This window comes from Marinobacter sp. LM1 (assembly GCF_042763285.1).
In the GTDB taxonomy this organism is placed as follows: Bacteria; Pseudomonadota; Gammaproteobacteria; order Pseudomonadales; family Oleiphilaceae; genus Marinobacter; species Marinobacter nauticus.
In genome coordinates this window covers 3,953,549-4,011,002 of record NZ_CP114373.1, presented here as the reverse complement: position 1 = coordinate 4,011,002, position 57,454 = coordinate 3,953,549, and the positions used below count along the sequence as shown (strand labels likewise).

Sequence of the window (57,454 nt, the reverse complement as noted above, 5' to 3'; positions counted from 1 at the left end):
GGCGTGAGCGCAATCCGCCCCGGAAGCAGAACAGATAACCCTCCGGGTGGCGGGCCACAAAGCGCTTCCAGGCTTCAATCCGCTGGGCCTTGATGTCGCCGGAGACCAGCTGGTGCCCCAGTTCAATGGCTTTGTCCTGGCCTTTTTCTTTGTAACAGATACCCACCCGGTGCCGCTCTTCGTCGTTCATGAGCGGGCCGTTTTCTGCAGACGGGAAGCTACCTTTGGTAAATTCCACCGGCGCCCGGACGTCCATCAGCGGCACATCGTTCAGGAACAGGTTGAGGTAGTCGTCGGTATCGGGTCTGCTGGCCATATCAACGGATCACTGTGATTCAGGGTGAGGCGGCAGTATACCGAACCGGCGATATCCCGGCATCCCGGACAAGGGTACAATCCCACGTCCTTTCAGCACTGACGAGGGAAAATTATGAGCCCCGATGTTCTCAACCGGCATCTTCAGAAAACGCTGAGCCAAGGCCGGGTGGCGGTTTCGGCGCCTGCGGGCTGCCCGGATATCCAGCTGTATCTGTTTGACCCGGGGGTGCTGGATGGACCGTTGAGCCATGATGAAGCCCAGGCTGTGGTGGCCGAGCCGGCGTACTGGTCGTTCTGCTGGGCCAGCGGGCAGGTGCTGGCCCGGTGGATTCTGCAGCATCCGGACGTGGTGGCTGGCAAGACCGTGCTGGATTTTGGCTCCGGTTCAGGGGTCGTGGCTGTCGCCTCCGCACTGGCCGGTGCTGCCCGGTCCATAGCCTGCGACATCGACGCGGCAGCGCGGGATGCCGCGGCCGCCAATGCCCGCCTGAACAATGTGGAGATTGATCTGTGTGACGACTGGGCAAACCGGCCCGGGAGCGTCGATCTGATTACCGCTGCGGATGTTCTGTACGACCCTGAAAATCGCCCGTTACTGGCGGCCTTCGAAGCAGCCGCGCCCCAAGTGCTGCTGGCGGATTCGCGAGTGAAGGATCTTGGTCATTCCGGTTATGTGCAGCAGGCTGTGATCGAAGCCAGAACCTGGCCGGATCTGAATGAGTTTGAGGAATTCAACAAGGTGAGGATCTATCTGGCCGGCGGTGACTGAATTTTTCTGACCAGAAAAAACAAAGGGCAGCCATCAAGCTGCCCTTGAACAGGTACTGAACCGCCGTCCGGGGCAGTTCAGATTCGGAACAGGTTGGCGCCTCCGTGCGCGATGGGCAACTGCCGTGTTGCCATTCCTTGCTGCCGTTCCCTGGTGCCAGCATCCGAGCCGGCGATCCGATTCGTTATCCCTTAAGCGAAGCGTCCCTGTGTCCCTGCTTCTCCCCGCAGTCCGTGCCGGGGTGCATCCAGTGCGTCGTCCTTTCCCTGTCATCCTTGACGGTGTTCATATTACCAATGCCAGCTTTACAAACGTGTGAACTATGCACGCAGAACGCGTTGCCGAACTCGTCAAACATGGGAAAGTTGTTACAAATCATTCATGTAGACTTTGGTTTGTAACTGGAATTACAGACTGCGTACGAGATATCACAGGGAGTTCCTACAGGTATGTAGGAAATATCTCACAAAGATTCGGGCGATTTTCGCAAATCCGATTCTTGAGCCAGTCGCAACCCAGGCCAGGGTAGCAGGCCAAGGCCGATGCCAACGGCATCCGCTGTCAGATCCGCGAGGGAGAAATCCCGGTACGGCAGGTTGGCTTGCACCACCTCCAGTATCAGGCCGAAAGCCAGCAAGGCGGGGGCGTACCAGAGCACCGAAAGCCGCGGCCATGCCAGGCGGGTCAACAGGGTGAGCTCCAGAAAGGCAATCAGGTGATTGATCTTGTCATTGGGCGCCGCGGGGATGGGGTAGCTGTTGCTGGTGGTAGCCAGATAAAGGATCGCAGCAATGGAAACAAACAGTGCTGCCTGCCAGAGCCGTTGCATGGTCAGAATGGAAACAATAATGGAACGGATGCGGGGCATAGTGGAATCCAGGCGTCCTCGCGGGCTGTGGGAATGGTTTCGACATGATATGCTTTGCGCCCCGTTATTGTCATGGCAGCGGAGGAACACCAGTAATGCTCAAGGGTAACTTTTTTCGTGGACTGGGCTATCTGGGGGAAGGCTTCGGGCTGATTCGCCAGCCGGGCCTCCGGTTGTTTGTGGTCATTCCGCTGATCATCAACATTCTGCTTTTCGGTCTGCTGTTCTATTTTCTGGCCGAGCTGTTCACCGCCATGATCGCCGCGGCCATGGCCTGGTTGCCAGACTGGGCCTGGTTGCAGGCACTCGACTGGCTTTTCTGGCTGCTGTACGGCGTGGTGATTCTGCTGATGCTGGCCTATGGCTTTGTGATCGTGGCCAACCTGATCGGCTCTCCCTTCTACGGCTATCTGGCAGAACTCACCGAGAAACAGCTGACTGGCCAGGAAGTGTCTACGGACGATAGCTGGTCCGCCATTATCAAGGACATTCCCCGCGCGCTCTGGCGGGAGGTTCAGAAGATTGCCTATTACCTGCCCAGGGCCCTGGGCTTGTTCATTATTGGCCTGATTCCTGTGGTCAACCTGGTGGCCGCTGTGCTCTGGTTTTTGTTCAACAGCTGGATGATGGCGCTGCAGTATGTGGATTATCCGGCCGACAATCACAAGGTCAGCTTTCCGGCTCTTCGTAAACTGTTGGGCGATACCCGGCTGTCGGCTCTCGGTTTCGGCCTGCCGGTTGCCCTGGCGGCGATGGTGCCGGTGCTCAACCTGTTTGTGGTGCCAGCGGCGGTGTGTGGTGCAACGGCCTATTGGGTTCGGGAAAACGGTTCAAACACTCAGTAATCAGTCATCGGAGGTTTCTTGGAAACATCGGAATTTGTCATCGGCCAGCGTTGGGTCAGCCACAGCGATACTGCCCTGGGTCTGGGTATCGTAACGGACATCTCGGGGCGCAGAGTCACCCTGGGGTTCCCCGCTGCCGATGAAGAGCGCACCTATGCCATCGATAATGCGCCCCTGTCACGGATCGTGTATCAACAGGGCGAGGAAATAGAGACCTTTGACGGTGAGCGCTATACCGTGCGGGCAGTGGAAGAGCTCGATGGCGTTCTGGTGTACCACGCCGATGACGGTGAGAATATCCAGCCGATTTCCGAGGTTAAGCTGGCGGGCTCTGTGAACTTTTCCGCGCCCCATCAGCGCCTCTTTGCCGGCCAGTTTGACCGCAACGGTGCCTTCCGGCTACGCGTCGCCACCCTGCAGCACATGGACCGTCTGCGGGCGTCGCCGGCCCAGGGGCTGATTGGGGCACGCACCCAGCACCTGCCACACCAACTCTACATTGCCCACGAAGTAGCGCGTCGGCATGCCCCCCGGGTGTTGCTGGCCGATGAGGTAGGGTTGGGAAAAACCATTGAGGCAGGTCTGATTCTCCATTATCAGCTGCAGACCGGTCGAGCCCGCCGGGCGCTGATTGTGGTGCCCGATTCTCTGATCCACCAGTGGCTAGTGGAAATGCTTCGGCGTTTCAATCTGCGCTTTTCCATTATTGATCAGGCCCGGTACGACGACCTCAAGGCCGAAGAAGATGATGTCGACGCTCTGGTTAACCATATTTTTGGCGATGACGATGCGGTTAACCCTTTCGAGTCTGACCAGTTAGTGCTGTGTAGCCTCGACTTCCTGGTGCGCAGCGAGAAGGCCCGCAAAGATGCGGTGGCGGCGGGCTGGGATCTGATGGTGGTGGACGAAGCTCATCACCTGGCCTGGTCGCCGGAACAGTCCAGCCCGGAATACGATGTGGTTGAGCAGTTGTCCGGTGCCAGCCAGGGCCTGCTGCTGCTGACCGCAACACCGGAACAGATCGGCGTGGCGAGCCACTTTGCGCGCCTGCGCTTGCTCGACCCGGCCCGGTTCCACAATCTGGAGACCTTCCGGGAAGAAGAACAGCACTATGAAGTGATCAATCAGGTGGTTCGGCGCCTGCAGCAGGCGCCGGATACTATCTCAAAAGACGATCGGCAGGCCCTGGCCGGTTGGCTGGGAGATGAGCTGGACGAATTGCTGGCCCGGGATGATGCCCACCAGGCGGTGATCGATGCGTTGCTGGATCGTCACGGCACCGGGCGAGTGTTGTTCCGGAATACCCGGGCCGCCATTCAGGGCTTCCCGGAGCGACAGCCGTTACCGGAACCCCTGCCGTGCCCGGACCTGTATGAACACCATCAATACGGTGTCACCGGGCTGGCGCCTGAGCAGGCAGTGGATGAAGAAGACTGGCTGGCCCAGGATCCCCGGGTGAGCTGGCTGGAGAAGAAACTGGTCAGCCTGCGCCCGGCCAAGGTGGTTGTGATCTGTGCCAAAGCCAGCACGGCCATGGCACTTGAGCATTATCTGCAGTTACGGGCCGGTATTCGCAGTGCAGCCTTCCACGAACACCTTAGTCTGATTGAGCGCGACCGGGCCGCGGCTTATTTTGCCGATACAGAGCAGGGGGCACAGGCGCTGATCTGTTCGGAAATCGGCAGCGAGGGCCGCAACTTCCAGTTTGCCCACCATCTGGTGCTATTTGATCTGCCGGCCAATCCGGACCTGCTGGAACAGCGCATTGGTCGCCTGGACCGGATCGGCCAGACCGAAGCGATCCGTATTCACATCCCCTATCTTCAGGGAACCAGTCAGGAGGTTCAGTACCGCTGGTTCCAGGAAGGGCTGAATGCGTTTGCCGAGAGTTGCGCGGTGGGGGTTGCCGTTCAGGAACACGTTCATGACCAGTGGCAGCAGGCCCTGGGCGGTGACGAGAGCGAGCTGGAGCCTTTGTTGGCGGCCAGTGCAGCCGAGACGGCGCGCCTGAAAGACATGCTGCACAACGGTCGGGACGCGCTGATTGAACTGAATTCCTGTCGTGTTGATGAGGCTGAGGCGTTGATCGCCGGGATCGAGGAAGAGGAGAACGCCGCTGAAGTCCGGGACTACATGATTCAGGCTTTCGATATCCTCGGCGTTGACCTGGAAGACCATAGTGAGCACGCGGATATCCTGAAGCCTGGCGAGCAGTTCCAGGCCGGCCTGGTGGCGGAGCTTCCCGAAGACGGGCTGACCGTTACCTGGGATCGTCAGCAGGCGTTGCAGCGCGAAGATATGGCGTTCATGAGCTGGGAGCACCCAATGGTCACCGGCGTGATGGATTCGGTGAACAGCTCCGGGCTGGGCAAGGCTGCCCTGGCCAATCTTTCGGTCAAGGCCCTGCCACCGGGTACGCTGCTGCTGGAAGCCGTATTCGCGGTGCACTGTCCGGCGCCCGAATCCCTTCAGCTGACCCGATACCTGCCGGTTTCACCCCTGCGCCTGGTGGTGGATGTGAATGGCCGGGATCTGTCCAAGGCTCTGCCCCATGAACGGCTGAATGAGCTTTGCTCCAATATCCGTCGACGCACGGCCCAGGCCATCGTGCCGAAAATCCGGGCCGAGGTGGAAACCATGGTCGACCACGCCGAGACACTGGCGGAGCCGCATCTGTCTCCGCTCCGCGAACAGGCGCTGGCGAGGGTAGATGACAGCTTCATACCGGAGATTCGGCGTCTGGAAGCACTGCAGAAAGTGAACCCGGCCATCCGCAACGAAGAAATCGACTTCCTGCGCAGCCAGCTGGAGGCCGCTCGCAGTGCCGTAGAACATGCGTCTCTGGCCCTGGAAGGTATCCGGGTGATTGTCACATCGTAATGGTGCTAACCGACTGAGCGCCGGTCATTATCTGGCGAACAGACATCTGTTAGGGTAAGTTGAACGTAACGAAGTGTAGTCAAAGGGCTCCGGCACTGGCCGGAGACTCCAATCCATGGAAGACAGAGAGATCCTGAGATGACTTTGATTCTTTTTCTGGTGGCTCTGGCCGGCCTGTTGTACGTGATGCGCCGGGAATCCGGTGCCAAGCCCGCCATTGGCGTGATGGTCGTGGTGGGTGTGCTGTCCCTGTTTATGGCCTCTGGCTGGCTTGCCTTTGTACTGCTGGCTGGTGCGGCCATTACTGCTTTGGCGGGTCTGCCCCAGTTCCGGCAGAGCTGGCTCACCCCGCGGGTGTTTGCCATGTTCAAGAAGGTGGCGCCCAAGGTGTCTGACACTGAGAAAGTAGCCCTGGAAGCTGGCACCGTTGGCTGGGATGGCGAACTGTTTACCGGCCGCCCGGATTGGCACAACCTGCTGATTAACCGTCACACCGGTCTGAGTGAGGAAGAACAGGCCTTTGTCGACAACCAGTGCACCCAGGCCATTTCCATGTGTAACGCCTGGGATCTGGCGGTTGAGCGTGCCGATCTGCCCAAGGAGCTCTGGGATTTCCTGAAGAAAGAGAAGTTCTTCGGCATGATCATTCCGAAGGAATACGGTGGCCTCGGGTTTTCCGCCAAGGCCCAGACTGCAGTGCTGCAGAAGCTGGCCGCCAACGAAATGCTGATGGTCACCGTCGGGGTGCCCAACTCCCTCGGCCCGGGCGAGCTGCTGGTGAAGTACGGTACCCAGGAGCAGAAAGACTATTATCTGCCGAGACTGGCCGATGGCCGGGAAGTCCCCTGTTTTGGCCTGACCGGGCCTCGCGCCGGCTCTGATGCCACTTCGCTGCCAGACACCGGCATCGTCTGCAAGCAGGAAGTGGATGGTAAAGAAGTGGTGGGTATCCGCCTGAACTTTGAAAAGCGCTGGATTACGCTGGCGCCGGTGGCCACCGTGGTCGGGCTGGCCTTCCGGATGTTTGACCCCGACGGCCTGCTGGGCGAGACCAAAGATTATGGCATTACCTGTGCGCTGATTCCCCGGGATACCGAGGGCATGGAAATCGGCCGGCGCCATTGCCCGATTGGGTCCCCGTTCATGAACGGCCCGATCAAGGGCAAGGATGTGTTCATTCCGCTGGACTACATCATTGGTGGCCAGGAAATGGCCGGTCAGGGCTGGCGTATGCTGGTTGAATGCCTCTCGGTAGGTCGCTGTATCACCCTGCCGTCCGGTGCGGCCGGCGCCGCCGCCTATGCTGTGGGCACGGCCGGTGGCTTTACCCGAATCCGGCGTCAGTTCAATACGCCGGTGGCGGAAATGGAAGGGGTACAAGCCCCGCTGGCCCGCATTGCGGCTAAAACCTACATTGCTCAGGCGGCGGTCAATCACACCGCCAACATGATCGACCGGGGCGAGAAGCCGGCAGTACCTTCGGCCATCCTCAAGTATCACCTGACTGAGTTCCAGCGTGAAATTCTGACCGATGCCATGGATGTGCACGGCGGTAAAACGGTGACCCTTGGTCCCCGTAATTACCTGGGCATCGGCTACAGCGGTGCGGCGGTGTCTATCACCGTTGAGGGTGCCAATATCATGACCCGCAGCCTGATGATCTTCGGTCAGGGCGCCATCCGTTGTCATCCGTACGTGCTGAAAGAGCTTGCCGCGAAGGACAATGATGATATCAAGGCGTTTGATGAGGCCTTCTTTGGTCATGCCGGGTTGATCTTTGGTAATGCGGCCCGTGCCTTTACCCAGGCACTGGGGCTGGGCAAGGCTGATGTACCGTTCGACAGTGCCTCCCGCAAATATGCCCAGGCTCTGGCGCGGTTCAGCTCTGCCTTCGGCCTGTGTGCCGATGCGGCCATGACAACCCTGGGTGGTGAGCTGAAAATGCGTGAGCTGATTTCGGCACGCCTGGGTGACATGCTGGCGAATCTGTACCTGGCTTCCATGGTGCTGAAGAACTGGCACGAAACCCAGCCGGTGGACGGCGAGAAAGAGCTGATGCAGTACAGCCTGGCCTACCTGCTGCATCGCACCGAGCTGGCGCTGGACGAGTTCCTCCAGAACCTGCCGAACCGGCCGGTGGCGTTGGCGCTGCGGGCTATCACCCTGCCGCTGGGATGCCGTTGGGATGCGCCCCATGATGAATTGGCGCGCAAGCTGGCCCGTTCCATCACCACGGATACTCCGGTTCGCAACAAGCTGATGGCTGGTGCCTGGACCACCGACGGCGAAGGCACGGTGGAAAATCCGGTCGCCCGCTATAACGGTCTGCTGAAGGACTACGACAAGGCCGAGCAGCTATATCGTAAAGTCACCAAGGCTTACGCCAAGGGCGAACTGCCGATGACCGCACTGCACCCGGAAGAGCGTTTCGAGGCGGCCCTGGAGGCGGGCGTATTCAGCAAGGAGGAGGCCGACTTCATGCGGCAGTATGAAGAGGTGGTGCTGGAAATGCTCACCGTGGATGATTTCCCGTTTGACGAGTTTGCCCGTAACCGGGAAACCCTGATCGACCACAACCCGGCCTGAGGCGGCCGGGTAGCATGTGGTGGTCGGTTCTTGCAGTCAGCGTTGGCGCCGTCATTGGCGCCAACCTGCGCTGGGGTCTTGGGCTATGGCTCAATGCCAGTTATCACGCCGTTCCCTGGGGCACACTGGTTGCCAACCTTAGTGGTGGCTGGCTGATTGGCCTGTTGATGGCTTTTTTCAGCCAGAGCAGTGTGCTTTCGCCGGAATGGCGTCTGTTTGCGGTGACAGGTTTGTGTGGCGCCCTGACGACTTTCTCGACCTTCTCGCTGGAGATGTTCGCCGCGCTTCAGGAAGGCAAGTGGGGCATGGCCCTGGTCGGAATTCTGGCCCACGTGGTTGGCTCTATCCTGATGACAGCACTCGGGTTTCTGACCTTTTCCCTGGTGCGTGGGTAAGCCTGCGGGCCAGTCAGAATCTGTGGGTATCACTACCTACACAAATTATTGAAATTACGCTTGGCAAGCCCGAAATTCCAGAGTAGAGTGGGTTCGTAGGAAAGAATCAGTAAAGCAGTTCATGAATAAGACGTACCTCCGCAGTTAGTAGTGACCGTCCTGTTTTTGATCCCGCGAGTTCTGTTTTTCCGTTACACGCTGACCAGCACCCTATGAGTGTGTGGCAGCAGATAATATGATTGATTTCAGGAAGTTTAAGTATGTCTACTACTACCGGTACTGTTAAGTTCTTCAACGAAGCAAAAGGCTTTGGCTTTATCACTCGTGAAGGCGGCCCGGACGTATTCGTTCACTACAGCGCCATTCAGGGCTCTGGTTTCAAGACCCTGGCCGAGGGCCAGCAGGTCGAGTTCACCGTAACTCAGGGCCAGAAAGGTCCTCAGGCGGAGAACGTTGTTGCTCTGTAATCCCCTGAGGATTCAGCAATAACCCAAAAAAGGCAGCCGAGGCTGCCTTTTTTGTTGCCTGTTTATTCCCCGAAAATTTCCTCGTAAAAGCGCATGGTGCCCTGCCATGAGCGCCGCGCAGCCGCTTCATCATAGGCGATTGGCATGTCGAACTCTGCCGCCACCTTATCGGCATTGGGATTGGTAAAGGAATGCTTCACGCCAGGGAAGCTGACCAGCGTCAGATCCACTTCGGCATTCTGCATTTCCCGAACCAGCCCGGCCACCTGTTCCGAGGGAACCATGTCATCTGCGCCGCCTGTGTAAACCTGCACTCTTGCTTTCACCGTGCCAGCTTCGGCCTGCAGCGGGCTGCCCAAGGCACCGTGGTAGCTGACTACGCCATCCAGATCCACGCCCATGCGAGCCATGTTCAGGACCACGGCACCACCGAAGCAATAGCCCTGAGCGGCAATACGGTCCGGATCCACGCTGTCATGGTTCTGCAGAAGTTCCTTGGCTTTCAGGAAGCGGGCTTTGACCTGCTCCATATTGCGGGTCGCCTCCTGCATGAACTTCTGGGCGGTATCCGGATGGTCGGCCTGCTTGCCGGAGCCATACATATCCAGTGCGAAGGCGGTGTAGCCGGAGGCCGCCAGCTTTTCTGCCTGTTCCCGGGCAAAGTCGTTGTGGCCCCACCATTCGTGTACTACCAGCACGCCGGGGCGTTTCTGGTCGAACTCGTCGTCCCAGGCCAGGTAGCCGGTGAAGGTTTCGCCATCTACGGTGTATTCAATGGTTTCGGTCTGCATTTCGGCAAGCGCCTGTGTACTGGTCATAAAAAGAGAGAGGATTGCTGTTGGTACTGCGGTTCTGATACGGATCATCGCGTTTGGTACTCCTTGCCAGGGTTGGTGACACTTCCATGGTTACGTTGGCAGCCAGAAAACCGATGCAGGCCTGGAGGCATGCCATATTTTCAGAACTAAACGGTCTTATAGGCCAGATCTGATAAGTAAAGAGCATCAATGCCGGCTTTCCCGAATCTGATTCTTGACTATAGTTAAGAGCAGGAACGGTTTTAAGTCCGAAATGGTTCGGGCACCGTATCCACCCATACCAACAACAGCAATAAAGGGGGTGGTTTATGCTTCTGTCCCATGCGTTTGGTCTCTTCACCCACCCGGAAGATGAGTGGGTATCCATTAAGAAAGAACACGAACATCCAACTCGTCTTTATGTGGCGTACGTAGTCATTCTGGCGGCCATAGCGCCGATCTGTGCTTACATCTCGACGGCCCATTTTGGTTGGTCTATCGGTAACGAACGACTGATCAAACTCACCGAAATCAGCGCGCTCCAGATGAGTGTTCTGACTTACCTCGCCATGCTGGTTGGCGTCTTTGCCCTGGGTTATGCCATTAACTGGATGGCGAAAACCTATGGCGCCAAGGAAGAACACGTGCCCTCCAACGGCATTGCCCTGGCTGCCTATTCCTGCACTCCACTGTTCCTGGCCGGTTTCGCGCTGCTGTACCCGGTACCCTGGTTCAATGCGGTGGTGTTCCTGGCAGCGGCCTGTTATGGCGCCTGGTTGATGTACGACGGCTTGCCGATCGTCATGGGCATCGAGAAGGAGCGGGCGGTCATGTACGGAGGGGCTCTGCTCACGGTGGCACTGGTGATCCTGGTATCCACCCGAGTCGGTTCCGTCATTCTCTGGAACCTGGGGCTCGGGCCGGTGTTCGTCAGCGGCTAGCCAAAAACGTTGTTCACTCTGACAAAACGGGAGCTTCGGCTCCCGTTTTTTGTGACTGCCGTCTGCTTGCGATGCACCTGTCGGAATTTGCCACAGCCCTGTCGCAATCCGGCAACGCGTTCTTCATATCTCTGGTCTAGCTTTTCAGGCCAACCGGTTTTGGTTTCCGGGCACGATAAAAAGCATATGACGAACATGACAGGGGTGGACAATGGCTAGACTGACGAGACGGGATTTTCTGAAAGCATCGGCACTGGGTATGGGGGCGGTGGCGATTTCCAGCGGCCTGGCGGGGTGTGTGCTGGACAGCGACGACAAACGGCGGGTTGATTTTACCCATGGTGTGGCCAGTGGTGATCCGCTACAGGACAGCGTTATTCTCTGGACCCGGGCCGTGCCCGAGCGCGGCAGCAAGGTGAAAGTAGGTTGGGAAATCGCCACCGATGCGGAGTTTGCCTCGGTGGTGCGCTCAGGAACCGCCGAAACCACCGACGCCCATGATTTCACCATCAAGGTGGATGCCCAGGGGCTGATTCCGGGCCAGCGCTACTTCTACCGTTTCCGCTCTTCTGGTGCCACCTCTCCCGTAGGTGCCGCGTCTACCTTGCCGGAAGGGGCGGTAGAGCAGGTTCGACTGGCCGTGGTGTCCTGCTCGAACTACCCGGCCGGTTACTTCCACGTTTACCGGGAAGTGGCAAACCAGACGGACCTGGATGCTGTGGTTCACCTCGGTGACTATATCTATGAGTACAGCAGTGACCCGGACAGCTATGCCTCGGAAGACGCTCAGGAGTTGGGCCGTACCTTCCCGGAGAACAATAACCGGGAGTTGCTGACACTGGCCGATTACCGCCGCCGGTATGCCATTTACCGGGAGGATCCGGACCTGCAGCTGGCACATCAGCGGCTACCATTCATTGTGGTGTGGGACGATCATGAAGTGGCCAACGACACCTGGCGCAATGGTGCTGAAAATCACGATGACTCTGAAGGCGATTTTGAGCAACGCAAACTGGCTGCTCTGCAGGCCTTCTTCGAATGGATGCCGATCCGGCCGGTAATCGAAGGCAACGACGAGGCCATCTATCGCAGCTTCCGCTTTGGCGATCTGGTGGATCTGCATATGCTGGATACGCGCATTATCGGGCGCGATCAGCAACTGGATTACCTGAACTATCTTAGCGAAGCCGGCCTGAATGTGGATCAATTCACGGCCGATGTGACCGATCCAAACCGGACACTGCTGGGCGCTGAACAGCGCCTGTGGTTGCAGAACAAGCTGGCCACGTCGACCGGGCGATGGCAGGTGCTGGGACAGCAGGTGTTGATGGGGCGTATGGATCTGCCTGCTGAGTTGCTGCTGGCGATTGCCACTGAAACGTTTGACGATTTGCCGGCAACACTTCAAGAACTCGCGACATTAAAAGGAATGCAGCTGCAGGGTATGCCACTGACGGAAGAGCAGGAAGCCCGAATCGGCACAGCCGCACCCTACAATCTCGACGCCTGGGACGGCTATCAGGCAGAAAGAGAAGTCGTTCTGGGCATGGCGCGGCAACTCGACAAAAACCTGGTGGTGCTGGCCGGAGACACACATAACGCCTGGGCCAATAACCTGAAAGATATGAATGGCAACCAGGTGGGTGTGGAATTTGCCACCGCCTCAGTGTCTTCGCCCGGACTGGAGGACTATCTGGGACTGCCTGATGCCATGATTGCCGATGCGGAGCAGGGCATTGGCCTGCTGGTGGATGGTCTGGACTACCTGAACATCAATCAACGTGGTTATATGGTGGTTACCTTCACACAGGAAGAAGCCCGGGCCAACTGGTATTTCGTGGATACCGTCAAGAGCCGGGAATACACCGTTGATAACAGCCGGTCCGCGGCGCGGAAGAGCTTGCCGGGCGCCGGGAATCGAACGGTCGATCCGGTATAGCCAACCGGGCGCGGCTATACCGGCCATCGGTTTGATCTGGCGCATTGGCGGTATCGGCAGAATCCTGTGTAGTTAACCCAGGCCTTATGCAGGGAGCAGGGATATGTCAGAAGTCAGTACGTCGGGTTCAAAGGGTTCGGTGGCCAGGGGGGAGCAGTCTCAGGCCTGGCATGCCATAGCCGCAGAACAGGCGCGGGTGTTTCTGGATGCACCGGAGCCTTTGACCGACGAAAGCGCGCAGGCCAGGCTGGAGACCTTTGGTCCCAACCAGTTACCAGAGGGTAGGACGTCCGGCCCCCTGGCCCGTCTCGGGCGCCAGTTACGTAATTTCCTGATCTACGTACTGCTGACCGCAGCGGCCATCACCGGTGCCCTCGGGCACTGGGTGGATGCCGGGGTGATTCTGGCGGTAGTGATTATTCAGACCCTGGTCGGCTTTATCCAGGAGGGGCGGGCCGAGCAGGCCTTATCGGCTATCCGTCATATGCTGGCTCCCCGCGCCCGTATTGTCAGGGCCGGCGGCCAGCATCAGGTGGATGCGAGTGAGTTGGTGCCCGGGGATACCGTGCTATTGGAAGCCGGTGACCGTGTGCCCGCCGATATTCGCCTGGAAAAAACCAACAACCTCAAGATTGAGGAAGCCATACTGACCGGCGAATCCGAGGCGGTGGACAAGTCCCCCGACCCGGTGGAGGAGCAGTCGGCTCTCGGCGACCAGACAGGCATGGCGTTCTCCGGAACCATGGTGGCCACAGGCACAGCCCGGGGCGTTGTCGTGCGCACTGGTACGCATACCGAGATCGGCCGCATTTCCGGCCTGCTGGCGGATACCACAAGCCTGAAAACTCCCCTGCTTGAACAGATGGACCGGTTTGCGCGGGTGCTTTCGCTGATCGTTGTAGCCGCCGGCATTATCATCTTTTTTGGCGGACTGGCGTTCAGTGGTCTGGAATTCCGGGAGCTGTTCATGGCCGTGGTGGGCCTGACGGTGGCGGCCATTCCCGAAGGCTTGCCGGCCATTCTTACCATTACCCTCGCCATTGGGGTGCGCCAGATGGCCCGTCGCAAGGCGGTAGTTCGCCGGATGCCGGTGATCGAAACCCTGGGTGCGGTATCGGTCATCTGCTCGGACAAGACCGGCACACTCACCCGTAACGAAATGATGGTGACCACGGCCGTGACTGGCGGTGAGCGTTATGAGATTACCGGCGAAGGTTATGGTACCGACGGCAGGGTCTGCCGGGAGGGCCAGCCGGTCACTGGCGATGGGGTGCTGGCTGAGCTTGCCCGGGCAGCTGCGCTGTGTAATGACGCCAGCATCATTGGCAAAGACGGGCAGCCTTCTATCCATGGTGACCCCATGGAAGCCGCGCTGAAAGTGTTTGCCGGCAAGGCGGAATTTGATCACCTGAACAGTGCCACCGCCTGGCCGCGAGTGGATGAGGTTCCCTTCGATACCCGCATACGGTTCATGGCCACATTGCACCACGACCACCACGGCCACGGTATTGCCTATCTCAAAGGTGCTCCGGAACGGATCCTGGCTATGTGCGCGCACCAGGTGTCCCCGGATGGTGGAACCGAGTCGCTGAGCAAAGAGCACTGGGAACAGGTCATTACGGAGATGGCTTCCGAAGGTCTGAGAGTGCTGGCACTGGCGCGCAGGCCAATGGCGAAAGGCAGCCGGGAGCTGGTGGTGGAGGAGCTGGAACAGGGCGCGGAACTGCTGGGGGTGGTGGGTTTGCTGGACCCGCCCCGGCAGGAGGCTATCCGGGCTATCGAGGAGTGCCATGATGCCGGTATTCGGGTGAAGATGATCACCGGCGACCATGCCTTGACGGCCGGTGCCATTGCCCGAAAACTCGGGCTGCGCAATACCGACCGGGTACTGACCGGCAATGAGCTGGATGAGCTGGATGAAGACCAGCTCCGGGATCTGGCCGGCGAGGTGGATGTGTTTGCCCGCACCAGCCCCGAGCACAAACTTCGGTTAGTGAAAGCGCTGCAGGCACTGCACGGTGTGGTGGCCATGACCGGTGATGGGGTCAACGATGCACCGGCACTGAAGCGCGCTGATGTCGGTATTGCCATGGGCGTAAAGGGTTCGGAAGCGGCCCGGCAGGCGTCATCGGTGGTGCTGCTGGATGACAACTTTGCCAGCATTGCTGCGGCTGTCCGGGAAGGGCGCACGGTTTACACCAACCTGCGCAAAGGCATCGCCTTCATGCTTCCGATTAACGGCGGTGAATCCGTCAGCCTGATCACTGCCTTGTTACTGGGACTCACGCTGCCCATTTCCGCCTTGCAGATTCTGTGGGTGAATATGGTCAGCTCAGTGCTGCTGGCCATGACGCTGGCGTTTGAGCCGCCGGAGCCCGGCGTCATGCGACAACCGCCAAGACCCCGGGATGAATCCTTGCTGCAGGGTTTTGTGGTCTGGCGGGTAGCGTTTGTCTCCCTGCTGTTTCTGGTGGGTATCTTCGCGGCCTGGTTCTGGGTGATGCATCGCCATCAGGATCCGGTGCTGGCCAGCACATTAGCGGTCAACACCCTGGTGGCGATGGAGGTCTTTTATCTGTTTGCGGTGCGTTATCTTGATAGCGCCTCAATTACCCTGCGGGGGGTTCTCGGCACGCCCGTTGTGCTGGCAGCGATCGCGGCGGTCGTGGCGTTGCAGCTGTTGTTCACCTATCTGCCCTGGTTCCAGAGCACCTTTACCACCGCTGCTCTGAGCCTGGAGCAGCTGGCATTTTCCGTGGTGGCCGGTGTCGTGGTCCTGGTGGTGCTGGAGCTGGAAACCGCGATACGCAACCGGCTCAAGGCAGCCCGCGGGTAATCACTCCCGGATCCCCCCGGCCCTCCACAGCGGCCAGTTCGGCGCTGGAAAGCCATTCTCCGGGAGGTTTGTCCATCACCTCGGCGCAGGCCGCCAGGGCATGGCCCCATGAGCAGCGGTTGGCGAACAGCATGCCTGCTTCATTCAGCGTGCCGCCCCGGTTGATATAACCCAGCACCCGGGATTGTCCGGGTTGCGGGAACAGTGTGTGCAGGTGTCCGCGGAACACTTCCGGCCGCATATGGGTCAGGGCGACCCGCCGGTGCATGCGATGAGGGAAAAGGCGCTCACGCTCAAACTCGGTCAGGCAGGAGGCCGCTTCCATCGGATCCCGGGGTTGGCGGAAGCGCCCGGGTTCCTGCAGGTAGACCAGCCGGAACGGTGTGCCGGTCTCGCGCAAACGTTCGCAGGCCCGTATGGCCTCGGAAAGCTGATAGGCGCCGTTGGCAATCAGCAGCAGGGGCTCCTCGCCAGCCGAGGTATCCTCGTCCACCACCAGGGCGCCATGTCGGGCCAATGCTTCAGCTTCGCTGCCATTGAACACGCACGGGCGCTCCCGTTTCGGGATAACGAGGCAACTGATGCGGCCCCGCTCCCGGTAAACCGATGGCAGAATCGCCAGGGCGCTGTTGTAGTCAGCCGGGAAAATCACCCGGGAGACATCGCTCATTTCTCCCAGTAAAGCCTCACAGAAGCTGGTGTCCTGGTGGGATTGCTCGTTCTTGCCGTTTTCCCATGTGTGCGAGGTGGCAATCACTGGCAGTCCCAGCCATTGGGGTGGCCGGCCCACTTCTTTCTGATGTCGGGCGAAGATCAACTCCTGGCGGATAGCGCCGAGCATTTTCACGCAGAAGGCTTCGTAGCTGGCCACCAGATTCAATCCCGCTTTATTGGCCAGGCAGGCAGAGACGACCGCCTCTTCATTCAGTGCCGTAATGATCTTGCCGTGTACTGACTCGGCCTCGTTCTCCGGGTCGTTCACGCGGTGCTTGAGGCTGTCGAGCACGCCTTTGAGTCGATTGCTGGCGAGTTCGTCCGGGTTGCCGACCCGGGGCCGGAGTTCCGGGTTGTCCGCGACCAGAGCCTTGAAGAATTCATCAACGGCAGTCATGGGGGAACATTTGTTCTGAGCCCAGGGCAAAACCGGAATGGCAGGTTCCGAGGGGCGGCGAAGCGCCAGCGGGTGATCCCGCTCAAGTGGCCGGCCCTGTTGGCTGTGTTCATTCAGCTCAGATACCGCCAGGTTCAGCTCCTGCGGTTTTACCCATAGCGGCGTTGCATACTCATTGAACAGCTCCCGGGATCTGGCATCCATGCGTGGATTGCCCGGCAGAGGCAGATTGTGAGCTGCGTTTTCTCCGGCGCCATAGAAACCATAGCCTTTCACGGTCTCTGCGATACCGTAGGGTATGCGAACCGGGTAGCTGGTCTCACCTTGTTGCGCGGCGGCGCCATGGGCTGCAAGAGCCTGCTCCATGTCGTACATGGCGCAGACAAAGGCGGCGGGGTCACGGCCGTCGAATCGTACCGGATCAAAACCCCGGTGTTGCAGGTGCTGCTCAAACCGTTCCAGACCTTCACGGGTACCAAGCTCGGTTCGTTGTTCAATGCGCCGGCCATTGGCGATCATCACCGGCAGGACCAGGCCGCAGTCCTCGGCCCGCCACCATCGGGGTATCCAGTCACTGCCGCGCTGCTCTTCAGCGGCGCCATCGGAGAGAAAGGCTACCAGGGATTCCCCGGGCAGCGGCATATGGGCGTACTGCAACTCGGCAAACCCGAGATAGCCACCTTCGATAATGCCTCCGGCGGTGTGGGGGTTCACGTGGCTGCCCAGGGGCGCAGCCATGGTACCGTCCGGTTTCTGGCGATAGCTGTAGAAGTCGGAGGCCAGCCGCGACAAGCCCTCGGGTGCCAGGTAACGGGTGCGTTGCTCGGGATGCAGATTGCCGGTCAGCACGTTGAGGGCATCCACGGCGGCCACGCAATGCCCTTGCCCCATCAGCCAGCTGCGGGTTGTTCCGGTCAGATTGTTGAGGGCCAGATAGGCCGCGTAGGCGGGCACCATGTTCAGGGCGCCTCCGGTATGGCCTTCCGGTGAGGCCTTGAAATCCTGGGCAGCCAGGGGCGCACCGGCAATGTCCACCCGGTTGCAATAGGTCATATGTACCACCAGCCACAGGCCGGCGCTGGTGAGCCGGTCCAGGGCAATCAGCTTCCGGTAAACCGTGTCTTCATCCGGTTGGTGCCCGGCGCTGACCAGTTTGCTGGCCAGTTCCCGGACTCTGGCGGAGGTCTGTTCGGAGTGCCGGATAACGCCATAGCCCTGCTGCCAGCACTGGAAGGCTGAGCCTGGTGTTGCCTCGTTGGGCGCCGGAGCTTGTTCAATTGGCGATGACATGACGGCCTCCATGGCTGATGAGTGTGAAAGAAGTGTAAAACGGACCGCGGGCAGCCCCCTTGATGCAGGTCAGTCGTATCTGCATCTTTTAGCATGCACTGAGCTGGTGCTGTATCTCGGGGGGAGGGTAGGATTGGGTGATGTCGGCAGTTAACGGTTTCTGTGCTCCAGGCTGAACGGGCGGCCCCAGTAATAGCCCTGCCCATGCAAGCCCGGGAACTGGTGTAGCCAGAGGGCGATGGTTTCGTCTTCCACGCCCTCGACCACCACATCCAGATCCAGGGCTGTGCCCAGTTCCAGGGCCGCGCGCAGGATTTTCTGTCTCGACGGGTAATCCAGCACACCCTCCAGGAAACTCCGGTCGATTTTCAGCTCATCCAGCTCGAACTGTGCCAGGGCTCCGAGTGAGGAGTGGCCGGATCCGAAGTCATCCAGTGCAATCCGGAAGCCCATCGCGCTCAGGGTTCGGATGGTACTGCGGGCCGTGTCCGGATCGGTCATCATGGCGGTTTCAGTAATCTCCAGGCTGACATTGGCCGGTTCCAGCTTGTGCCGTCGAACGATGGCACCGGCTTCCTCGTGGAACAGGCTGTGGGCCAGATCCTTGGCGGAAATGTTCACAGCTACGGTGATATCGCGGCCATACTGTTCACGGAGCTGGTGACTGTCCCTGCAGGCACGGTCCAGCACCCAGAGTGTAACCGTGTGAATGATCCCCACTTCCTCGGCCAGGGGAATCCACTGGCTGGGCGATATCCTGCCGAATTCCGGGTGCTGCCAGCGAATCAGGGCTTCCAGTGAGCCAATCCGGCCATCGCGGATGTTGATCTTGGGCTGGTACTCCAGCCACATTTCGCCGGAACGCAGCGCTTGTTCCACATCCAGCATCAGCATTTGCTGGCGGTATTGCCATTCGGCAATGGCCGGATCATAAACCACCAGCGGCAGGCTTTCGTCCAGTGAAGCAAAGCCGGCACAGGCGAGTACGCCGGCCGGTTCCGCACCGTGTTCCGGGGCGTGGGCGACGCCAACCGAGGCGGCCCAGGAAAATGAAAAACGGCCTTCTCGGAAATTTTCGGATAACCAGCGGCTGATGGCCTGCAGGCGTTGTCTCTCCAGCGCCTCGTCGGGGTGGCGCAACAGGGCAAAGGCATGGTTGACGGTATCCAGGGTAGCCACGCTGTAACCGTTGATCATGACCAGTTGATCGCCCACCGTTTGCTTGAGATACCGGTTGAGTTGCCGGAGATACTGCTTCAGGAGCTCTTCTGCGGCACGGTAGCCCAGGGCCTGTTCCAGTTCATTGAACCGGGCCAGGCGGATCATGCACAGGGTGTAGGGCGTTTTATGGCAGTCCAGAGCGCCCAGGGTTTCCTCCAGCATGGGCCGATTGGGCTTGCCGGTTACCCTGTGGGTTTTCAGTAAACGGTCATAATCACGCTCGATGCTGGCCCGAAGTTTCTGTTCCTCCTGCACCCGTATGTCTGAGCTCATGCGTTTCTTGCGTTCTTCCAGCAGCAGTTTGCCCACACCACTGGTCAGGATCAGAGACCCGGTTGCGGCACCCAGGAAAAAGGCGGAGTCGGTCAGCGCATTTACGGGCAACCAGCCAACGGTACGAAGCGATGAGGTGACAGCCCCGATCACGATCGCCAGTACCGACAAGGCATAGTAGCGGGCCTAAACGTGGCTGTTCAGCTGGCGCAGGCTCAGGGCAAAGATGAACAACCCGCCGATGGCGCTGCTCATCAGGAAAGCGTGTTGTCCCAGGAACTGGAACCCCAGAGGTGCAGCCAGGAGGTGCGCTCCGGCAAGGAGGCTGAAGGCCCGGAGTATCCGGGCCTCAGTGCGGGCCAGCTGGAGAAAATGCGGGGTAAATTCGCAAAGCGCGATCAGACACAGGGGCAGACTGATGTTGAGCAGGGCGTTGAGCTCTGGCAGCGCCGGCCAGATCAGCCACAGCCCCAGGCCGTCCATCACCAGCTGACTGTAGATAACGCTGATCATCAGCACACTCAACCAGGCCAGTCCCGGTCGGCGAAGCTTGGCGACGATGCTGAGGTTGAGTAACAGGGCAAACACCAACAGGCCGGTGACAAACGATTTCCAGGCGGTGATGGCAGTGCCAGCACCGAGCGCCTCAGCGCTGTCTGACAGGGTGACCGGCAACAGCACCGGGCCGCGATTCTGCACTTCCATCAGCAGGGTGGTGGTGCCCGGTTGCAGCGTGACCGGCCAGACCCACTGCGGCAACGCCAGGTAGCGTTGATCGAAGGGATATCGATCGCCCATCGCAGGCAGGCGTTCAATCTGGCCGTCCGGGTGAATCAGGGCCGGCTGCAGGTGATCCAGGTAGGGTGCGGGCACCGTCACCTGGCTGGTCGCAGGTTCTGACGCCGGGTTCTCAAGTGTCAGCCGGAACGTGGCGGGCTTGTAGGGGTAGCCGATTCCGGAATAGCCGGTATCCGTGCGGCTCCAGGCTTGGGATTGCCAGAGTTTGTCTTGCAGTACTTTGCCCAGAGGGTGGATCAGATATTCGATCTGGCCAGTGATCCGGGGGCCGGTTGCGGAGCTGTCGGTTTGAACCGAAGGACTGACCGACAGGGTCGGCAGTTCCTGCCAGAAGGTGGTGGCAAGTCCGTACGTGATGGCCAGGAGAAGGATGACAAACGGAAATGACTGGTGCAGCCACGCCGGTAATCTGCCCGAGCGGGTTTCCCTGGAGAGAGTCTGGCCGAGCGACGGAGAGTCCATCCTGAACGCATCCTGAAACTGAAAAGCGGCACCGTTACACTCTGGTTACAATGATTAACGATATGTAACGAATTGATTTGACTAATATTTTACATGAATTTAAGGTTTTTTGCATTTGCTGTTTAAAACGCATGATTGAAAATGAGACCTGCGCCCGGCCCATGTGCGCTGATATAGTTCGCGCTATCGATCAATTCCCAGTTAAGGCCTGAGAGGCAGGTAGTTCACCATGCGTTACTCCGTATTTCTCACTGTTGTCGTCTTTCTCCTGGCGGTGTCCTGCCAGAGTGCTGCCAGTCCGGAGCGGGTTCCGAACCTGGCGTCGGTGCAGGCAGCTGTGGCGGAGGTTGGCCAGGAGGGCTTGCTGTTCGGGAAGCATGCCGATCGTCCGGTACCTGTGGCGTCGATCACCAAACTGATGACCGCACTTGTGGTGGTGGAATCCGGACAGGACATGGACGAGTGGCTGACCTTCGAGAAGCGTCATGTCGAGGCTGCTGCGAACGCCTGGAGCAGGATCCGGGTGGGCTCTCAGCTTCGGCGCCGCGACGTGCTGCGGATTGCCCTGATGTCATCCGAGAACTTTGCTGCCTACACTCTGGCACGTACTTATCCCGGCGGCTTTGACGGTTTTGTGGCCGAGATGAACGCCAAAGCCAAAGCCCTGGGGATGCTTCAGACCCGATTTGTTGACCCGACCGGTCTCTCTACCGGCAATGTGTCCACGGCAGCGGATCTGGTGATCCTGGCACGTGCTGCGCTCAAGCATCCCGAAATTCGTGAAGCCTCGACCACCGGCTACTACCGGGCCGAGTTCCGCAAACCCCGGTACAGCCTGTCGTTTGGCAATACCAATGCGTTGGTGCATCGGGACAGCTGGGGCGTGAGCCTGAGTAAAACCGGATACCTGACAGAGGCGGGGCGCTGTCTGGTGATGGTGTCGGAGATGAACGGAACGCCGGTGATCACGGTTTTGCTGGACTCTCTGGGTACCCGGTCTCCGATGGGGGATGCCGGCCGAATCAAGCGCTGGCTTGCCACGGGCCAGCCAGGGTCGGTGGCTCCGGCCGCGAAGCGTTATGCACAGGAAAAAAATGCAGCCCTGATGGCGGCAGAGGCGAAACAGTCTCGGACCACCACGGCGTCCTCACAATAAAGGAACAGTTCAGACCATGATTGAGATACTGACCACCGGTGGCACCATCGACAAGGTCTACTTTGATGCCAACAGCAAGTTTGAAATCGGGGACAGCCTGTTGCCGGAACTGTTGACGGAATCCAACATCCATGACGGCTATGAGGTTCGCCCCCTGATGCGCAAGGACAGCCTGGAACTGACCGATGCGGACCGTCAAACCATTCTGGCCGCAGTCAAGGCCTCGGCCAGCCAGCGTATCCTGATTACCCATGGCACCGATACCATGGCGCAGACCGCCGAGGTACTGAAATCGGTAGCCGATCGCACGATTGTGCTGACGGGCGCCATGCAACCTGCGCGCATGCGGCGCAGCGATGCTACCTTCAACGTTGGCTTTGCCTGGGCTGCGGTGTCGCTGTTACCGGCGGGGGTCTACATTGCCATGAATGGTGAGGTGTTTGAGGCAGGTTCGGTGCGGAAAAATCTGGAAGCCCAGAGGTTCGAGCGCGCTTAGGTGGGTGGTGGTCACTCGGTCACTGAGCGGATTTCCTGAGGTGTCAGAGCCCGGAATTCACCGGGCGCCAGATTATCGTCCAACTCGATACTGCCGATGCGAAAGCGGTGCAGAGCCTCAACACGATTGCCAACGGCGGCCAGCATTCGTTTAACCTGGTGGTAACGGCCCTCGCTGATGGTCAGGTCGATGACCTTGTCGCTGTGTACACGGACCTCGGCGGGCCTGGTCGCCGTGGTTTCACCGTTTAGCATGACGCCTTTTTCAAGCGCCCGGCGGGCCTCGTCCGGGATAGCCTCGGCCAGCCAGACCCGATAGCTTTTGCGGCATTCCCGCCGGGGTGATGTGACCGCATGGGACCATTGGCCATCACTGGTCAGCAACAGCAGGCCAGTGGTGTCCTTGTCCAGACGCCCTGCCATATGAACCCGACTGGCCAGATTACCGGGCAGCAGGTCGAGAGCGGTTGGCTGACTGCTGTCAGTGGTGGCACTGAGCACCCCGGCGGGTTTATGCATCATCAGGTAGATATCGCCAGGTAAGGTAACCGGCGTACCGTCAAGATGAACAGATTGTTCGGCCTCCACCCGGCGGTTGGCTTGCCGACAAGTTTCTCCGTTCACCTTCACACGCCCCGCCGACACCACCTTTTTTGCCTCCTTGCGGGAAAGTTCTGTAGCGTTCGCCAGATACTGGTCCAGCCGCATCAGCAAGAGCTCCCCTGGTTGGGAACGGATAGGGTCGCCAGGCACAGTACCGGCACCTGGCCGGTCATTCGATCCCACAACAGGGGCAGTGCGGCCCGGTTAAGCGCCGGGCGGGGCAGACGATCGCTGGCCAGCGGCTGCAGTCCGTCTTCGGCGGTTTCAGCCAGGATGAAGGTGAAAGGGTGAGCGCCGGGTATGCCCAGCCGGATATCCGTTGCGGTTATCTGGGTGCCGTTCTGCTGGTAGTCGAGAAAACCACCGGTAAACCATTCCAGTCGCCGGGCTTCCGGCAGCTCGGCGACAAGGCGGGCAAGCTCTGGTTGCCGAGGGAAGCGCTCCAGCACCAGCTCACCGCTGGCATCAAGAAAGCCGGTCACCACTTCGATTCTTTGCTCTGCACTGACCGCCGTGGCACGCCACAGTACAGTGTTGAATGGCATCGGTTGAACCATCAGGGCTGCCTGCTCCATACCGGCGTTCGCCAGCGCTGGTCGCACCCGCTCGGTGATGATCTGTTGTGCAACCAGGGTCCAGCCGAGATAAAGGCTGGAAATAAGCAATCCGGCGGCAACGGTTCTCGACGCTGGCGGTCGATACAGAAAGGCCAGGCATCCTGCCAGCAGTGGCAAGGTATAGAGCGGATCAATGATAAAGATACTGTTGATCGCCACGGGCGGGCCAATGGGCCAGAACAGCTGGGTGCCGTAGGTGGTAAAGGCATCCAGCAACGGGTGCGTGATCAGGATCAGGCCAACCAGTGCCAGCCATCGCTGATAGGAAATGAGCGGTTTCCAGCGCCACAGGCCCCAGGCGATAAGCAGAGACAGTGGTGCCAGAATAAACAGAGAGTGGCTGAACCCCCGGTGCTGGGTAAAGTTGGCAACGGCTGTGCCATAGTCGATGACCACATCCAGGTCGGGTAATGTGCCGAGCAACGCACCGGTAAGAAGGGCCGATCGCCCCAGGGTTTTGCCGGCAACCGCGCCCGCAATGGAAGCGCCAAGGGCGGCCTGTGTGATGGAGTCCATAATGTCCCGATTCGTGGTAACTGGGTGATACCAGTATTATGCGCGGATTCGGGATTCAGATCACGGGAGGTAGGAATCGCCGGCAGCACAGGGTACTGCCGGCGAAGAGGGGATTGCTCAGACCTTACGGCGGCGCGCCAGTCCCAGGCCGGCCAGGCCGAGGCCCAGCAGCGCGAGAGTACCGGGTTCCGGAACGGAGCGAACGTTCAGCTTGGCCAGCAGATCGACAGAGGTTGCCTTGCCTTCCTGGGTTTCAATTTCATTCAGGCCATTGGCAAAGCCAAGCAGAGACAGAGAATAGATGTTGGAGCCGAACTGGAACTCGGAACTCTCGATCATGTTGTCAAGAATAACGACATCATCAACGTCCTGTTCGACGCTCCAGCAGAATACCCACCAGCATTCCTGACCGACATTCGGTGTTTCGTTGTGAATGAAGTCAAAGGTATAGGGGCCGGTTACCGTGTTGTTGCTTACCGTTGTGGAGAAGGTGGCGAATACATCCAGGCTCACGCCGGTGATGCTTTCACCGGTAATCCGGTTGTTGAAATGTGTAAAGGTTCCCAACACAAATGGGTCGTTTGAGGTGATGGTTTGTGGCAGATTGGCCGGTCCCTGAAAGCTGAAGCCACTTTGAGGTCCATTTGAGCATGTCTGCCACCACCACGGACCAGAGCAGGTCTTCTCGCCAGTGCCTCATTGGAGTGTATCCGTACCAACGCCTTGAATGTTGCTGCCATTGCTTGGTGTACCCCAAGATCCTGATACAGAATCAAGATCGACCGGGAAGGCCCAGGCAGTTGCGGCGAATCCAAAAGTGACCGCCGCTACGATTCCTTTCATTAATTTAAGCATTGTTCACACCTTACTGCTCACAGTTGTAGGATTGCCTGGAAATGGCCAGGCGCTGCTAAGGTGTGTAGCTAAATGCGTGCCAATATTTTTTGTCTAAGAAATACAATCCCTTATAGTTTATCGCTTCTTTAAGTGTAAAAAAGTTCGACGTTTTCATGAGCCGCTGTAAACCCCGAGAGCCGCTAATACCTGTTCTGATGGAAAGCCGTCAGCCACCAGGCCTTCCGCTTTCTGGTACGCGCGTATGGCCTTGCGGGTGTTGGAGCCGAGGATGCCATCGGGTTCGCCGCTCGGGTAGCCTTTGTCATTCAGTGCCTGTTGAAGCTCCAGCACCTGATTCCGTGACAGCGCGGGCTGATCCTCTGGTGGTGGGTTCTGAAGCTTTCCGGCGCCGGCAATCCGGTCTGCCAGATGGCCAACGGCGATGGCGTAGAACTCGGACCGGTTCCAGCCCATGATCACCCGGAAATTACTGTAAACCAGGAAGGCCGGGCCCTGGTGGCCGCTGGGCACGATCAGGGCCGCCTCAATGGGCTCGTTGGCCAGGTGGTTACCGAAGGCATCGGTGATGCCCATCTTGCGCCAGTCTGCCAGGGGCAGACGGCGACCATCGGCCAGACTGAAATCAAAGTTGTCGGGTAATAGCACCTCCCGCCCCCAGCGATAGTCGCCATCCCAACCCATGGACTGAAGAAAACGACCGGCAGACATCATGGCGTCTGGAAGGCTGTTCCAGAGATCCCGGCGCCCATCACCATCGGCGTCGACCGCGTGTTTCAGGAATACCGTCGGCATGAACTGAACATGGCCCATGGCACCGGCCCAGGAACCTTCCATCTGGTCAGCCGGAATGGCGCCTTCGTCAATAATGCGCAATGCGGCGATCAACTGTTCGGTGAAAAAGCTGCTGCGCCGGGCATCGCAAGCCAGGGTGGCGAGGGCGCTGGGCACCTGCATCTTGCCGAAGTAGCTGCCATAGTTGGTTTCCAAGCCCCAGAATGCCGCCAGATAGGGCGCCGGAACGCCGGTTTCCGCGGTCACGCGGTTCAGGAGTTCACGGTGTTCGGCCAGCAATTCCCGGCCTTTGCCGACCCGGGTGTCGTTAACCCGTCGGTTCAGGTAATCGGCAAAGGTGGTGGTAAATTCGGGCTGTCTCCGGTCCAGCTCAATCACTCTGTTGAGGTGCACCACGCCGGCCATCACCGACTGCACCGTGGATTCACGCACACCGGCGGCGACGGCTTTCTCTCCGAGTGCCTGTTTGCACTGCTCAAACTCCGGTGTGTTGGTTGCTTCGGTTTCTGCCCTGGCAACCAGCGCCAGCGTGCTCAGGGAAATCGCCACCAGGGAGCGGCGAATGGCAGTCCGGAAGGTCAGGTCGGGCACGGGAATCCTCGCAATAGAGTCATAAAGGCATTGGCTGCCATGTTAGCGCGTTTTCCGTGTTGGAAAATACCGCCATAACCTACAGTGTCGCGTGTTTTTTCGGTTGGGAATCTACTTATCGCCCTCCGGTTTTGTCGTCTTTTTGTAGCACTCCGGTCACGTCAAGACCGGGATGTTCTATAGTTGGAGCATGAGTGGAATCCGGAGCAGATGTCGTTATGGCAACACTGAAGGCGCTGGTCGTCGATGACGCCAGTTTTGTAAGAGATCTGGTGAAACGGACAGTGCGCCAGCGCTTTCCCGTCATTGAAACCACGGACGCCCAGAATGGCCGGCGGGCCCAGTCCCTGATGTCCAGAACCAGTTTTGACCTGGTGTTGTGTGACTGGGAAATGCCGGAGATGTCCGGGCTGGAGCTGCTGCAGTGGATGCGCCAGCAACCGCAGTACCAGAAGGTGCCATTCATCATGATCACCAGTCGCGGCGACAAGGATCATGTGATTGAGGCGGTCAAGGAAGGGGTGTCTGAATACCTGGGCAAGCCTTTTAGCCCGGAGGGGTTGAGCAAGAAAATCATCAAGGTGATGGGCCGCCGCCTGAAGGACGCCATGGATCGCAGCGGCAAATCACTGGAAGGGCCGGCGGATGCGTTCAAGGAATCCGCCACCCTGCTCACCCAGAAGCGGGAGGCGCCGGCGCCAAGGCCTGAAGCCTCAAAGCCTGAACCCGCGGCTGATAACCCGCTGCTGAATGCTGGTAGCGCAAAAGCGGCTGCAGGCAAGCCTCAGGCCCGTGGTGCCATGAGTATGGCATCTGTAAGGTTTTCCGACAGTACCCTGAAGTCGGTGGTCAAGGACATAAACCTGACGGAAGTGCGGGTGATCGCCAAGCGGGATCAGGAATTCCCGGGTATTCTTGATCAGGCCGTGGTGGATATCGACATGGGGGATGGCCAGATGGCTCGCCTGAACGGCTACGTGCATCAGTTGCAGGCGGTGGATAAGCGCCAGGATACCGACTTTGTCAGTGTCACTATTCGTTTTGTCGATGAAGACCCGAAGAAGCTGGAGGACCTGTCACGGTTCGTGGCCAGGTTCCGGGCCTCAAACCGTTAACTGAGGGTGTCTCAGTCCTCCGGGACTTGCTCGGGAATCCGTTCGACCAGGCGCTCCCTTGGAAAATGGCAGATAAACTCGCTGCCTTCGCCGACTTTGCTGCGAATTTCCAGGTTGCCGTCGTGATTGATCAGCACATGCTTGACGATAGCCAGGCCGAGGCCGGTTCCGCCGGTGTCCTTGTGGCGGCTGGGGTCGGCGCGATAGAACCGTTCGGTCAGCCTGGGGATATGGATCGGATCAATGCCGATGCCGGTATCCTTGACGGACAGATGGGCGCCTTCGCGATTGGTGCTCCAGGCAACTGTGATGGCTCCGCCGGCCGGCGTGTATTTCACCGCATTAAACACCAGGTTGGAAAATGCACTGCGTAGCTGGCTTTCATCGCCCTGCAGCAGGCGGTGGTCACTGATCTGAACCGTGATCTGGTGGCCCTTGTCGCCGCTCAGGGCCCGGGCATCATGACAGATCTGGTTCAGCAGGGCGTCGACATCGGTCAGCGTGTCATCCACCGTATGCTCGCCGGTTTCGATACGGGACAAGAGAATCAGATCTGTGATCAAGGCCTCCATCCGGGAGGCCTGTGCCGCCATGGTATTGATAGCCCGGCGCCACTTGGCAGGCAGCTCATCACCATGATCCACCAGGGTTTCAAGGTAGCCACTGATCACGGTCAGCGGTGTGCGCATTTCATGGGAAACGTTGCCGACAAAGTCGCGCCGCATTTGTTCAAGCTGATACAGCCGGGTGACATCCTTGGCCACGATCAGGCGGTCATCGTCGCCGAACAGGCTGATCTGGATCTGCAGATGGATGTGGGGCTTGGCTGGCGAGTTGATTTCCAGGGGCTCGCGGTAATCCCGGGTATCGAAATAGGCCTTGAATGCCGGGTTGCGGATCAGGTTATGGATGTACTGACCCTGATCGGTGCTGCGGCGGAAACCCAGCAGGTATTCGGCTGAGCCGTTCCACCACTCCATGGCGCCACGGGCATCGGTCATGATAACGCCGTCGCGCATGGCGTTGGTGGATTCCTGAACCCGGTTGATACGGGCCCGCAGGCGATCCTGGGTCATCAGGTGGTTCTGGTTCAGCTTGTGCAGGCTGTCGAAGATATCACCCCACAAGCCGATGCTCTGGGGCGCTTCGTCGGAAGCGCTGGGGTTTCCCAGCCACTGGTAAAGGCGCCGGGCCTGGACCAGGGTCCACCAGAGATAGGCAACAAGCCCCACCAGCAACCCGTAGAGCGGCTCGCCGAAATAGAACCCCACCAGTGTGGTGCCTGCGAGCGCGGTGATGATCAGTCTCAGGTAACGGGACCAGTTGTGTTGCATCCACTACTGCCTTGTCGTGTTGCCGGCGCTGATGCCGTGATCGCCGGACGATGAGGGGCGGTCCGGGGCTGTCGTCAGGGAGTAAATCAGGCCACTTTGGTGGAAAACCGGTAGCCCGTTCCCCGCACGGTCTGAATCAGATGATCGTACCTGTCTCCCAGCGCCTTGCGCAGGCGGCGGATGTGAACGTCGACGGTGCGTTCCTCGACATACACGTTGCCGCCCCACACCTGATCCAGCAGTTGAGACCGAGTATAGACCCGTTCCTGGTGAGTCATAAAGAACTGCAGCAGGCGGTACTCGGTCGGGCCCATATTAATGGCACCGTCGGCCGTGGTCACACGATGGCCGACCGGGTCCAGGGTCAGACCATCCACTTCGATGGGGCTGTCGACACCCGGCGGTGTGGCACGACGCAGAACCGCTTTCAGGCGGGCTACCAGCTCACGTGGGCTGAACGGCTTGGTGATGTAATCGTCGGCACCGACTTCCAGGCCCTGAATCTTGTTATCCTCTTCCACCTTGGCGGTCAGCATGATGATAGGGATATCGGCGGTGGCCTCTTCTTTCTTCAGCCGGCGCGCAAGTTCGACACCGCTGGTGCCCGGCAGCATCCAGTCCAGCAGGATCATGTCTGGTTGCTTGTCGATAATCAGGGCATGGGCTTCACGGGCGTCCGCTGCCTCCAGGTAGTCGTAATCCGCCATTTCGAGCGCGACCGCAATCATTTCACGGATAGGCGCTTCGTCATCGACGATCAGGACAGTTTTTCCACTCATATGCATCAACCTGTGTCAGACCTCGGGAGTTCTCTGATCAGAGGTGCGAACACACTCCCTTGTAATGTTGCCGAGTCATTACAACGCGTCTTTGTTACAAGTATATGACATGGGCGGGTAGTCAGAACGCCAGATCCAACGCCAGCCCCAGAAACACTGCAAAGCCGGCCCAGTTGTTATTGAGAAATGCCTTGAAGCATCCTTCCCGGTTCCGCTCCCTGGCCAGGTACTGGTGGTAGACGAAGAGCGTGGCCATGGCCACAACGCCGAGATAATAGAAGGAGCCCAGTTCCGCCCGCTGGCCCACCATCACCAGAATCACCACCACCATGGTCTGCAGCAGAGCGATGATCGCCCGATCTGCATCACCAAACAGGATGGCTGTCGATTTTATGCCGACTTTCAGGTCGTCATCCCGGTCGACCATGGCATAGAGGGTGTCATAGGCGACCGTCCAGAGCACGTTGGCGGTAAACAGCAACCAGGTGAGCTGACTGAGCTGGTTGGCCTCAGCTGCCCAGGCCATGGGAATGGCCCAGGAAAAGGCGGCGCCCAGAAACAGCTGGGGCAAATGGGTGTAACGCTTCATAAACGGGTAGATAAAGGCCAGCAGTGCACCACCGAATGACAGATACAGGGTCAGGGTGTTGGTGAACAGCACCACCATCAGAAACGACACCAGGCATAGCCCGGCAAACAGGGCGACGGCTTCCCAGGCACGGACCCGGCCGGCGGTGAGCGGGCGATCCTTGGTGCGTTTGACGTGGCGATCCCAGTCCCGGTCGGCAAAATCGTTGATGGCGCAGCCCGCGGCCCGCATGAAAAATACGCCCAGGGTGAAGATCAGCAGGTTGGCAAATGACGGGGTCCCCTCGGCCGCCAGCCAGAGTGCCCAGTAAGTTGGCCACAGCAGCAACAAAGTGCCGATCGGACGGTCGATGCGCAGCAGTCGTGCGTAATCCGCCAGGCGGGCATGAACATGGGTGGGCAGGGCGTTCTGCAACATAGGAGCTGGTATCCGCTTGTTGATGCGTGAGAGTGCACCCGATTATAGCCAGCGGCAGCGGTAGGGTTAACCCTGGTTGTGAGACTGGTATAGCCGGGGTAACAGGTATTCCCCCACCAACAGGGCGCAGGAACCCCGGTGGAACAGGGATCTGCGGGCAAGGCGAGGGTGGCCGTTGCTGCGGACTTTGCAGAGCCCTGTTTCCAGTGGCCCCCGCTGCCACTCGGGGCTGCTGAACAGATAGGCGCCCAGTGGCTTGTTGCCAAGATTGCGCAGGCGGCGGCCGTGGCCGTGCAGGCAGTTCTGTGGAATAACCGTTCGAGCCAGCACCCACGGGCGGCCGTCACCGCACAGGCGAACTTCCCTTACCCAGGCAAGCTGGCGCGGTGCCAGGTTCAGGCGCTTCGCTTCTTCAGGGGTTGGGGTTGAAAAACCTTCCCTGAGAATTTCAACGTGAAAGCGTTCCTGGCATTTTTGCTGCAGTGCCCGGGTAAAGGAACCTTCTACCATCAGCCAGTAGCGGGCCGGGCCATGAACCTCAGGACAGTAAAGGCCGGCCGCCGCCAGCGACCGGTACCAGAACGTGGGAGGTATGCTCAGCTCGGGGGGCTGGTCACAGTCCTTTAACGGCATAGATTCCCGGAGCGTTGCGCCAATAGCCTTTGTAGTCCATGCCATAGCCGAACAGGAATCGATCCTCAACGTAAAGGCCGGTAAAGTCTGCCTTCAGGCCGGGGCGCGCCTTGCGATCGTGCTCCTTGTCTACCAGCACCGCAGTCAGAACCTCGCTGGCGCCATGGGCCAGGCAGTAATCTGCGATGGCGCACAGCGTCGTACCCTCGTCCAGGATGTCGTCGACGATCAGAACCGTGCGGCCTTTCATGTCGGCTTCCGGCTGAAGCTTCCATTCCAGAATGCCGCCGGTGGTCTCCTGGCGGTAACGGGTGGCGTGCAGATATTCGGCCTGAACCGGAAACTTCAGTCGTGGCAAGAGCTGACCGGTCAGGATCAGGCCGCCGTTCATCACGCAGAACAACAGGGGGTTACTGTCTTTGAGGCGATCGGTGATGGCGCTGGCCATGGTGTCGATGGCGGTATGCACCTGATCTTCGGGAACCAGGCAGTCAGCGTCTGCCATGACCTGGTTCATTTCAGCGACGGTATCGGTCATAACGATCGGGTCCTGTCCAAAACGACGGATTATACCGAAGTGGGGCGATCGAAGGGAGGGGCGTGGCGGTATTGCCATGTCTGTAATTGTGGCTATTGGCAGAAAACCCCGGGCCCGGTTGTCGGTGCTGGCATTGGTCAATACCGGTGTCGCGGTTATGATGGCAGCCAATCGGGTGAGTGGCAGTTGGCTGGAACCCGGTCGCATTTTGTGATCATTCTGCTTGATTGCTTTATTGTTCGACAATAATATCTGCGCAGACAAATTGGTGGGAGCTTGTTATGAAGAAGTGGCAGTGTGTGGTGTGTGGCCTGATTTACGACGAGGCTGAGGGATGGCCGGAGGATGGCATTGAGCCCGGCACCAAGTGGGAAGACGTGCCTGAGGATTGGGTTTGCCCGGACTGCGGTGTGGGCAAGGAAGATTTTGAAATGATCGAAATCGGCTAAAGGCAGGACAGAGTCATGACCGAGCAGACACCTATTGTGATCGTTGGTACCGGTTTGTCGGGTTACTCACTGGTACGGGAATTTCGCAAACTGGATAAGGAAACCCCGGTCATCATGGTGACTGCCGACGACGGCGTCAGCTATTCCAAGCCTATGTTGTCGACCGGCTTTACCAAAGACAAGGACGCGGATGGTCTGGCCCAGGCCAACCCTGAGGCCATGGCCGAGCAACTGGGAGTGGAAATTCGTCCCTGGTCCACGGTTACGGGCATTGATACCGATGCCCATGAGCTCAAACTGGGCGACCAGCGCATACGTTATGCCAAGCTGGTTCTGGCCTGGGGCGCCGACGTCATCCGCCTGAGTCTGGATGGTAACGCGCAGGACCGGGTTCATTCCATCAACGACCTGATGGATTACCGTGCCTTCCGTAAAGCCCTCGCCGAGGGCAAGCGGGTCGCGATTATGGGGGCGGGCCTGATCGGGTGTGAGTTTGCCAATGATCTGCGCAATGGTGGCTACGAAGTGGACGTTATCGCCCCGGACTCATCGCTGATGCCCAGCCTGCTGCCGGAGACAGCCGCTGGTGCCGTGCAGGCTGAGCTGGAGAGGCTTGGTGTTCGGTTCCATTTGGGGACGGTGGTTGAGCGGGCAGAGAAGCAGGGCAGTGGCGTCGAACTGACGCTCGGTAATGGTGAGCAACTCCAGGCCGACCTTGTTGTGTCTGCGGTGGGGCTGCGCCCCCGCACTGAACTGGCCCGCGAAGCCGGGATCCGTTCCGGCCGGGGTATTCAGGTGAACCGGGCTCTGGAAACGTCTGCACCGGATGTCTTTGCCCTGGGTGATTGTGCCGAAGTGGACGGGCGCGTTCTGCTCTATGTGCTGCCGTTGATGGCCTGTGCCCGGGCGCTGGCGAAAACTCTGGCCGGTACGCGCACGGAAGTCAGCTATGGCACCATGCCGGTGATGGTAAAAACACCCTGTTGCCCGACCGCAGTCTGCCCACCACCGATGGATGCCGAGGGGGAATGGCAGGTGGAGCAGGACGGGGCTGATGTCAAAGCCCTGTTCCGGAGCCCGGACGGCGACACGCTTGGCTTCGCAGTGACCGGCCGGTTTGCTCTGGAAAAGCAGACACTGGCGAAGGAAGTTCCTCCTATTCACCGGGACTGAAGCTTGCGGCTACCAGTGAGGTTGGCTGGTAGCCGATTGCCGTCTTTGGCAGTTTCAGCCGTTGCGAAATTTTCCTGTCTGGGGTAGAAAACCCGTTCGTGAGCTAACAAAAGACAGGAGCGCGCATGCTGGATGTAACCCGAAAACTGGTGGAGTTGCTGGATCTTTCCCCGATCGGAGACGATCATTTTCAGGGCGACAGTGAGGATCTGGGCTTTCCGCATGTATTCGGGGGGCAGGTTCTGGGGCAGGCCCTGATGGCGGCCAGCCGGACCGTCGAAAATCGCCTCTGCCACTCCCTGCACGCCTATTTTCTGCGCCCTGGCAATCACAGCATGCCGATCGATTATGAAGTTCAGCGGGTTCGGGATGGCGGCACGTTCTCGGTGCGCCGGGTGATTGCCCGGCAGGACGGCAAGGAAATCCTGACCGGTTCCATGTCGTTCCAGGTCGCAGAAGACGGATTGGACCATCAGGTTGCCATGCCGGCAGCGCCGGACCCGGATACACTCAAGTCCGAGCAGGACTGGGGCAAGCTGATCGCAGATAAAGTGCCGGAGAAAATGCGGGATATGTTGACCCGCGACCGGCCTATAGAGATCCGTCCGGTCGACCCGATGAACCCGTTTAAACCGGAAAAGCGCCCGCCCCATCGCCAGAACTGGTTCCGGGCCCTCGGACCCTTGCCGGATGACCCGGTGCTGCACCGGTGTCTGCTGACTTATGCCTCTGACTTCTCCTTTCTGGGAACGTCCCTGACTCCTCACGGGCGCACCTTCATGAGCAAGAACATGCAGGTTGCCAGCCTGGACCATGCCATCTGGTTCCATCGGGATTTCCGTATGGATGACTGGCTGCTTTATGACAAGGACAGTCCGAGTGCCTCGGCGGGCAGGGGCTTCAATCGGGGCAATTTCTTTACCCGGGATGGTGTTTTGGTGGCCTCCACCACTCAGGAAGCACTGATCCGGGAACGTAAGGCCTGAGGATTGTAGTTGCCGAGCCAGTCAACCATTTCGTTAAAGGGTAGCGGTCGGGTTAGGAAGTAGCCCTGTATCAGATCGCACCCCATGTCGTGCAGCAGTGACAGGGTTTCCTTATCCTCCACCCCCTCGGCCACCACGGTGTAGCCGAGGCTGTGGCACATATCGATGGTGGTGCGCACGATCACTCTGTCCTGCTCCCGTTCCGCGATATCGGTAATCAGCGAACGGTCGATCTTGATTTCTCCAGCTGGCAATTGCTTGATGTAGGACAGGGATGAATAGCCGGAACCGAAGTCGTCAATGGAGAGGGGAATGCCTGCGGCATCAAGCGCATTCAGCGCCCGCAGGGAATTGGTGGGGTCCTGCATCATGGAGGTCTCCGTGACCTCGAAAGTGATGGCCCCGGAGTGGATCTGGTAGCTTTGCATCAACCGTTGCACGAACACGGCAAAATCCGGTTCCCGTAGATTGTTGGGCGAGATGTTGACGGCGATTCCGGCATCCCAGCCGATCTCCAGCAGCCGCCCGCGCATTTCCAGCGCCTCTTTCAGTACCCAGCGCGTCAGCGGTTTGATTAGGCCGGTCTGTTCGGCCACTGCGATGATTTCATCGGGCCGAACCGGCTGTTCCCGTCCTGGCCAGCGAATCAGTGCCTCAAATCCGGTAATAGCGCGGGTACGCAGGCACAGCTTGGGCTGCAGGAACAGAGTCAGCTCGTTGTGATCGATGGCGTGGCGCAGGTCGGAGACCAGGGTCAGTCGGTCGGCGCTGTAGGAATCCCGGGAGGATTTGTAGTAGGCAATTCCGCGGTCTCGGGCGCGGTCAGAACCTTCGGCAATCACCGCGCGGCGAATCAGGGTGTTGGCGTCGTTTCCATGAGTCGGGTAGAAAGCCACGCCCAGTTGCGGGTTCAGAGGAACCTGCATGCCAAGGAAATCCACCGGATAGCGGATTTCTTCAATGCTGCGCAGAACGATGCGGGGCACCGACAGCGCCTGGTCGGCATCCACCACAAAGGCAAAGGTTTGTGGGTCGAGGCTGGCCAGGAAGAAGGTTCGGTTGTCCGTCTGCTCCAGGGAGATGGCGCCGGGTACATCCTTGATCACTGCGTTGTAGTGTTTGGAGGCCAGCTCCAGAATGCGGTCGGTGTTGCGGTGGCCCAGGGTCTTGGTGACCGGATACAGGTTGTCCAGATGGATGATGACCACGCCGAAGCGTTTGCCTCGCTGGCTCCGGATCAATTCGTTCAGGCGCATTTCATAGCTGCTGCGGTTAGGTAGACCGGTGAGCGGATGATGCAAGGCCTGGTCCATCAGCCGGAGTTCGGCTGTGCGCCGAGCTTCGAGTGCCTTGAGTTCCGCCTCCTGGGCCAGCACTTTCTCCTGGCGCTCGTGATAGATCCGGATGGCCAGAGCCAGGCTGAGCAGGATCGCCTGGAAGGCAGAGCCCAGTTGCATGCCATAGACCGAGAAGAAACTGGTGGGAATCAGGCCATACTTGTTGGCGGCGGTAATGGCACCGCCCAGGGTCACGGCCCCCCAGGCCAGGGTGTAGTACACCGCCTGTGGATTGCCTCGGGCCCATTGCAGGGGGCCGACGACAGTAAGCAGCAGGCAGCTGGGAATGGCCAGGGCCACGGTTAGCCGGATGCCAGTGCCGTAATCAATCACCATAGTCGACAGTGCCAGCACTGCGTTCAGTACGATGGTGGCCAGCATCAGCCGATCGAGCCGCGGGCTGCACTCATGCAGCTTCAGGAACGAGCGGGAGAACATGAGGGTGAACAGCATAGCCAGCGGTATCGACAGCACCATGGCATTACTCTGGACCGCGGGGAGTGTCGGCCACAGAAACTGGTAGGTAATTCCATTCAGGGTGCCGATCAGGATCAGGTAACCCAGGGTCGAGAGCACGTAATACAGGTAGATGGATTCCCTGAGCGCCAGGAATACAAACAGGTTGAAGCAGATGGCGGTAATCAGTATGCCGTAGTACAGGGCGTGAACCTGGCTTTCTACGGAGGTCTTCTCGAAAAAGCTGCGATTGTTCCACAGCCGTAGCGGCACCTGCATGGCACCGTCGGTGTCGATTTTCAGCAAGATGCGGTAGTCGTGACCGGCTTCAAGCTGGAACGGGAACAGGAAATGCGGATGTTCCACCGGTCGCTCCGAGAACAGCATGCGGTCGCCGGTCTGATAGCTCAGCTGGATTTCGCCGTCCCGTAACAGATAAAAATCGATTCGATCCAGATGCGGGTAGGTGATCTCCAGGAGATTGGTGGTCTGGGGACGGGTGATGGGGAACCTCAGCCAGACCTGGTCACGGGTGTAACCAAAATTAGGCGTTTGTTCGTTCAGGATCTGCCAGTCGCCGGATTCCAGGGCCTGTTGCGGGCTGCGTTGGTCGTCCGGCGCCAGTCTCAGATACTCAATGGCTGGAATATAGCCATCACTGGCAGCCATAGCGGGAAGCGAAAGCGCCAGAAGAATCAGCAGGGCTGCCAGGGATCGGGCCAGTTGCATCAGAATCACAGGTTACCGTTCTTGTCGTTATGGCCTGAGTATGGCCTGTCGTCTGAGGCGGCTCAAGCCGTAACCGGCAGACTTTTGGTAACTTGTGTAATTATTGGTCAAATGCCGTTAATCCAGTTCCGTACCCAGGGCAGGGCCTCGGCCTCCGGCTCCAGAGTTTCCAACGCATCAATCCGCAGAGTGTCACCGACCTTGCGGGCGCCGGTTTCATAAAGCGCCTCTTCCATCAGATCTCCGGCACCGCAAAAGGTATCGCCGTAGGAGCTGTCGCCCAGCACGATCACGCCAAAGGGGCGGCCGGGTTGTTGGGGAAGTTGTTCGCGCAAATCCAGATAAAACGGTAACAGGTTGGCAGGGACTTCTCCCTGGCCGGTGGTGGAGGTGCATACCAGCAAGGCATCGTGGTTGTCGCTGATATCGGCCAGAGTTGGATTCTCCAGAACCGTGACGGTATGCCCTTCGGGTTCCAGTTCCTGCTTGATACGGCGCGCTGTCAGCAGGGCGCCCCCGTAAACGCTGCCGGTTAGAATGCGGATTGCTGCCATGACCACTGCCTGTGTTGGTGGGGTGGGAATATTCGGGAGCAGATAGTAATGGCGTGGCGGGTTCGGCTCAAGCCGGCGTCTGAGGGCTGGACCCGGTGTCCTGGCTCCTTACCCGGGGTGAAATTCGATTCCGACCGCTCTCCTTGGCGTTGTAGAGCTGCACATCTGCTTGCTTGAGTAATTCGTTGATCGATCCGGATTTGGAAATGGAGCATACCCCGGCACTGATGGTGACTGGCAGAGTTTGTTCCCGATGGTGAAAACGGGTGGCCGCCACTTCGGCGCGCAGGCGCTCAGCCAGGGTGAGTGCCTGTAGCAAAGTGGTGTCGGGTAATAGCAGCAGAAATTCCTCACCGCCCCAGCGGGCAGCAACGTCCGACTGGCGGACAATCTGTCGGACCAGATCCGCGAACTGGCGCAGAACCTCATCTCCGGCATCGTGGCCAAAGTCATCGTTAATGCGTTTGAACAGGTCCAGATCAATCAGAACGACGGAAAAATGATGGCCGGAGCGCTCGAACCGGGAGAACTCGGTGTTCAGTCGGCTCTGCATGTCTCGCCGGTTTGCCAGCCCGGTCAACTCGTCGGTGCGGGCGGCGTGTTCGTGGGCCTGGGCGAGTGCCACCAGTTTGTTGCGGGCCCGCAAACGGCCGGCTTCCAGCACGAAACAGAAGATCGACTCGAAGGTGAGTGTGGCGAAGAAACGGATCTTGAAGTCGGTGCTGTATTCGGCGCTGACTCCCGGCATGTCGGGAAACTGGAACACCAGGATGGCCAGCAGGTAGCAGAACAGCAGGATGGCGGTGCCACCCTTGAGGCTGGTCAGGTAGAACAGCAGGGGCGGGAACACATAGAACCAGAGCGGGCCGGTGTTGCCCTCACCGCCGGAGGCAATCAGATAGGTGAACAGCAGCCCGACAATAATCAGCAGGCTCCCTTTCTGGACCGTTCGATCCCGGCGCCAGGCGTACCAACCTATATTGGCGACAATTGGAACAACAAATGCCCAGAGCACCCATGCGTGCAGATGATGCTCGGCATACCACGCCTTGGCCCCGATACCGGCCAGGAACAGGACCGCCATGGCTGACAGGCCATTGAGCAGCCGGGAGATCTGCAGCTCTTCATGCTCGCTGGACTGGATTTGGCTGGTATTCGTCATTAACTGTTGTTCGTTTTGACATATTTTCCGGAATTATGCGTCAAAAACCATCTGAATTGCAGCATTAACTATCAGGATTGTGAAGGGGGCCATCAACCGGGATTTGTTTCAATTTGATGGCAAAAAATTTATAGTTTGCCCCCGGCGAATACTGCCGAAACCCCTTCTGTCCACAAGACAAGAGAATCAATTGGTATGGCCCGTTCCAGCAGCTTTCTGGATAACCTTCTCACCAGCCCCTCCACGGAACGGTACAGGGTCGGACTTAGCGTACTTTTCCTTCTTTGTGTCTGGCTTGTGGTTGGCTCCTTCAGCCAGGGCCTGCCTAACGCCATGTTATTGATGGCCGCCGCCGTTATCGGGGGCTATATGGCGATCAATATCGGGGCCAACGATGTGGCCAACAATGTCGGCCCGGCGGTGGGCTCCGGCGCCTTGTCGCTGGGGGCTGCCGTTCTTCTTGCCGCGGTATTCGAGGCGGCCGGCGCGTTGATCGCCGGTGGCGATGTCGTGTCGACCATCAAGGGCGGAATTATTGATCCGACTAGCCTGGAAGATCCGCGCGCTTTTGTCTGGCTAATGACGGCGGCCCTGCTGGCGGGCGCCTTGTGGCTGAACCTGGCCACCTGGATGGGCGCGCCGGTTTCAACCACCCACTCAATCGTTGGCGGTGTCCTGGGGGCTGGTATTGCGGCCGGGGGCTGGACCATTGCCGATTGGGCGGTGATGGGCAAAATTGCTGCAAGCTGGGTGATCTCACCGGTGCTCGGCGGTGCCCTGGCGGCGTTGTTCCTGTTCGCAATCAAGAAAACCGTACTGTACCGCCAGAATCTGGTGTCTTCTGCCCGTACCTTTGTGCCCTGGCTGGTGGCGATTATGGCCTGGGCCTTTGCCACCTATCTGATGATCAAGGGCGTCAAGAAGATCGTCAAAGTGGATATGGTGGAAGCCTCGGTGATCGGCCTGATTGTGGCGGGGGTAGTGTTTTTCGTGATGCGGACCCTGGTGGGCCGCAAAGCCTCGACCATGGAAAACAGTGCGCAGGGGGTGAATACCCTGTTCACCTGGCCGTTGATCTTCGCCGCGGCCCTGCTGAGCTTTGCTCACGGCGCCAACGACGTGGCCAATGCCATTGGCCCTTTGGCGGCCATCAATGATGCCATTCAGGCCGGTGGTGGTGTGGTTACCTCAGCGAAGATCCCGCTTTGGGTGATGCTGGTCGGTGCCCTGGGGCTGGCGGTCGGGCTGATGCTGTTCGGCCCGCGCCTGATTAAAACCGTGGGTTCCGAGATTACTGAGCTTGATAAGACCCGGGCTTTCTGTATTGCACTGTCTGCGGCACTGACGGTGATTCTGGCTTCCCAGCTTGGCTTGCCGGTCAGTTCCACCCACATTGCCATTGGCGGCGTTTTCGGTGTCGGCTTCCTGCGTGAGTACCTGAAATCCAACTACGCGACCCAGTTGCACAAAATCATCGAACAGCATGACCCGACCGATCAGGAGCGCCTCAAGCCGTTCCTGGATGATTTCCGTAATGCCTCTGTGGAGGAAATGGAGAAGCTGCTGAAGCAGGCGAAGAAGAAAAAGCAGCAGGTGCCTTTGTCCAAGTCGGAGCGCAAGCGCCTGAAGAAGATATACCGTGAGGAGATGGTCAAGCGCTCCCATCTGGTGAAAATTGCCGCGGCCTGGATCATTACCGTGCCGGCGTCGGCGATTATGGCGGCGTTCCTGTTCTTTACCTTGCGTGGCCTGATGGTCTGACCGTCGTGCGGGGCTGGTGATGGCCCCGCGCTTTGTCCATACTATAGGCAATGCATCCGGCAGGCGTGGCCTGTCGCTATCCATATTCGGGGAGTACAACATGAGTTCATCTGTCGAGAGCCGTCAGGCGCGGATGATTGAAGAGTTGCGGGTGTTCATCAAAAAAGTGATGAGCGATCCGACGATTGCCGTGAAGTCCATGGAGATTGCCCGCAAGTACAAGGGCGAGGCCAATGCCGATGAGCTGATGGCTCGTGAGATCAGTGCCAATACCACGATCCGGATTCCGGAGAGCTGGAGTGAGGCCGACAAGATGTTTCTGGAGATCCTGCACGAGGTGCTGGATGACGAAGAGGCGCTTTATTGATTAATCCCCGGTATTGAACGACGAACTCTGAGCAAGGGGATGGGGAGCTTCTCCCAAAACCTTGCGGAGCCATGGATGGCGGAGCAGAGCGTACAGGGATGTATTCACAGCGTGTTTTGGGAGAAGCTCCCCATCCCCTTGTGGGGCCCCGACTGGCTCCGCAAGGTTTTGGAAAGACTTCCCGCGCCCCTAGCCATCAGATGATGGTGCAGTATTCCGGCTAACTCAGGCCTGCCTGGCTTCTTTCTGGTTCTGCTTCAAAACCGCCGCAGCCATCTGGTGCAGGATGGCCATTTCATCGGCAATCCCATCATCCTTCGACAGTTCCCTCTGCTCCCTGAGAATATCTTCCAGAATATCCGGCGTTGTTAACGGGTTGGCCAGAACCACCCGGAACACAATGCACGGGAAGTGATAGTAACGGGCTGGCTCCAGTCGGGTTCGGGAGACGAATGCTTTGCCGCGTTCCCGTTGGGTTTTCTGGATGAACTTGGTGATGCGGTTCAGGCAGGTGTTCATCTTTTCTGCCTGCAGCTCATCGGCCATGGCCAGTGCCTGGCGTACATCTTCCGGGCAATAGCGGTAGGTCAGGATGTTCAGTTCCGGGCGGGTGACCAGTTCAAAATCCGGTTGTTCATCGATCATGTTGGCAAAGGTTTTGGCTTTGTCGATGCCCTGATCGATGAGAATTTCGTAGCCTTCTCTTGCGAGGATTTTCAGGCCTGAGTGGATCAGCATGGCCATGCCCGGGCGGGAGCCTTCCAGGGTGGTGCTGCCGAGGTCCCGGGAACCCTTCCGGATGATGTACTGGGCGTGGTGTTCTACCGCGCTGGCGAGGCCGGGGTCTTTGAAGACCACCAGGCCGGCGCCCATGGGTACGTAAAGCTGTTTGTGGGCGTCGAAGGTGACCGAGTCGGCTTTCTCGATGCCGCGCAGCAGGTGTTTGTGGGTGCGGGAGAACAGGGTTGGCCCGCCCCAGGCGGCGTCGACGTGGAAGTGGGCGCCGAATTCCCGGGCGATATCGGCCATGGCATCCAGCGGGTCGACGTTGCCGGTTTCGGTGGTGCCGGCCACGCCGCAGATGGCCATGATCTTGATCTTCTGCTTCTGCAGCTCCAGACATTTGTCGCGCAGGGCGTCGGTCTGGATGCGGTTGAATTCGTCGGTTTCCACCGGCACCAAGGCATCCCGGCCAAGGCCGAGGACATCGGCGGCTTTGCGCAGGGAATAGTGGCCGCGTTTGGAGACGACGATGGCGGCGCCTTCATGGCCGTAGTATTTCAGGGCGCGGAACAGGCCTTCTTCGTGCAGACCGCGGAAGCTGCCTTCAGCGGGGAAGGCTCGGTTGCGAGCCACCCACAGGGCGGTGAGGTTGGCGACCGTGCCGCCGGAACACATGGCGCCCAGGGCGTGCCGGGGATCGTGCATCCATTTACGATAGAAAGAACCGTCTTCCTGGTACACCAGCCGGTGTATCTGACCCAGTACCTGGCGTTCCATGGGCGTGAACGCCTTGGAGGTTTCGGTTTTCACCAGGTTCTGGTTCAGGGCGATCATGATCTTCGACAGCGGCAGCATGAAGTAGGGCAGTGCCGAGGTCATGTGGCCGATGAACGCGGGTGACGCGGTATGAACGGAGTTGGCCACCAGTTTGTCGAGCAGGAACTGGGTCTGCTCGGAGACAAAAACGGGCTTCTCCGGGATGACGTAGTCGGAGAAGTCTTTCTCGACTTCGGACAGGTCCCGTTCGATGGCGACGATGTGCTCCTGGAGGAATCCGGCCAGGTTACGGGAGATGTCCTGGTCGATCCGGCTCAGGGTCGACTCCGGCGCTTCGGGCACCGTGAACACGCGATACATTGCCTCTAATGAGGCCTGGGCGGATTTTTTCTTTCCGGTCATAGCACCACACACATTCAGTGGTATCCGATGGGTTGGTTCCGGAAACCCGTCGGATGGAGCCGGGCGTGGCCCGGTTGCGAAAATGTCTGCCAGCCGCCAAGCGGGGCATTGGTTCCCTGAGGCTGCGTAGTATAAGACCTGTCAGGCAATGACGCCATGCCTGGCGGGCCACTGGTCCGGGTTAGAGGATTTCCCGGTGCACATCCAGGATGGCGGCGTCGATGCGGTCCTCGATGTCTTTTTCGACCTGGTCAAGGCGCTGGGTGATCTGCTGGGCGCTGGCGCCCAGGGCGGCGATGGTCCAGGTGGCACAGTCGAGGGCTTCCTGGTCGGCGGTTTCGGCGACGGCGAGGTCGGGTTCTTTGCCCCAGATGGCTTTCATGGCGGTGAAGGCTTTGCGTTTGGCTTTGAGGTCTTCGCAGCCGTAGAGCTGGAAGTGCAGGGTGAGGACGCCTACGTGGGGGGTAATATCCTGGTGCTGTTGTGGGGTTTTGCCTTCTTTCAGCAGTTTTCTAAGGGCGTCCGACATCGTGGCCTTAACCTTGGAGTTGGAACATGCGGGGGATGCCTTTCCAAAACACGCTGTGAATACTTCCCTGTACGCTCTGTTCCGCCATCCATGGCTCCACAAGGTTTTGGAAAGGCATCCCCCGCATGTTCATGAACCTTATAGGGGGAGTCCGGTTTGCATAACCGTTTTGCCTCCGTGAATGTCTTTAGCCTACTACAGGCGTCCCCCGTTTGATAATCGCTGCCGGGTTGGTGCCGGAGGGCAGGTTGCCGTAGTTCATGCCGCCGCTGCTTTGCAGGCGGGAGGCGCAGAAGGCATCGGCGACGTGTTTGTCGCCAAAGCGCAGTAACAATGAGCCTTGCATGGTCAGGGCCATGCGGTCGACCAGGTTGCGGGCGCGGTACTGGAAGTCGCTGATGTCGGCGAAGTCGTGTTGCAGTTGCGCCAGGTACTGGTCGAAGCGGCTGTCGGTGCCTTTGGCTTCGGCGGCTTCTTTGAAGAAGGCGTCGAGGGTTTCCGGTTCTTTCTGCAGGGCGCGGAGGGTGTCCAGGCACTGGACGTTGCCGCTGCCTTCCCAGATGGCGTTAACCGGGGATTCCCGGAACAGCCGGGGCATGATGCAGTCTTCCATCACGCCGCTGCCGCCGATGCATTCCATGGCTTCGTAGGCGTGATTGGGGGTGCGTTTGCAGATCCAGTATTTGCCGACGGGGGTGGCCAGGCGGGCCAGCAGGCGTTCGTGTTCGTTGTTCTGGTTGTCCATGGCCCGTGCTACGCGCATGGTGTAGGCGAGGGCGGCTTCGTTTTCGATAATCAGATCGGCCAGGACATTCTGCATCAGCGGCTGGTCGCTGAGGGTGGCGCCGAAGGCGCTGCGGTTGTGGCAGTGGTGCGTCGCCTGGGCCACGGCCTGGCGCATGCCGGCGGCGCTGCCAATCATGCAGTCGAAGCGGGTCATGGCGACCATTTCGATGATGGTTCTGACGCCGCGGCCTTCCTCGCCCACCATCCATGCCAGTGCACCGCGGATTTCCACTTCGCTGGAGGCGTTGGCAACGTTACCCATTTTGTTCTTGAGTTGCTGTACCTGCCAGGGGTTCTTGCTGCCATCCGGGCGCCATCTGGGCATCAGGAAGCAGGACAGGCCATTGGTGGTCTGGGCCAGTACCAGGAAGGCGTCGCACATGGGGGCGGAAACGAACCATTTGTGGCCGACCAGTTCGTAGGCCTGTCCGGGACCTTCCTGGCCTGTCGGGTAGGCCACGGTGGTGTTGGCGCGCACGTCGCTGCCACCCTGTTTTTCGGTCATGGCCATGCCGATGGTGACGGAGGTTTTGTCGCCGTCCGGCACGTTGCGGCTGTCGTATTCGTTGGCCAGGATTTTCGGGGCCCAGAGTTTGGCCAGGTCTGGCTGGTTCTGGATGGATGGGATGGCCGCGAAGGTCATGGTGACCGGGCAACAGTGAGCGGCTTCCACCTGGGAATGCAGGTAGTACTTGGCGGCCCGGGCCACGTGGGCGCCTTTGCCCGGGTTGGTCCAGGGGGAGCTGTGCAGGCCGTTTTCCAAGGCCACGCGCATGAGTTCGTGGTAGGCCGGGTGGAAGGTTACTTCGTCTACCCGGTGGCCGTAGCGGTCGTGGGTACGGAAGCTGGGTTTGTTGGCGTTCGCCAGGTTGCCCAGCTCGATGGTGTCGGCCTTGCCGGCCCAGGCGCCGAAGCGGCTGAGGTCTTCGCTGGCGTGGCCGGCGCCTTCTCGCAATACGGCTTCCCGGAGCGCGCTGTCCTGTTCGTAGAGGTTATAGTTTTCCAGCGGTCGGGGCTGGTTGATGACCTCGTGAGTGGCTGACAGATAGCGGCTGTCGGCGTTGGACTCGGTCTTGCGCTGCGGGCTGTTCATGGTTAGCTCCTGGTGCCGGTTAACCCCCGTAGGCAGAAGCAAACGATGGTGTCGACCAGCTCATCTTCGTTGTTGTCGTGTCCCGGTGGTGTTTCTGTCTGGGTCGGTGACAGCGGCCCCACCAGGGATTCCGAGATGGCGCCAACCAGGCAGGTGCTGGTAAGGCGGGCATCCTGATCCGGTATACAGCCCTCGGTTATGCCGCTCCGGATCGCTTGTTCAAACAGGTTGGCGTAGGCTTTGCGGTACACCAGTCGCTCTTCTTCGACTTTCGGGTCTACCGGCTCGGCAATCAGTGCCCAGGCTTTCATCGGGCCTTTCAGGGCCCGACGGGCGAACTGACGCAGAGCGTTGTCCAGGCGTTCAACCGCACTACCGCCTACCGCGAGTGCTTCGGCGACTTTGTCGACTTCACGTTGGGTGGCCAGGCGAAAGATTTCCGCAAACAGGTCTTCCCGTGACTCGAAGTGGCGGTAGATAGTGCCCGTGGCAACGCCGGCCAGCCCCGCGATGCGGGTAATGCGTGCGCTGCGGAAGCCGCCTTCGGATACGCACTCCCAGGTGCATTCAATGATCTTTTTCCGCGCTTCGGCTTTGCGCTGGCGCATTTTTTCAGTTTCGCGGTAGGCCATGCCGGCTCCTTGCAAGCATTGAATCAATATTCATTCTTTGTGTCAATTCTGTATGCCATTAAAGGGCTGTTATCTGATCTTTTAAAACAATGGGTTATCTACAATTACAAAAAATTACAAAAAAGTGGTTGTCAGGAAATAGCGTCGGTCGTGAAAGCAGATTATAAAGACGCCAAGACGGGCCGTCAGATGGCCGGCAGTCGAGACGGGGTGCGTCTTCCAGAGCATCTGGCCACCCGTAAAGCTGTTTTCGTTGATGGAGATAAGCCATGAGTGAATTCGACGAAAGCAATCTGGAGCAGTCCAGCAACTGGACCAGCGACAGCGACGATAACCATTCCATTGCCGGCCGTGCCCGAGTTCGGGCCCAGTTGCAGGCAGATATTGAGGCCTTCCTGCAAGGCGGCGGAAAGATACAGGAGGTGGACACCACCTTCCGTTCTGATACCCCGCGCAAGGTGGAGATCGGGTTCAACAACCGTTCCCTCTGATGGCGTTTCCTCGCCGGGCAGCGGCTTCCGTTGCCCCGGCAACTCTGTTTTTCTGTCATCTCTTTGTCATCTGTCAACGGCACACTCGGCTCAGGCCTGCAACGGGCGGCTTCTGGGGTGTATGATGTCATCACTTTCCAAGGCCATCCATGTTCAGGAGGTTATCCGTGTCGAAGCCGCGTCTTGCGCACTCCAGTCGAGCCTATCCGTTCACCCGTTTGCGTCGCAATCGTGCCAGTGATTTTTCCCGTCGTCTGGTTCGGGAGAACCAGTTGTCACCCGATAACCTGATTTTCCCGGTGTTTGTGCTTGAAGGCGAGAATCAGCGTGAATCCGTACCCTCCATGCCGGGTGTCGAGCGCCTTAGCGTCGATCTGCTGGTGGAGCAGGCGGCGGAACTGGTAGAGCTGGGTATTCCCGCCTTGGCGCTGTTCCCGGTGGTACCAGCGGAGAAAAAGAATCTGTCCGGCTCCGGCGCGTGGGATTCTGATGGCCTGGCCCAGCGGGCGGTTCGTGCCCTGAAAAAGGCGCATCCGGAGCTGGGGGTGATTACCGATGTGGCGCTGGATCCGTTCACCACCCATGGGCAGGACGGCATTATCGACAACGATGGCTATGTGCTGAACGATGTCACGGTTGAAGCGCTGGTCAATCAGGCACTGTCCCACGCCGATGCCGGTGCCGATGTGGTGGCACCCTCTGACATGATGGATGGTCGGGTGGCGGCCATTCGTGAGGCTCTGGAAGGGGCCGGCTATGTGAATACCCGGATTCTGGCCTACTCTGCCAAGTATGCGTCCAGTTATTACGGGCCGTTCCGGGATGCGGTCGGCTCGGCTGCCAACCTGGGCAAGGGAAACAAAGCGACCTATCAGATGGATCCGGCCAACAGTGATGAGGCCATTCATGAGGTGGCCATGGATCTGGCTGAAGGCGCCGATATGGTGATGATCAAGCCGGGCATGCCCTATCTGGATATCGTGCGCCGGGTGAAAACCGAACTGCAGGTGCCAACGTTTGTGTACCAGGTCAGTGGCGAATACGCCATGCATATGGCCGCAGCTCAGAACGGCTGGCTGGATGGCGATGCGGTGATGATGGAGAGCCTGATGGCCATGCGCCGGGCCGGTGCCGATGGCATTCTGACCTATTTCGCCGTGCGCGCCGCCAGGCTGATGCGGGAACGACAGCGATCATAACCGGGCAGCGGCTGGTGGCCGAAGCCCGCCTCAACGATGGATACAAAGAGCAATGACAAGCGAAACCGTGACAGAGACAGGCAGTGAACAGAGCGTCCCGGCGCCGGTAGATCTTCCACCCGTTGGTGAGGAATTGAATCTGGATGCGAGCGAAAACTACTTCAACCGCGAACTGAGCCAGTTGCAGTTCAATTACCGGGTGTTGAAGCAGGCGCTGGATACCACGCACCCTCTGATCAATCGTCTGATCTTCTGCTGCATTTTCAGCAGCAACATGGATGAGTTCTTTGAAATCCGGGTGGCGGGCCTGCGCCAGCAGATGAAGTATGGCCGTGAAACCGTGGGTGTCGACGGCATGCTGCCGGAACAGGTGCTGGCGGAGATCAGCCGCGTTGCCCACGACTATATCCACGAACAGTACGATATTCTCAATAATGTCCTGATTCCGGAGCTGGAGCAGGAGAACATCCACTTTGTCCGGCGCCGCGAGTGGACACCGGCCCAGGCCGAGTGGGTGCGCAATTACTTTGACGAGGAAATTCTGCCGGTGGTCAGCCCGATCGGGCTGGACCCATCACACCCGTTCCCCCGCCTGGTGAACAAGAGCCTGAACTTCATCGTTGAGCTGGACGGCAAGGATGCCTTTGGTCGTGAGACCGGGATGGCGATTGTGCCCGCGCCCCGCTCCCTGCCGCGCCTGGTGCGCTTGCCGGATGAGGTGTGCGAGGGTGGTGACAACCTGGTGTTTCTGTCGTCCATGATTCACGCCCATGCTGATGAGCTGTTTCCGGGTATGGAGGTGAAGGGCTGTTATCAGTTCCGGCTGACCCGGAACGCGGACCTTGAGCTTGAAGACGATCTGGAAGACCTGGCGTCGGCCCTGCGCGGCGAGCTGCTAAGCCGTCGGTTTGGCGATGGCGTTCGCCTTGAGGTGGCGGATAACTGCCCGGAAGAGCTGGTGCAGTTCCTGCTCCGGGAGTTCGGCCTGACCGAGCGGGATCTCTACCAGGTCCACGGCCCGGTAAACCTGACCCGCCTGATGGCGGTGGGTGGCCTGGTGGACCGGCCAGACCTGACCTATTCCAGCTTCTCGCCGTCGATTCCTCGCCAGATTCGTAGCAAGGAATCCATGTTCGATGCCATTCGCAAACGGCCCCTGCTGCTGTTACATCCCTATGAAAACTTCAGCCCGGTGGTGGACCTGCTGCGCCAGGCGGCCAAGGACCCTCAGGTGCTGGCCATTCGCCAGACGCTCTATCGCACCGGTGCCGACTCGGAAATTGTTGAGGCCCTGGCCGATGCCGCGCGTCGAGGCAAGGAAGTGACGGCGGTTATCGAACTGAGAGCCCGTTTCAGCGAGGCCGAGAACCTGGAGTTGGCCAGTCGGCTGCAGGAAGCCGGCGTGATCGTGGTTTACGGTGTGGTCGGGTACAAAACCCACGCCAAGATGATCCTGATTGTCCGCCGGGAAGAAGGCCGCCTGCGGCGCTACGTGCATCTGGGCACCGGTAATTACCATGCCGGGAACGCACGCCTGTACACCGACTACAGTTTCATGACCTGTGACGAGTCCATAGGCGACGACGTCAACAAGCTGTTCCAGCAGTTGACCGGCATGGGCAAGGCGTTGAAGATCAAAAAGCTGTTTCATGCGCCGTTTACCTTACACAACCGTCTGATCAGTCTGATCGAACGAGAGGCCAGCTATGGTGAGCAGGGGCGGATTATCTTCAAGTTCAATGCCCTGACCGAGCAGCAGATGATCAAGGCCCTGTATCGGGCCTCCCAGGCCGGGGTCAAGATTGATCTGGTCATCCGTGGCATCTGCTGCCTGCGTCCGGAAGTGCCGGGACTCTCGGACAATATCCGGGTGCGCTCGGTGATCGGCCGCTTCCTGGAGCACACGCGGGTGTACTATTTTGGTAATAGTGGCCGGCCCGAGGTGTATTGTTCCAGTGCTGATGGCATGGAGCGCAATCTTCTGCACCGGGTCGAAACCGCGTTCCCGGTTGAGGAGCCCGCGCTGATTGCACGCCTGCGGGAAGATCTGGATACCTATCTGGCGGACAATTGCCAGGCCTGGGTGTTGCAGCCCGATGGCAGTTACATTCAGAATCAGCCCGGGGAAGGCGAAGAGCGACTGGCATCACAGCTGGTCCTGCTGGAGCGTCTGACCGGCAAACCCAACTGAGGCCGGTGGGCCGGCACCGAAATAATCACAGGACGGATACCTTGAAACTGAAAAAATGGACGCTGGCCGGTCTGGCCGTACTGCTGGTGGCTGGCGGTGCTCCCTGGGGTGTGGGCTATGTCACCGAGCAGCACTGGCGTGAAGCAACACTGGAAGTAAACCGGGCCCAGCCCTTTCTGAATCTTGAGACCGAGCAGTATCGTCGTGGTGTGCTTGGTTCCGAGGTATCCGCTACCGTGACCCTGAGAGATCCTGAGACCGGTGATTCTCACACCATAGCCATCGAAATCCAGGTGTCCCATGGCGTCACCGGCAGCCTGATGGATTTTCGCCCGCGCCAGGGGTGGCAGCCAGAGGGTGCTGACTGGTTTCCGGACGATGAGCCCAGTCTGACGCTGGAAACCCGGCTCTGGGGCAGCGCCACGCTTGAGCTGACAGCACCGGTGATGGACATTGATAACCCGGAGCGGGAAACCTCCCTCAAGAGCAGTGGCGGTCTGGTGCGGATTGATGTTGGGCGTCTTGGTGAAGCGGCAGACTTGCTGGTGGTCTGGCCGGCTATCCGCCTCAGCAATCCGGAAATGGATGTGACGATCGATAACGTCCATATGGAGCAGAGCATGGAATGGCTGGTGGGGGATATCTGGACCGGCGCTGGCGTGATGACCGTGGATAACCTGACCTTGCAGGGGGCTCAGGCTCCCGCAATGACCTTGGCCGGGATGTCGCTTGAAAGCGCCAGTGATGCCCGCCAGAACGGCGAGCGCCTGGACTCGCAGGTTACCCTGTCGCTGGAATCGGCTGCTCTGGCGGATCAGGCCTTTGGGCCGCATCGGTTGGAGGTGGCGCTGGAGAACCTGGATGTGGCCAGCTGGAATGACTTCAGTGGCGCCATGGCGGATATGCAGGCACTGGCTTTGACCGCCGGAGACGACCCGAGGGCCGCGTTTGAACAACAGATGGCGGTGATGCAGCGTTTTAACGAAGCCCTCCGCAGTCTTGCTGCCGAAGGCTTTTCCATGGGGATCCGGGAGCTCAGTCTGGCAACGCCTGAAGGGGAAGTTACCGGCTCACTGGACATCAGCCATCCGGAGCTCTCCGATCAACAGCGTGACAACATGTTGATGGTCATGCAGGCGCTGACCGGGAGTGTGAATTTCAGCATGCCGGTTGCCCTTGCGGAAGACTATCCCGCCGTGCGTATGCAGGTGGCGCCATTGATCAAACAGGGCCTGCTGGTTCAGAACGGTGAGCGCCTGGTAATGGATGGCCGGATGGAGGATCTGGTACTCACCGTAAACGACGTGGAAATCCCCCTGCCTCCGCTGCTCTGAATCTCAACGACCCGCCAGCTGCTGGTACTTCGCCATCAGCTGCGCTTCGGTGATCATCAACGCCCGTCGGATTTTCCTCAGGATTCGCTGAACTTCTGTTGCAGGGCTTCTGCCACAGCCGGGTCTACAAACTCGGAAATGTCCCCGCCCAGCGAGGCAATTTCGCGAATCAGGGTGGAGGAGATGTAAGAGAGGTGGTTGGCGGGCGTCAGGAACACGCTCTCAACTTCCGGCGCCAGTCGGCGGTTCATGTCGGCAAGCTGGAATTCATATTCAAAGTCAGAAACCGCGCGCAGTCCCCGCAGGATAACGGAGGCGTTTTGCTCGCGCACGAAGTCGGCGAGCAGGTTGCTGAAACCGGTGACGCTGACGTTGGGGAGGTGTGCGGTGGCCTTGCGGACCAGTTCGCAGCGTTCTTCAAGATTGAGAAGTGGCTGCTTTTTCGGGTTGTAGGCGACGGCGACGACAATTTCATCGAACATGCGGCCGGCCCGTTCGATGAGGTCGGTGTGGCCGTTGGTGATGGGGTCGAAGGTGCCGGGATAGATGACTTTGGGCATGCACAGCTCCTTTTGTTGGTGAGCCGTAGGATAGCAGGAACCGTTTACATGCTGTAGTCCGCGTGGTGTACCGGGCCTTTTGCGAATGGTGCCTTGTTTAGGTGCTGGCGCCGGTCGGGGGTGGCCTCCCGGGAGACGCTACGAGCACTTCCCTGTGAGCTTCTTTCGGGCCGTCCATGGCCCTCAAGACTCCCGGGAGGCCACCCCCGACCAACGCTACTCAACTGAGTGCAGGTCTCCCCGGAATCTCTGGGAGTTTTCCGCGTTTTCATCTTATTGCAGGAGCGAAGGCTAGCCTTGCTTTCTTAGCTTCTGCGCCAACCGGTTGCTGTTTCTCGCCGCCAGTGCATACACCGACAACTGCGGGTTGGCGCCGATACTGGTGGGGAAGATGGAGGCATCGTGGATGTTCAGGTTGGCGATGTGGTGATGCTCACCGAAACTGTTCACTACCGAGGTTTTCGGGTCAGTGCCCATGCTGCAGCCGCCCATCTGGTGCGCGGTGAACAGGCGGGCGCGGTGGGGTTTCATGGGCAGGTTGTTGATGGCGTCTCTGGCCTGGTTCCAGCTGGTGTACCAGTCAGAGTCCAGGTGCATGGCCTGGACGGCTTCGGCGCCGGCGGCGAACTGGATTTCGGCCATGGTGAGGTAGGCCTTGCGCAAGCCTTGCCAGAGATAGTCGGTAATCGGGTAGTCCAGTACCGGGCTGCCGTCGTCTCTGAGTGATACTGTGCCGCCGGGGCTGTCCGGGTGGAAGCCGTCGCGCAGCAGGGCGATGACTGATTGCATCCAGGGCAGCTGGCCCAGGTTGTCTCGCTGTGGCTGGCCGTGGCCGGGTACCACGCCTGCTGCCATGGCCGGGTGCAGGGGCGGTACTTCCAGTTTGTAGCCTGCCGGGCCGTCGGTGCCTGCCTTGAAGTTGAACTCGTCCGAGTAGATGGACTGGGGAGCGCCGTAGAACGGGTCGATTTTCGCCGGCATCCGGGCGACGGTGGCGTTGACCGGATGGATGAACGATCGCTTGCCCACGCGCTGGTAAGGGTCGGGCAACTGCGAGCGAAGCAGCAGGCCGGGGGAGCCAATGGCGCTGGCGGCGACCACGAATTGTCGGGCTTTCAGGGTGACCATAATGCCGGATGGGCTGACGCCATCCGGGCCCATGGCGGAGGCGAGCAGGTGGTCGATCCGGTCCTGACTCATCACCAGGCGTTCTGCCCGCAGACCGTGGAAGAGCTGTGCTTTGTGATCCAGTGCGCCCGGGATGGTGGTGAGTAGTGCCCCCTGTTTGGCGTTGGTGGGGCAGCCTACGCCGCAGTAACCGCTGTTCCAGCAGCCTTTGACGTTTCTTGGGATTACCTGCCAGGAGTAGCCGAGTTTTTCGCAGCCCTGGCGCAGGATGTCGTTGTTCAGGTTGGGTGGGGTTTCCCAGGGCGCCATGTTGTGGCGCTGCTCACGGCCCTCAAACCATGGGGCCATGGCGTCCGGTGCCAGTCCTTCGAGCCCGAGCTCCTGGCTCCAGTAGGTGAGCGTTTCGTCCGGGGTGCGGAAGCTGCTGGTCCAGTTTACCGTGGTGGAGCCGCCGACACAGCGGCCCTGCAAAATCGCGATGGCGCCATCGGCGGTGACCCGGCTCATGCCTTCCTGGTACAGATTGGCGTAGGACGTCAGTTCGTCCATCTTGAAGTCTTTCTGATAATACAGTCGACCCTCCTCCACCAGAATAACCGACAGCCCCTGACGGGCCAGGATCTCCGCGGTTGTGCCGCCCCCGGCACCGGTGCCGATAACCACAACATCCGCCTCTACCGTGCGGTTTTCGCTCAGTTTGCTGGCGTCGGTCACATTCCAGCCGGCAGCCAGTCCCCGGGCAATGGGATCGTTCATGGACATACTTCGCTCCTTAATACGATGGGTATCCGGGGTTTATCAAGCGGCAGGATTGAACTGTGGCAAGGCATCCACCATCCAGGCGGGAGGCCCCGGGTAACCAGACAGGTGCCAGTGGTCTTCATGCCCATAGAAGGCGACGTTGCTGATCTTGGTCAGGGCAATGTAGCCGTTATTCAAAAGTCCGATCCGACTGTCGCGCCAGCGCCGCAGAAACGCGTCGGCATCGGCGGTACTGACCGAGGGCCAGTCTGACCATACCCGCGCCAGGGCGATCCGGGTGGGGGCAAAGTTAAGCAGATCAAAGAGCTTGCGCAGCTCCTGCTGATTCGCCGGGCCGAACTTCACAATGCCCTGGTCGATCCGTTCAATCGTTCCGGCAATGGCAAAGCGACGCTGGTTGGGTTCCTCCGGCAGAGCTCCGGCAAACATGGCGGGCAACAGGGCCTCGAACAGGGCGATGTCATCCCGGCTCAGAAACTGGAACTGGTAGCGGGCGTCCATGCGGCTGTCGACCGCACTGACCCGGCCTGCGGGGGCCGTAGCACAGCCGGTTAGCCCGGCAGAGAGGCTGACGGTGCTCAGGAACACCGCGCCCCCTAAACCGGTTTTGAGGAAACTGCGGCGGTCCAGAGAGGATGCGTTGGGCGAGCTGTCTGTCGAAACTGGGTCTGTCATCTGATTGTTGGCCGTTTTGTTATCTTTATTTTGCGCGTTGCGAAACGTTTGATCGCCGGTGGGAGGGAGGTCTTTCCGGGACTGTGCAAAACAGGGATGTTTTGCTCAAGCCTACAGGGAAGTATTTACGGCGTGTCCCGGAAAGACCTCCCTCCCGCCGGCCTGCACCCAGTCCGAAGGCTGGGGCTGGAGAGAAGTGGTGTTCTCTGATTAACGAATAAACAGCTTATACACCAACCGATGCGCCGCCGTACCATGGGGCGCATACACGTATTTGCCGCTGTTGAACTTCTGCTTGGTGAAAATCGCCCGGTGATGGGAGAAGGTCAGGAAGCCTTCCTTGCCGTGATAGTGCCCCATACCGGAATCACCAATCCCGCCGAACGGCAGGTCGTCCTGGGCCACGTGCATCAGGGCATCATTGATGCACATGCCGCCGGAATGGGTGTTGTCCACCACATGCTGCTGGTGGGACTTGTCATAGCCAAAGAAATACAGCGCCAGCGGCCGTGGCCGGTCATTGATGTAATGGATTGCCTCGTCCAGACTGCCGTAACTGATGACCGGCAGGATCGGGCCGAAAATCTCGTCCTGCATCACCTTCATGTCCGGCGTGGTCTTCAGCACCAGCGTCAACGGAATCTTCCGGGTACCGTCCTTCATGTTCTCGTTGGCGGGATTGATCTCCACCAGTTCAGCCCCCTTGGCCCTGGCATCTTCCAGATAGCCCTGCAAACGATTGTACTGGCGCTCATTGATGATGGCCGTGTAGTCGTCGTTATCCCGCAGGCTCGGGTACATCTCGGCGAACCGCGCCCGGAATTCATCCACGAACGCCTGCACCCGGTCGGCAGGGCAGAGCACATAGTCCGGTGCCACGCAGGTCTGGCCAGCATTGAAGGCTTTGCCGAAGGCGATACGCTGGGCCGCATCTTCCATCGGCACATCCGGCGAAACAATGGCCGGGGATTTGCCGCCGAGCTCAAGGGTTACCGGGGTCAGATTTTCGGCTGCCGCGCGCATCACCAGCTTGCCCACCGAAGTAGAACCGGTAAACAGCAGGTGATCGAAAGGCCGTTGGGAGAAATCGGCCGCCACATCGGCCTCGCCAGTGATCACCGACACCAGATCCTCCGGGAACATCGACTCGATGATCTCCTTGAACAGGGCCGACGTGTGCGGAGTGAATTCCGACATCTTGATCATGGTGCGGTTGCCAGCCGCCAGGGAAGCGACCAGTGGACCGACCGCCAGATACAGAGGGTAATTCCAGGGCACGATGACGCCTACAACCCCTTTGGGCTGGTAGTAAACCTTGTTGCTGGCGGGCTGGAACAGAACCGAAACATGGCGTTTGGAGGGCTTCATCCAGTCGCCAAGATTCTTCAGCGTGTAATTGATGCCCTGAATAGACGGCATGACTTCGGCGATCAGGGATTCGTCTTTGGAGCGACAGCTGAAATCCCGATCGATGGCCTCGACCAGGCGATCCTGATGGGCCAGTAGCGCCCGTTTCAGACGCTTGAGGTTCTCTTTGCGCTCGGTCAGGGACGGCATCGGGTTGTTGCGGAACGCCTTCTTCTGGTCCTCAAAGACGTGATGCGTATGCTGGATCTGCTTCTTGCTCTCGGTGAGCTGGACGACGGTGGCACCCATGGTTTTCTCCCCCTGACTGCCCGGAGCGACAGGCGCTGGCAGTCGGTTATTGTCGTTGGCCAAAATCTGTGCGATTTGCGCTTGAAGCTATTATTAGAGTATATACTCTAGGCAGTCAAGAAAGCCGGATGGCTCTTTAGGCCATCCGTGACACTGATAACAACAAACACCGGCATGACGATGAAAACCAGAGACAAGATACTGTTATCCAGCCTGGAGCTGTTTAATGACAAGGGTGAGCGCAATATCACCACCAATCACATTGCCGCGCACCTGGCGATATCGCCGGGTAATCTGTATTACCACTTCCGCAACAAGTCCGACATCATCTATGAGATTTTCCAGGAATATGAAAAGCTGGTGGACTACTACCTGGATATTCCGGAAGACCGACCGATCACCCTGGAGGATATGACCTTCTATCTTGAGTCGGTGTTTGGCGGCCTCTGGAGCTATCGCTTCTTCCACCGGGATCTGGAATACCTGCTCGACAGTGACCCGCGGCTGCGCCAGGACTACCGGGAGTTTACCAATCGCTGTCTGGCGGCCATCAACCGGATTTTCGCAAAGCTGGCGGATGCCGGCATTATCCAGCCTCAGCCGGAGGATCTGCGTTCGGCCATGTCACTGAATGTCTGGCTGGTGATTACCAACTGGATGGCGTTTCTGAAGACGGCTCATGCGGCCGAGGAGCCTGCCAGTCTGTCCCTGACCGAGTTAAAACAGGGGATCTATCAGGTGCTGACGCTGGAAGTGCCCTATCTCACGCCGGAGTATCGTGAAAGGGTACTGGCATTGCGAGAAAAATACCGTCCTACCTTGCCTGAGGCCCAGGGTATCTCTGGCGTTGAGGCATGAGCCTGGCTGGTCTGGTCAAAGTTTGATCTGATATTGAACTTTTTGAATGCGGCGCAGTCACAGCTAATGACGTTGGGAACCGGACACTCCCTGCGTCTCCTGAGTGAGTTCTCAGGTTTTCGGCCTCTGTGGTTGCAGAGGCACATAGCACGTCGCAAACCCTGACGTTTTCACCGGCCTGTCTTCTTCAGGCCGGCTTTTTATGCCTCAACCGGCTCCTGTTCCGAGGCTTCCAGCCAGTGGGTCAGCGCTTCCCGGCACTCGTCGACTCCGCGCTTGGAGGTGGCAGAGAACATGATGAGGTGCTCCACACATTGATATTCCTTCAGCTTTTTCGCGATACCCAGCATGGCGGTTTTTGCCTGACCAAACTTCAGTTTGTCGGCCTTCGTGGCCAGAATCATGAGCGGAAGGTGGTTATGTTCACACCATTCCACCATCATCTGGTCGAAATCGGTGAGCGGGTGCCGGATGTCCATCACCAGAACCAGGCCACGCAGGCAGCGGCGATCATTCAGGTAATGGCCGAGATGCTGTTGCCAGTCGTCTTTCATGTCCCGGGACACTTTCGCGTAGCCGTAACCGGGCAGGTCGACCAGACGGGCATGTTCCCGGTTCAGGCTGAAAAAGTTGATCAGCCGGGTCCGGCCGGGCGTTTTACTGGTGCGGGCCAGTTTGCCGTTGGCGGTGATAGCGTTCAGGGCGCTGGATTTGCCCGCATTGGAGCGGCCGGCAAAGGCAACTTCAGCGCCATGGTCGGGGGGGCATTCGTCCAGTTTGGAGGCGCTGATGAGAAAACGGGCGCTGTTGAACGAGAGGCTTTTTTGAGTCAGATCAGGGTCCACGACGGTTGGT

50 protein-coding genes and 1 pseudogene (1 of these 51 only partly in view) are annotated in these 57,454 nt (G+C 59.1%); 24 read left to right on the top strand and 27 right to left on the bottom strand.

Features of this window, described 5'->3' with window-relative positions; genetic code table 11:
* A protein-coding gene (mnmH, locus tag OZ656_RS18785) for a tRNA 2-selenouridine(34) synthase MnmH (RefSeq protein ID WP_278351014.1) crosses the window boundary here: on the bottom strand, positions 1-316 show its 5' end (the start). Its footprint begins 788 nt before the window's first position; only the first 316 of its 1,104 coding nucleotides appear in the window; its start codon is at positions 314-316; its stop codon lies off the left edge, out of view.
* Positions 317-430: 114 nt separating this feature from the next.
* On the opposite strand from mnmH, the gene OZ656_RS18780 reads away from it, so the two are divergent.
* Positions 431-1,087 carry a 50S ribosomal protein L11 methyltransferase gene (locus OZ656_RS18780; protein ID WP_199452883.1) on the top strand — a complete coding sequence of 219 codons (657 nt, stop codon included), beginning with the start codon at positions 431-433 and terminating at the stop codon, positions 1,085-1,087.
* Between the two features lie 463 nt (positions 1,088-1,550).
* Here the strand turns inward: OZ656_RS18780 and OZ656_RS18775 are convergent, their stop codons facing one another.
* The gene (locus OZ656_RS18775) at positions 1,551-1,955 is read right to left on the bottom strand and encodes a VanZ family protein (protein ID WP_199452884.1); all 405 of its coding nucleotides are present in this window, start codon (positions 1,953-1,955) and stop codon (positions 1,551-1,553) included.
* Between the two features lie 95 nt (positions 1,956-2,050).
* Here OZ656_RS18775 and cysZ point away from each other — a divergent pair, with 95 nt between their 5' ends.
* From cysZ to OZ656_RS18750, 5 genes are all read left to right on the top strand, one after another.
* Positions 2,051-2,800 carry a sulfate transporter CysZ gene (gene cysZ, locus OZ656_RS18770; RefSeq protein WP_011787023.1) on the top strand — a complete coding sequence of 250 codons (750 nt, stop codon included), beginning with the start codon at positions 2,051-2,053 and terminating at the stop codon, positions 2,798-2,800.
* 18 nt (positions 2,801-2,818) lie between these two features.
* The gene (gene rapA, locus OZ656_RS18765; protein WP_199452886.1) at positions 2,819-5,680 is read left to right on the top strand and encodes an RNA polymerase-associated protein RapA; all 2,862 of its coding nucleotides are present in this window, start codon (positions 2,819-2,821) and stop codon (positions 5,678-5,680) included.
* Between the two features lie 138 nt (positions 5,681-5,818).
* Positions 5,819-8,266, top strand: a complete 2,448-nt coding sequence (locus OZ656_RS18760; protein ID WP_199452888.1) for an acyl-CoA dehydrogenase — start codon at positions 5,819-5,821, stop codon at positions 8,264-8,266.
* 14 nt (positions 8,267-8,280) lie between these two features.
* Complete coding sequence (gene crcB / locus OZ656_RS18755) at positions 8,281-8,661, top strand: fluoride efflux transporter CrcB (protein WP_114433684.1); 381 nt, start codon at positions 8,281-8,283, stop codon at positions 8,659-8,661.
* A gap of 260 nt (positions 8,662-8,921) precedes the next feature.
* Complete coding sequence (locus OZ656_RS18750; protein ID WP_008172950.1) at positions 8,922-9,128, top strand: cold-shock protein; 207 nt, start codon at positions 8,922-8,924, stop codon at positions 9,126-9,128.
* A gap of 62 nt (positions 9,129-9,190) precedes the next feature.
* Here the strand turns inward: OZ656_RS18750 and OZ656_RS18745 are convergent, their stop codons facing one another.
* Positions 9,191-9,994, bottom strand: a complete 804-nt coding sequence (locus OZ656_RS18745) for a dienelactone hydrolase family protein (RefSeq protein WP_199452890.1) — start codon at positions 9,992-9,994, stop codon at positions 9,191-9,193.
* Positions 9,995-10,254: 260 nt separating this feature from the next.
* On the opposite strand from OZ656_RS18745, the gene OZ656_RS18740 reads away from it, so the two are divergent.
* The 3 genes from OZ656_RS18740 (at position 10,255) to OZ656_RS18730 (ending at position 15,641) form a co-directional block, all read left to right on the top strand.
* Complete coding sequence (locus OZ656_RS18740; protein ID WP_199452892.1) at positions 10,255-10,866, top strand: Yip1 family protein; 612 nt, start codon at positions 10,255-10,257, stop codon at positions 10,864-10,866.
* 211 nt (positions 10,867-11,077) lie between these two features.
* Complete coding sequence (locus OZ656_RS18735; RefSeq protein WP_199452894.1) at positions 11,078-12,805, top strand: alkaline phosphatase; 1,728 nt, start codon at positions 11,078-11,080, stop codon at positions 12,803-12,805.
* Between the two features lie 103 nt (positions 12,806-12,908).
* Positions 12,909-15,641, top strand: coding sequence for an HAD-IC family P-type ATPase (locus tag OZ656_RS18730; RefSeq protein WP_199452896.1), 2,733 nt, complete (start codon positions 12,909-12,911; stop codon positions 15,639-15,641).
* On the opposite strand, the gene OZ656_RS18725 is transcribed toward OZ656_RS18730, so the two are convergent.
* The 3 genes from OZ656_RS18725 to OZ656_RS18715 form a co-directional block, all read right to left on the bottom strand.
* A complete protein-coding gene (locus OZ656_RS18725) occupies positions 15,622-18,042 on the bottom strand; it encodes a xylulose 5-phosphate 3-epimerase (RefSeq protein ID WP_286714425.1) in 2,421 nt (806 codons plus the stop codon). The two genes, OZ656_RS18730 and OZ656_RS18725, sit on opposite strands and share 20 nt — an antisense overlap.
* Before the next feature lie 150 nt (positions 18,043-18,192).
* Positions 18,193-19,707 (bottom strand): putative bifunctional diguanylate cyclase/phosphodiesterase, encoded by a 1,515-nt coding sequence (locus OZ656_RS18720; RefSeq protein ID WP_379944784.1) that lies wholly within the window; start codon positions 19,705-19,707, stop codon positions 18,193-18,195.
* A 15-nt stretch (positions 19,708-19,722) separates the two neighbouring features.
* Complete coding sequence (locus OZ656_RS18715) at positions 19,723-20,796, bottom strand: 7TM diverse intracellular signaling domain-containing protein (protein WP_379944783.1); 1,074 nt, start codon at positions 20,794-20,796, stop codon at positions 19,723-19,725.
* 229 nt (positions 20,797-21,025) lie between these two features.
* On the opposite strand from OZ656_RS18715, the gene pbpG reads away from it, so the two are divergent.
* Together pbpG and OZ656_RS18705 are read left to right on the top strand one after the other, a co-directional pair.
* Positions 21,026-21,952 carry a D-alanyl-D-alanine endopeptidase gene (gene pbpG / locus OZ656_RS18710; protein WP_379944782.1) on the top strand — a complete coding sequence of 309 codons (927 nt, stop codon included), beginning with the start codon at positions 21,026-21,028 and terminating at the stop codon, positions 21,950-21,952.
* A 16-nt stretch (positions 21,953-21,968) separates the two neighbouring features.
* Positions 21,969-22,448, top strand: a complete 480-nt coding sequence (locus tag OZ656_RS18705) for an asparaginase domain-containing protein (protein WP_199452904.1) — start codon at positions 21,969-21,971, stop codon at positions 22,446-22,448.
* Positions 22,449-22,459: 11 nt separating this feature from the next.
* Here OZ656_RS18705 and OZ656_RS18700 read toward each other — a convergent pair whose 3' ends face one another.
* The 4 genes and pseudogenes from OZ656_RS18700 to OZ656_RS18685 all read right to left on the bottom strand — a co-directional run bounded on the left by OZ656_RS18700 (position 22,460) and on the right by OZ656_RS18685 (position 26,424).
* Positions 22,460-23,155: a pseudouridine synthase gene (locus OZ656_RS18700; protein ID WP_199452906.1), complete on the bottom strand. Its 696-nt coding sequence runs from the start codon at positions 23,153-23,155 to the stop codon at positions 22,460-22,462.
* The gene (locus OZ656_RS18695) at positions 23,155-24,183 is read right to left on the bottom strand and encodes a metal-dependent hydrolase (RefSeq protein ID WP_199452908.1); all 1,029 of its coding nucleotides are present in this window, start codon (positions 24,181-24,183) and stop codon (positions 23,155-23,157) included. The genes OZ656_RS18700 and OZ656_RS18695 overlap by 1 nt, the downstream gene beginning before the upstream one ends.
* A 117-nt stretch (positions 24,184-24,300) precedes the next feature.
* Positions 24,301-25,038 (bottom strand): annotated as a pseudogene (locus tag OZ656_RS18690) (THxN family PEP-CTERM protein).
* 153 nt (positions 25,039-25,191) lie between these two features.
* Positions 25,192-26,424, bottom strand: a complete 1,233-nt coding sequence (locus tag OZ656_RS18685; RefSeq protein WP_379944781.1) for a lytic murein transglycosylase — start codon at positions 26,422-26,424, stop codon at positions 25,192-25,194.
* A gap of 218 nt (positions 26,425-26,642) precedes the next feature.
* Between OZ656_RS18685 and OZ656_RS18680 the strand changes: the two genes are divergently transcribed.
* Entirely contained in the window at positions 26,643-27,539 is an 897-nt protein-coding gene (locus OZ656_RS18680; protein WP_022993202.1) for a response regulator, read from the top strand.
* Between the two features lie 11 nt (positions 27,540-27,550).
* Here OZ656_RS18680 and phoR read toward each other — a convergent pair whose 3' ends face one another.
* From phoR to OZ656_RS18655, 5 genes are all read right to left on the bottom strand, one after another.
* The gene (phoR, locus tag OZ656_RS18675; protein WP_286714431.1) at positions 27,551-28,873 is read right to left on the bottom strand and encodes a phosphate regulon sensor histidine kinase PhoR; all 1,323 of its coding nucleotides are present in this window, start codon (positions 28,871-28,873) and stop codon (positions 27,551-27,553) included.
* Positions 28,874-28,959: 86 nt separating this feature from the next.
* On the bottom strand, positions 28,960-29,652 hold the full coding sequence (gene phoB, locus OZ656_RS18670; protein ID WP_022993201.1) for a phosphate regulon transcriptional regulator PhoB: 693 nt from the start codon (positions 29,650-29,652) through the stop codon (positions 28,960-28,962).
* 121 nt (positions 29,653-29,773) lie between these two features.
* Positions 29,774-30,658 (bottom strand): 4-hydroxybenzoate octaprenyltransferase, encoded by an 885-nt coding sequence (ubiA, locus tag OZ656_RS18665; RefSeq protein WP_022993200.1) that lies wholly within the window; start codon positions 30,656-30,658, stop codon positions 29,774-29,776.
* Positions 30,659-30,724: 66 nt separating this feature from the next.
* The gene (locus OZ656_RS18660) at positions 30,725-31,291 is read right to left on the bottom strand and encodes a chorismate lyase (protein WP_278351028.1); all 567 of its coding nucleotides are present in this window, start codon (positions 31,289-31,291) and stop codon (positions 30,725-30,727) included.
* A complete protein-coding gene (locus OZ656_RS18655) occupies positions 31,272-31,829 on the bottom strand; it encodes a hypoxanthine-guanine phosphoribosyltransferase (RefSeq protein ID WP_022993198.1) in 558 nt (185 codons plus the stop codon). Before OZ656_RS18655 ends, OZ656_RS18660 begins: the two co-directional genes overlap by 20 nt.
* A 76-nt stretch (positions 31,830-31,905) precedes the next feature.
* On the opposite strand from OZ656_RS18655, the gene OZ656_RS18650 reads away from it, so the two are divergent.
* The 4 genes from OZ656_RS18650 (at position 31,906) to tesB (ending at position 34,437) form a co-directional block, all read left to right on the top strand.
* Complete coding sequence (locus OZ656_RS18650; RefSeq protein WP_278351030.1) at positions 31,906-32,043, top strand: hypothetical protein; 138 nt, start codon at positions 31,906-31,908, stop codon at positions 32,041-32,043.
* Between the two features lie 67 nt (positions 32,044-32,110).
* Positions 32,111-32,278, top strand: coding sequence for a rubredoxin (locus tag OZ656_RS18645; protein ID WP_008173532.1), 168 nt, complete (start codon positions 32,111-32,113; stop codon positions 32,276-32,278).
* A gap of 15 nt (positions 32,279-32,293) precedes the next feature.
* Positions 32,294-33,451, top strand: coding sequence for an NAD(P)/FAD-dependent oxidoreductase (locus OZ656_RS18640; protein ID WP_278351031.1), 1,158 nt, complete (start codon positions 32,294-32,296; stop codon positions 33,449-33,451).
* A 125-nt stretch (positions 33,452-33,576) separates the two neighbouring features.
* Entirely contained in the window at positions 33,577-34,437 is an 861-nt protein-coding gene (gene tesB, locus OZ656_RS18635) for an acyl-CoA thioesterase II (protein WP_011786999.1), read from the top strand.
* Here tesB and OZ656_RS18630 read toward each other — a convergent pair.
* The 3 genes from OZ656_RS18630 to OZ656_RS18620 all read right to left on the bottom strand — a co-directional run bounded on the left by OZ656_RS18630 (position 34,404) and on the right by OZ656_RS18620 (position 38,675).
* The gene (locus OZ656_RS18630) at positions 34,404-36,959 is read right to left on the bottom strand and encodes an EAL domain-containing protein (RefSeq protein ID WP_379945223.1); all 2,556 of its coding nucleotides are present in this window, start codon (positions 36,957-36,959) and stop codon (positions 34,404-34,406) included. The two genes, tesB and OZ656_RS18630, sit on opposite strands and share 34 nt — an antisense overlap.
* Positions 36,960-37,066: 107 nt before the next feature.
* On the bottom strand, positions 37,067-37,513 hold the full coding sequence (locus OZ656_RS18625; RefSeq protein WP_011786997.1) for a flavodoxin: 447 nt from the start codon (positions 37,511-37,513) through the stop codon (positions 37,067-37,069).
* A gap of 67 nt (positions 37,514-37,580) precedes the next feature.
* A complete protein-coding gene (locus tag OZ656_RS18620) occupies positions 37,581-38,675 on the bottom strand; it encodes a GGDEF domain-containing protein (RefSeq protein WP_379944780.1) in 1,095 nt (364 codons plus the stop codon).
* Positions 38,676-38,870: 195 nt separating this feature from the next.
* Here OZ656_RS18620 and OZ656_RS18615 point away from each other — a divergent pair, with 195 nt between their 5' ends.
* Complete coding sequence (locus OZ656_RS18615; RefSeq protein ID WP_199452930.1) at positions 38,871-40,436, top strand: inorganic phosphate transporter; 1,566 nt, start codon at positions 38,871-38,873, stop codon at positions 40,434-40,436.
* A 100-nt stretch (positions 40,437-40,536) separates the two neighbouring features.
* The gene (locus OZ656_RS18610) at positions 40,537-40,803 is read left to right on the top strand and encodes a hypothetical protein (RefSeq protein ID WP_031210303.1); all 267 of its coding nucleotides are present in this window, start codon (positions 40,537-40,539) and stop codon (positions 40,801-40,803) included.
* Positions 40,804-41,028: 225 nt separating this feature from the next.
* Here the strand turns inward: OZ656_RS18610 and panP are convergent, their stop codons facing one another.
* The 4 genes from panP to OZ656_RS18590 form a co-directional block, all read right to left on the bottom strand.
* Positions 41,029-42,705, bottom strand: coding sequence for a pyridoxal-dependent aspartate 1-decarboxylase PanP (gene panP, locus OZ656_RS18605; protein WP_278351035.1), 1,677 nt, complete (start codon positions 42,703-42,705; stop codon positions 41,029-41,031).
* Positions 42,706-42,886: 181 nt separating this feature from the next.
* Positions 42,887-43,234, bottom strand: a complete 348-nt coding sequence (locus tag OZ656_RS18600; protein WP_199452934.1) for a DUF503 domain-containing protein — start codon at positions 43,232-43,234, stop codon at positions 42,887-42,889.
* A 187-nt stretch (positions 43,235-43,421) separates the two neighbouring features.
* Positions 43,422-45,113, bottom strand: coding sequence for an isovaleryl-CoA dehydrogenase (locus OZ656_RS18595; protein WP_278351036.1), 1,692 nt, complete (start codon positions 45,111-45,113; stop codon positions 43,422-43,424).
* A 2-nt stretch (positions 45,114-45,115) separates the two neighbouring features.
* Positions 45,116-45,745, bottom strand: a complete 630-nt coding sequence (locus OZ656_RS18590; RefSeq protein ID WP_023009492.1) for a TetR/AcrR family transcriptional regulator — start codon at positions 45,743-45,745, stop codon at positions 45,116-45,118.
* A gap of 9 nt (positions 45,746-45,754) precedes the next feature.
* On the opposite strand from OZ656_RS18590, the gene OZ656_RS18585 reads away from it, so the two are divergent.
* The 5 genes from OZ656_RS18585 to OZ656_RS18565 all read left to right on the top strand — a co-directional run bounded on the left by OZ656_RS18585 (position 45,755) and on the right by OZ656_RS18565 (position 50,960).
* Complete coding sequence (locus OZ656_RS18585; protein WP_153740243.1) at positions 45,755-46,018, top strand: hypothetical protein; 264 nt, start codon at positions 45,755-45,757, stop codon at positions 46,016-46,018.
* Positions 46,015-46,236, top strand: coding sequence for a hypothetical protein (locus OZ656_RS18580; RefSeq protein WP_011786988.1), 222 nt, complete (start codon positions 46,015-46,017; stop codon positions 46,234-46,236). Before OZ656_RS18585 ends, OZ656_RS18580 begins: the two co-directional genes overlap by 4 nt.
* A gap of 149 nt (positions 46,237-46,385) precedes the next feature.
* On the top strand, positions 46,386-47,435 hold the full coding sequence (gene hemB / locus OZ656_RS18575) for a porphobilinogen synthase (RefSeq protein ID WP_141067385.1): 1,050 nt from the start codon (positions 46,386-46,388) through the stop codon (positions 47,433-47,435).
* A 52-nt stretch (positions 47,436-47,487) separates the two neighbouring features.
* Positions 47,488-49,626, top strand: coding sequence for a polyphosphate kinase 1 (gene ppk1 / locus OZ656_RS18570; protein ID WP_278351037.1), 2,139 nt, complete (start codon positions 47,488-47,490; stop codon positions 49,624-49,626).
* A 41-nt stretch (positions 49,627-49,667) separates the two neighbouring features.
* A complete protein-coding gene (locus OZ656_RS18565) occupies positions 49,668-50,960 on the top strand; it encodes a DUF945 family protein (RefSeq protein ID WP_278351038.1) in 1,293 nt (430 codons plus the stop codon).
* A 77-nt stretch (positions 50,961-51,037) separates the two neighbouring features.
* Here OZ656_RS18565 and coaD read toward each other — a convergent pair whose 3' ends face one another.
* The 4 genes from coaD to OZ656_RS18545 form a co-directional block, all read right to left on the bottom strand.
* Positions 51,038-51,520, bottom strand: a complete 483-nt coding sequence (coaD, locus tag OZ656_RS18560) for a pantetheine-phosphate adenylyltransferase (protein WP_014422845.1) — start codon at positions 51,518-51,520, stop codon at positions 51,038-51,040.
* Positions 51,521-51,811: 291 nt separating this feature from the next.
* Positions 51,812-53,410 carry a GMC family oxidoreductase gene (locus OZ656_RS18555; RefSeq protein WP_278351039.1) on the bottom strand — a complete coding sequence of 533 codons (1,599 nt, stop codon included), beginning with the start codon at positions 53,408-53,410 and terminating at the stop codon, positions 51,812-51,814.
* A gap of 36 nt (positions 53,411-53,446) precedes the next feature.
* Positions 53,447-54,085, bottom strand: coding sequence for a hypothetical protein (locus tag OZ656_RS18550; protein WP_273031802.1), 639 nt, complete (start codon positions 54,083-54,085; stop codon positions 53,447-53,449).
* A gap of 210 nt (positions 54,086-54,295) precedes the next feature.
* Positions 54,296-55,741 carry a coniferyl aldehyde dehydrogenase gene (locus tag OZ656_RS18545; RefSeq protein ID WP_278351041.1) on the bottom strand — a complete coding sequence of 482 codons (1,446 nt, stop codon included), beginning with the start codon at positions 55,739-55,741 and terminating at the stop codon, positions 54,296-54,298.
* A gap of 180 nt (positions 55,742-55,921) precedes the next feature.
* Here OZ656_RS18545 and OZ656_RS18540 point away from each other — a divergent pair, with 180 nt between their 5' ends.
* Positions 55,922-56,599, top strand: a complete 678-nt coding sequence (locus OZ656_RS18540; protein ID WP_278351157.1) for a TetR/AcrR family transcriptional regulator — start codon at positions 55,922-55,924, stop codon at positions 56,597-56,599.
* 200 nt (positions 56,600-56,799) lie between these two features.
* On the opposite strand, the gene yihA is transcribed toward OZ656_RS18540, so the two are convergent.
* Positions 56,800-57,444, bottom strand: a complete 645-nt coding sequence (gene yihA, locus OZ656_RS18535) for a ribosome biogenesis GTP-binding protein YihA/YsxC (RefSeq protein ID WP_153740240.1) — start codon at positions 57,442-57,444, stop codon at positions 56,800-56,802.
* Between the last annotated feature and the right edge of the window lie 10 nt (positions 57,445-57,454).

Coding starts and splice junctions, on each gene's coding strand:
- panP (WP_278351035.1), bottom strand. CDS start 42,705: ATGACCGGAAAGAAAAAATCCGCCCAGGCCTCATTAGAGGCAATGTAT.
- pbpG (WP_379944782.1), top strand. CDS start 21,026: ATGCGTTACTCCGTATTTCTCACTGTTGTCGTCTTTCTCCTGGCGGTG.
- OZ656_RS18590 (WP_023009492.1), bottom strand. CDS start 45,745: ATGGCCTACCGCGAAACTGAAAAAATGCGCCAGCGCAAAGCCGAAGCG.
- cysZ (WP_011787023.1), top strand. CDS start 2,051: ATGCTCAAGGGTAACTTTTTTCGTGGACTGGGCTATCTGGGGGAAGGC.
- tesB (WP_011786999.1), top strand. CDS start 33,577: ATGCTGGATGTAACCCGAAAACTGGTGGAGTTGCTGGATCTTTCCCCG.
- hemB (WP_141067385.1), top strand. CDS start 46,386: ATGTTCAGGAGGTTATCCGTGTCGAAGCCGCGTCTTGCGCACTCCAGT.
- OZ656_RS18725 (WP_286714425.1), bottom strand. CDS start 18,042: ATGTCATCGCCAATTGAACAAGCTCCGGCGCCCAACGAGGCAACACCA.
- OZ656_RS18620 (WP_379944780.1), bottom strand. CDS start 38,675: ATGACGAATACCAGCCAAATCCAGTCCAGCGAGCATGAAGAGCTGCAG.
- OZ656_RS18730 (WP_199452896.1), top strand. CDS start 12,909: ATGTCAGAAGTCAGTACGTCGGGTTCAAAGGGTTCGGTGGCCAGGGGG.
- OZ656_RS18700 (WP_199452906.1), bottom strand. CDS start 23,155: ATGCGGCTGGACCAGTATCTGGCGAACGCTACAGAACTTTCCCGCAAG.
- OZ656_RS18615 (WP_199452930.1), top strand. CDS start 38,871: ATGGCCCGTTCCAGCAGCTTTCTGGATAACCTTCTCACCAGCCCCTCC.
- ubiA (WP_022993200.1), bottom strand. CDS start 30,658: ATGTTGCAGAACGCCCTGCCCACCCATGTTCATGCCCGCCTGGCGGAT.
- coaD (WP_014422845.1), bottom strand. CDS start 51,520: ATGCCCAAAGTCATCTATCCCGGCACCTTCGACCCCATCACCAACGGC.
- OZ656_RS18715 (WP_379944783.1), bottom strand. CDS start 20,796: ATGGACTCTCCGTCGCTCGGCCAGACTCTCTCCAGGGAAACCCGCTCG.
- OZ656_RS18640 (WP_278351031.1), top strand. CDS start 32,294: ATGACCGAGCAGACACCTATTGTGATCGTTGGTACCGGTTTGTCGGGT.
- OZ656_RS18555 (WP_278351039.1), bottom strand. CDS start 53,410: ATGTCCATGAACGATCCCATTGCCCGGGGACTGGCTGCCGGCTGGAAT.
- OZ656_RS18660 (WP_278351028.1), bottom strand. CDS start 31,291: ATGCCGTTAAAGGACTGTGACCAGCCCCCCGAGCTGAGCATACCTCCC.
- crcB (WP_114433684.1), top strand. CDS start 8,281: ATGTGGTGGTCGGTTCTTGCAGTCAGCGTTGGCGCCGTCATTGGCGCC.
- OZ656_RS18705 (WP_199452904.1), top strand. CDS start 21,969: ATGATTGAGATACTGACCACCGGTGGCACCATCGACAAGGTCTACTTT.
- OZ656_RS18625 (WP_011786997.1), bottom strand. CDS start 37,513: ATGGCAGCAATCCGCATTCTAACCGGCAGCGTTTACGGGGGCGCCCTG.
- OZ656_RS18595 (WP_278351036.1), bottom strand. CDS start 45,113: ATGAACAGCCCGCAGCGCAAGACCGAGTCCAACGCCGACAGCCGCTAT.
- OZ656_RS18600 (WP_199452934.1), bottom strand. CDS start 43,234: ATGTCGGACGCCCTTAGAAAACTGCTGAAAGAAGGCAAAACCCCACAA.
- OZ656_RS18545 (WP_278351041.1), bottom strand. CDS start 55,741: ATGGGTGCCACCGTCGTCCAGCTCACCGAGAGCAAGAAGCAGATCCAG.
- OZ656_RS18695 (WP_199452908.1), bottom strand. CDS start 24,183: ATGGACTCCATCACACAGGCCGCCCTTGGCGCTTCCATTGCGGGCGCG.
- OZ656_RS18740 (WP_199452892.1), top strand. CDS start 10,255: ATGCTTCTGTCCCATGCGTTTGGTCTCTTCACCCACCCGGAAGATGAG.
- OZ656_RS18650 (WP_278351030.1), top strand. CDS start 31,906: ATGTCTGTAATTGTGGCTATTGGCAGAAAACCCCGGGCCCGGTTGTCG.
- OZ656_RS18540 (WP_278351157.1), top strand. CDS start 55,922: ATGAAAACCAGAGACAAGATACTGTTATCCAGCCTGGAGCTGTTTAAT.
- OZ656_RS18745 (WP_199452890.1), bottom strand. CDS start 9,994: ATGATCCGTATCAGAACCGCAGTACCAACAGCAATCCTCTCTCTTTTT.
- OZ656_RS18780 (WP_199452883.1), top strand. CDS start 431: ATGAGCCCCGATGTTCTCAACCGGCATCTTCAGAAAACGCTGAGCCAA.
- OZ656_RS18735 (WP_199452894.1), top strand. CDS start 11,078: ATGGCTAGACTGACGAGACGGGATTTTCTGAAAGCATCGGCACTGGGT.
- OZ656_RS18750 (WP_008172950.1), top strand. CDS start 8,922: ATGTCTACTACTACCGGTACTGTTAAGTTCTTCAACGAAGCAAAAGGC.
- OZ656_RS18760 (WP_199452888.1), top strand. CDS start 5,819: ATGACTTTGATTCTTTTTCTGGTGGCTCTGGCCGGCCTGTTGTACGTG.
- OZ656_RS18775 (WP_199452884.1), bottom strand. CDS start 1,955: ATGCCCCGCATCCGTTCCATTATTGTTTCCATTCTGACCATGCAACGG.
- OZ656_RS18645 (WP_008173532.1), top strand. CDS start 32,111: ATGAAGAAGTGGCAGTGTGTGGTGTGTGGCCTGATTTACGACGAGGCT.
- phoR (WP_286714431.1), bottom strand. CDS start 28,873: ATGCAACACAACTGGTCCCGTTACCTGAGACTGATCATCACCGCGCTC.
- OZ656_RS18610 (WP_031210303.1), top strand. CDS start 40,537: ATGAGTTCATCTGTCGAGAGCCGTCAGGCGCGGATGATTGAAGAGTTG.
- OZ656_RS18550 (WP_273031802.1), bottom strand. CDS start 54,085: ATGACAGACCCAGTTTCGACAGACAGCTCGCCCAACGCATCCTCTCTG.
- ppk1 (WP_278351037.1), top strand. CDS start 47,488: ATGACAAGCGAAACCGTGACAGAGACAGGCAGTGAACAGAGCGTCCCG.
- OZ656_RS18655 (WP_022993198.1), bottom strand. CDS start 31,829: ATGACCGATACCGTCGCTGAAATGAACCAGGTCATGGCAGACGCTGAC.
- OZ656_RS18630 (WP_379945223.1), bottom strand. CDS start 36,959: ATGCAACTGGCCCGATCCCTGGCAGCCCTGCTGATTCTTCTGGCGCTT.
- phoB (WP_022993201.1), bottom strand. CDS start 29,652: ATGAGTGGAAAAACTGTCCTGATCGTCGATGACGAAGCGCCTATCCGT.
- OZ656_RS18680 (WP_022993202.1), top strand. CDS start 26,643: ATGGCAACACTGAAGGCGCTGGTCGTCGATGACGCCAGTTTTGTAAGA.
- OZ656_RS18580 (WP_011786988.1), top strand. CDS start 46,015: ATGAGTGAATTCGACGAAAGCAATCTGGAGCAGTCCAGCAACTGGACC.